A 55,542-nucleotide genomic window follows, 5' to 3' on the forward strand; every position below is an offset into this window, starting at 1 on the left:
GGTGGCGCGGCAGCGGAAGCTGGACGATGTAGCCGGTGCAGGCCGGGTCGGCGTTGAGTTCGTCGATGACGTCCTCGACCTGCCGCTGCGAGGCGTCGGCCGGCAGATCGCGACGGAGGGAGGCGATGCCCACCTGTGCGCAGTCGCGGTGCTTGCCGGCGACATAGGCGCGGCTGCCGGGGTCGTCGCCGACCAGGACGGTGCCCAGGCCCGGCGCACGGCCCGTGGTGACGGTCAACTTGGCGACACGTTCGGCGAGTTCGCGGCGGATGATGGCGGCTGTGGCCTTGCCGTCGAGCAGTTGTGCGGTGGTCACGGGGGGTGCTCCTTCCAACGGGGCTGACACTGAGCGCCCCCAAGGGGCGCGGGGCTGTGTCGATATGCGGCTCCGCCGCGGGGCGTGACCAGCCACGACGCATCCGCGGACGAAGGGCGGCCGACCACGGCACGCCCTGCGAACCCCTCAGCCACGAAGACGGGACATGGTCGGATCGAACAGCGGCTCTTCGGCGACGGCCGCCTCGACGGACTGGTCGAAGTAGCCGATGTGCACGACGGTCCCTGGGGCGGTGAGCTCCGTCGGCAGCCACGCGTAGGCGATCCCCTTGCCGATCGTGTAGCCGTACGCGGCGCTGGTGACGTAACCGACGGCGCAGTCACCGTCGTACACCGGCTCCTTGCCCAGGACGACCGCCCGCGGGTCGTCGATGGTGAGGCAGGTCAACTTCCGCCGTACCTCCGCCTTGCGCCGCTCCAGCGCCGCCTTGCCGATGAAGTCGTCCTTGTCGAGCTTGACGGCGAAGCCGACGCCGGCCTCGTAGGGGTCGTGCTCGTAGGTCATGTCGGTGCCGAAAGAGCGGTAGCCCTTCTCCAGACGCAGGCTGTTGAAGGCGCCGCGGCCTGCCACGATGCCGCCCAGCGGCTCGGCCGCCGCCCACAGCGTGTCCCAGAGTTTCTGGCCCAGGTCGGCCGTGGTGTACAGCTCCCAGCCGAGCTCACCGACATACGACAGACGCATGGCCGTCACCGGGACGGAGCCGATGTGGGCGCGCTTGGCGCGGAAGTACTTCAGGCCGCTCGCCGAGAAGTCCGCGTCGGCCAGCGGCTGCAGGACCTCGCGGGCGCGCGGTCCCCACAGGCCGATACAGCAGGTGCCGGGGGTGATGTCGCGGACCTGGACCGAGCCGTCGGCAGGGAGGTGACGGATGAACCAGTCCAGATCCAGGTTGCCGTTGGCGCCGACCTGGAACAGGTCGCGGGCCAGCCGGGCCACGGTGATGTCGCTGCGGATACCGCCGTCGTGGTCGAGCAGCAGGGTGAACGTCACCGAGCCCACGGACTTGGCGACCTTACCGGTGACCAGCCGCTCCAGGAAGGCAGCAGCACCGGGGCCGCTCACCTCCAGGCGCTTGAGAGCCGTCATGTCGTACATCGCGACGCTCTCGCGGGTGACCTGGGCCTCGGCGCCGACGATGGGCGACCAGTACCGCGCGGCCCAGTCGTTGGGCGTGCGGATGGAACGGCCGTCGACCAGGCCCGCGTTGGCCTCGTACCACTGCGGGCGCTCCCAGCCGTTCGCCTCCAGGAAGAAAGCGCCCAGCTCCCGCTGGCGCACGTGGAAGGGGCTGGTGCGGATCGGGCGCGGGTCCCCCGACGGCTGGAGCGGGTGCAGGATGTCGTAGATCTCGACGAAGTTCTGGCAGTCGCGGGCCAGCACGTACTCCGGGGACAACTGGTGCGGCTCGAAGCGGTTGACGTCGCACTCGTGCAGGTCGAAGGAGGAGCAGTAGCCGTCGACCAGCCACTCGGCCATGGCCCGCCCGACCCCGGCGGAGTGGGTGACCCAGACGGCCTCGGCGACCCAGAAGCCCCTGACGTCCGGGGACTCCCCGAGCAGCGGCAGGCCGTCGGTGGTGAGGGAGAACAGGCCGTTGATGCCCTCCTCGACCTTGGCCTCCTGCGTCGCGGGAAGCAGCGACTGGGTCTCACTCCAGGCGGCCGCGAAGTCGTCCTCGGTGAACTTCAGGACCGACGGCATCTCCTCGGCCTCGTCCACGGACAGGATGTCGTCGGCGGAGATGGGCATCGGGCGGTGGCCGTAGTAGCCGATGCCCAGGGTCTCGAAGCGGTCGCGGTAGTAGAGGTCGGCGTCCTGATGGCGCAGGATCGGGCGCACCGCCTCCTCCGTCTGGCCCGCCAGCGCCGGTACCGGGCCGGTCCAGGCGAGCTGGTGGCCGAGCGGGGTGAGCGGGAGGTTCATACCGACCAGGCGGGCGATCTTCGGGCCCCAGATGCCGGCGCAGCACACGACGATGTCGGCGGGGATCTCGCCCTGGTCGGTGACGACGCCGGTGACGCGGCCCTCGCTCTGCCGGACGTCGAGGACCTCGTGGCGGGCCAGGAAACGCACACCACGCTCGGTGGCCCGGCGGATCTGCGCCTCCACGGCGAGGACCGCCTTCGCGAGCCCGTCCGTGGGCACCAGGAGACCGCCGAGGACCTTGTCCGGGTTGACGAGCGGGTGCCGTTCGACGCACTCCTCGGTGCTCAGCAGCCGGGCCTCGATGCCCCTGGCGGCGAGCCAGCCGTGACGCCGCTGCAGTTCCGCGACGCGCTCCGGGCTGGTCGCCACCTCCAGGCCGCCGACCTGCAGGAAGCAGGGCTGCCCGTCCACGTCGAGGGAGCAGAACTTCTCGACGGTGTAACGGGCCATCTCGGTCATGGTCTTGGAGGGGTTCGTCTGGAAGACCAGGCCCGGCGCGTGCGACGACGATCCCCCGGTGGCGGGCAGCGGGCCCTGGTCGACCACGGTCACTTCGGTCCAGCCTCGCGCGGAGATCTCATCGGCGAGCGCCGCGCCCACGACGCCCGCTCCGATGATGACCACCCGGGGTCCCGCCATCGCCGCACCTCCGACATTGAAAGCGATCCAGTTGCTGTATGCGCAACACGCTTCAGGTTGCGCAACTCAATGTGCCCGCCGTGGACAGACGTGTCAAGGGGTCCGCGACGCCGGGAAAACCTCCGGAGGCGGCGGGGAGGAATCACCAGAAAACGACGAGGCCCGGCAGGCTGTCGGCACAGCCTGCCGGGCTTTTCCGGCGGGGTTCACCAGAGCAGTCGTACGCCCTGCTTGATCCAGGCGTCGACCTTGTCGCGGTTGGCCTCGTGCCGCGGGCATGTGGATGAAGACATCCCAGGGATGGTCGGGCCTGCCCGCCTCCGTGGGCCTCGCCCTATAGTTGCGTTATGAGCAACTACGATCCAGATACCGAAACGACAACGGTGCCGACCGGTGGGGTGAAGTCCGTCGACCGCGCCATCACCGTGCTGGAGATCCTGGCCCGGCGCGGCGAGGCGGGCGTCAGCGAGGTGGCGGCCGAGATCAATGTTCACAAATCCACCGCGTTCCGGCTGCTCGGCGCCCTGGAGGTGCGGGGCCTCGTGGAACAGGCGGGCGAGCGCGGCAAGTACCGTCTCGGCTTCGGCCTCGTCCGCCTGGCCGGCGCGGTCACCGGACGCATCGACATCACCCAGCAGAGCCGCCCCGTCTGCGAGGAACTGGCCGAGGAGATCGGCGAGACCGTCAACATCGCTGTGCTGCAGGAGCACTATGCCGTCAACCTCTACCAGGTGCGCGGCCCGGGGGCCGTCGCCGCACAGAACTGGGTCGGCCAGCTGACGCCGTTGTACGCCACCTCGAGCGGCAAGATCCTGCTCGCCTACCTGGCCGCCAAGGAACGCGCCGCGCTGCTGGCCGCGACGGGCCTGAAGAAGGTCACCGCGCACACCGTCACCGCGAAGACGAAGCTGGAGAAGAACCTCGTCGCGGTCCGCGAGAGCGGCTACGCCTGGGCCCTGGAGGAACTGGAACTCGGCCTGCACGCCATGGCCGCTCCGGTCCGCAACCGCGACGGCGATGTCGTCGCGGCGCTCAGCGCCTCCGGACCGGCGTACCGGCTCACCGAGGACCGTATGCACGAACTCGCTCCGGTGCTGGTCAAGGGCGCGGACGAGATCAGCCATCGCATGGGCTGCCTGGGCTGAGCCCGCCGCGCCGCCTTCGGTGGGCGCCCTGCACACCAGGTGCCGGCCCGCCGTGAACCGCCGCTACTGTGGCCGCCCCCCGCCCAGACGCTCCCAGACGCTCCCAGACGAAGGCGTGGAACACACCGAAGCGAGGGCTGTGCCCCTGTCAGGGCGCCCCGGCCGCGAGTTGCTTGCGCCAGCGCATGAACAGCCGCGGCTGGTTCATCCCGAGTACGGCGACCGGGTGTCCGGCACGCCGGTAGACGGCCAGGACGTTGCGATCGTCCGCGGTGCCTTCCTCGATCGTCATGCTGTCGGCGCGGGCCGCGTTGCCGACGAACTGGATCTTCACGCCGTACTGGTCGGACCAGAAGTACGGCGGCCGGGGCTTGCCCGGTTCGGACTCGCCCCAGGACAGCAGGGCGGCCACGGCCGCGTCGGGGCGTTCCCGGGCGCCGGTCCAGTGCTCGACGCGGCGGTGAGTGCCTGCGCGCGGGTCGTACCAGGAGGCGCAGTCGCCGACCGCGACGACCCCGGCCAGGCTGGTACGGCCGTCCGCACCGCACTTGACGCCGTCGTCGAGTTCCACACCGGATCCGGCCAGCCACTCGACGCAGGGACGGGCCCCGACACCCACGACGACGGTGTCGGCGGGGATGCTGCGGCCGTCCTCCAGCAGGACGGCGTCGACGCGGTTCTCGCCGCTCAGCGCCTTGACGCCCACGCCGCACAACAGGCGTACGCCGTGGTCCGTGTGGAGGGCGGACACGACGCGCCCCATGGTCGCGCCGAGCGGTCCGGCGAGCGGCGTCGGGGCCGCCTCGATCACCGTCACGTCGACCCCGAGGGCGCAGGCGGTGGAGGCGACCTCGGCGCCGATGAACCCGCCGCCGATCACGACCAGCCGTCCGCCCCGGGCCAGTTCGTCCCGCAGGGCGCGGGCGTCGTCCAGGGTGCGCAGGACGTGCACTCCGGCCAGCCCCTCGGAGCCGGGCAGGGTGCGCGCGGCGGCGCCGGTGGCGATGACGATGCCGTCGGCCCGCACGTCCCGGCCGTCGGTGAGCCGCACGGCGCGGGGCGTGGTGCCGAGTCCGGCGGCGCGGGCTCCGAGCAGCCATTCCGCTTGCAGGTCCTCGTCGTCCGGCTCCAGTGCGAGATCGGCTTCGCCGATGCCGCCGGCCAGGAACTCCTTGGACAGTGGCGGCCTGTCGTACGGGCGATGGATTTCGTCGCCGATGACGACCAGCCGTCCGTCGTATCCCTGCTTCCGCAACGAGCGCGCCGCTGACAGACCGGCCAGCGACGCGCCCACCACGGCCACTGTCCTCACGCGACACCCCCGGCCAGCCGGGCCGCGATACAGGGAGGCAGGTTCGGGGCTGCCGTCGACAACTGGACGTAGATCATTCCGTCCTCCACGAAGACCTCGTGCGTGCGCACCGGGAGCTTGGCCGGCGGAGCGTCGACGGCTCCGGTCTTGAGGTTGAACTTCGAGGCGTGCAGTGGGCATTCGACCTCGCAGCCCTCCAGCCAGCCGTCGGCGAGCGAGGCGTCCTGGTGGGTGCATGTGTCGTCGATGGCGAAGAGTTCGCCGTCGTCGGTGTGGAACACCGAGACCGGCGGGTCGATGTGGAGCCTGTGGGCCTCGCCTCGGGGCAGATCCACGAGACGGCACGCGGCAATCATCATGACACCTCGGTGCGTATAGCGAAACTGATTGCGGTGAACGCAACGCCAGTCTGGGGGCGCCCACAAACCTTGTCAAGGAGTTCACGGGGCGGCCGACGCTCTTATCTGCGTTGCGTGGTACACAACGCTCCGCACCATAAGAAACGCAGGTCAGACTGGGGCGCCCTCTCAGAACTGGGGCATCGGCAGCAGCGTCGCCGCGGATTCGAGGCCCCACCGAGCGGCCACGCGCACCGCGTCGGCCGTCGAGGCGACGTCGTGGACACGCACGCACCAGGCGCCCTGCGCGGCAGCCAGGACCGACACCGCGGAGGTGGCCGCGTCCCGCAGATGCGCCGGGCGGGGCCGCCCCGTCTCCGGGTCCGTCAGCAGCTGACCCAGAAAGGACTTCCGCGCCGCACCCACCAGGACCGGCCGGCCGAGCGCGGCGACCTCCCGGAGACGGCCGAGCAGGCGCCAGTTGTGCTCGGCGTGCTTGGCGAACCCGAGCCCCGGGTCGACGATGAGACAGTCCGCCGGGACCCCGGCGCGCAGGGCCGCGTCGACTCGCGCCCGCAGCTCGTCGACCACGTCGGTGACGACGTCGTCGTACACGGCGTTCGCCTGCATCCCCGCGGAGTGCCCGCGCCAGTGCATGAGCACGTAGGGCGTACCTGCCCGAGCCATCAGCGGCAGCATCGCCGGGTCGGCGAGCCCGCCGGAGACGTCGTTGACCAGGGCGGCGCCGGCCTCGATGGCGTGGGCGGCGATCTCGGCCCGCATGGTGTCGACGCTGACCGTCGCGCCCGCGGCGGCAAGTTCACGGACGACCGGCAGCACGCGCCGCAACTCCTCCTCGACGGCCGGGCGCGCGGCGCCGGGGCGGGTCGACTCGCCACCCACGTCCAGGATGTCCGCGCCCTCGTCCAGCAGCGCGAGGCCGTGCGCGACGGCCCGTTCCGGGTCGAACCACCGCCCGCCGTCGGAGAACGAGTCGGGCGTGACGTTCACGATGCCCATCACCAGGGTCCGGCCGGGGCGGGGAAGACCTCGCGGATGGAGCGCGGGAGCGGCCCGGCCGGGCCGGGCGGCGGTGCTCATGCGACTCGGGGCGGGTCGGCGAGGGGGCGTGCGGGAGTCATCATGGGACCTGTCGACCTCGTTGCATATAGAGTAACAATGTGCGCTTTGAGCAACGAGTCTGAGGATGGCCGCGCGGCACTGTCAAGGCAGGTGGAAGTGCGGCGGGGCGTGGTCTCCAGCGCGTCGATGATGCGCAGCGCACTGGATCTGGGCGCGGTCGCGGCCGGGCCGGGCACGGATCCGGTGGCGCAGACCCGCCCCGGTCGTTGCGGACCAGGTCCACGATCATCACGCTCTCGGCATGGTCCTTCTCCAGACAGGTCGTCCGCCGTACGGCCCGTGCCCTTGACCGGCCCGGAGGCCCGCGACGACCGCATGCCGGCCGGGCCGGGCTCTCGTTCGCGGGTCTCGCCCGAGGAGACACGCGGGCACTCGATCGCCCCGGCCGGCATGGCGGCGCCCCTGTCACCAGCCGCGGGCGGCCCACTCCTCCAGGTGCGGTGCTTCCGCCTCGACGGTCGTCGTATCGCCGTGTCCGGTGTGGACGACCGTCTCGCCCGGCAGGGTCAGCAGCCGATCACCGATGGAGCTGATGATCGTGCCGAAGTCGCTGTACGAGCGCCCGGTCGCGCCGGGTCCTCCGGCGAACAGCGTGTCACCGCTGAACAGTGCGCCCAGTTCGGGTGCGTACAGGCACACGGCACCCGGAGCGTGCCCGGGCGTGTGGAGGACACGCAGGCCGATGCCCGCCACCATGAGTGCGTCACCGTCGACGAGCGGGCCGTCGGGCCGCCGACCGGGGTGCACCATCTTCCACAGCACCTGGTCGTCAGGGTGCAGGAGAATGGGCGCGCCCGTGGCCAGGGCGACGTCCGGCGCAGCGCGCACATGGTCGTCGTGGGCGTGGGTGCACACGATGGCCGACAGACGACGGTCACCGACGGCCGCCAGGACCGCGTCGGAATCGTGTGCCGCGTCGATGACGACCACCTCGTCGTCGTCACCGATGATCCAGACGTTGTTGTCGACGTCCCAGGTTCCGCCGTCGAGGCTGAAGGTCCCGCTGGTGACGAGGCGTTCGATGCGCGGTGCACCGGCCATCACAGCACCACCACCGAGCGCAGCACGTCGCCGCCGTGCATCTTCTCGAACGCCTCCTCCACGTCACCGAGGCCGATGGTCTCGGAGACGAACGCGTCCAGGTCGAAACGGCCTCCCAGATAGAGGTCGATGAGGGCCGGGAAGTCGCGCGAGGGCAGGCAGTCGCCGTACCAGCTGGACTTCAGCGAGCCGCCCCGCCCGAAGACGTCGAGCAGGGGCAGCTCCACCTTCATCTCCGGGGTGGGCACGCCGACCAGCACGACCGTGCCGGCCAGGTCGCGGGCGTAGAAGGCCTGCCGGTACGTCTCGGGGCGGCCGACCGCCTCCACGACGACGTCAGCGCCGAAGCCGCCCGTCAGCTCGCGCACCGCTTCCACGACATCGCCCTTCGCCCCGTCGACCGTGTGGGTGGCCCCCATGGTCGTGGCCCGGTCCAGCTTGCGCTGGTCGATGTCGACGGCGATGACCTTGCTCGCCCCGGCCAGCCTCGCCCCCGCGACGGCGGCCATTCCGACCCCGCCGCAGCCGATGACGGCGACGGAGTCGCCCCGGCCGACGGCACCGGTGTTCACGGCCGCGCCGAAGCCGGCCATGACGCCGCACCCGAGCAGACCGGCTGCCGCCGCCGGGGCCGCGGGGTCCACCTTGGTGCACTGCCCTGCGGCGACCAGCGTCTTCTCCGCGAACGCGCCGATGCCGAGTGCCGGCGAGAGCGGGGTGCCGTCGAGCAGCGTCATCGGTTGTGTGGCGTTGTGGGTGGCGAAGCAGTACCAGGGCTTGCCCTTGCTGCAAGCCCGGCACTGGCCGCACACCGCACGCCAGTTGAGGATGACGAAGTCGCCGGGCTCGACGCCGGTGACCCCCTCTCCGACCGCCTCGACGCGACCTGCCGCCTCATGCCCCAGCAGGAAGGGGAAGTCGTCGTTGATCCCGCCCTCGCGGTAGTGGAGATCGGTATGACAGACGCCGCACGCCTCGACCTTGACCAGCGCCTCACCCGGACCGGGGTCGGGGACGACGATCGTTTCGACGGAGACTGGTGCGCCCTTCTTCCGGGCGACGACGGCACGAACCTCGTGAGCCATGAACTGCTCCTCAAGCGGGAAACCCTCGCGAGTGCGTTGCCTAATTCGATACACGCACCGCTATACGCAACCGAGCATCGTGGAGCAGCATGCCGAGGGTCAAGGGGTTGGCTCCAACCGGGTCGACTCGGCCGGCCGTACACCGTCGTCCGGCGCCGGCTCGCCGGTGGTGTCGGCGACGCCTTCCCGTTCCGCCGACGGGGCGGGGACCGGCTCGGCGCGCAGTGCCTTCACGAGGGAGACGCACAGGCCGATCATCACGAAGAGGAACGGGAACGCGGCGATGATGGCCACCTGCTTGACCGCCTCCAGGCCTCCGGCCAGCAACAGCACCGCCCAGGAGAGCATGCCGAGGACGACGGACGCCGCATCCGCGCCGCTCACGAAGAACAGGCCGACCAGAATGTGTACTCCAGCGCCAGACGGGCGGCGTCCTCGCTGCCCGCCTTCGCGGAGCCGGCGCCGGGCTGGACATATGCATGATCGGCTCGCTCGCCCCGAAGAACATGAGGCCGATCCCCATGCCGGCGCTGAACATCATCGCCACGCAGGACGCGGTGCTGAACTCCGGGCGCTCACTGTCTCTGCCGAGCCGGATGGATCCGAACCGGCTGAACGCGAGCACCGTCGCCAGCACCACGAACCCGGAACTCGTCAGGACGAACAGCCAGCCGAAGTTGTCGATGATCCGGCCCGGCGTCGTCTCGGCGACCGTGCCGAGATTCCTGGTGGGCTCCCTCGACCTCCACCGTTTCCTTGACCATGCTCATCTCCGGCTCCCTTCGATGACCGACCCGCGACGGTGCCACCGGCTCCGCCGCGCGGATCTCGATACGCTGCGGCGAGTACCCACGAGCCGTTCGCTTACAGATGCGGGGGTGCGTCAGCGGGCGCCGCGGTTTGCGCAGCAGCGCCTGCCCGGAGATCAGCGCCGCCTGCGACCTTGCCCGGGAGTTCACCGACATGGTCCCCACCGGCCGGCGAACCCTCGCGCGGCGGCGCGGCGCGAGGGCGCATGATGAGTGCGGCGACGTGATACGTACACGGCACCGAGGCGGGGTTGGCGTAGCCGTGTGTGACGTCGGCGGCGAAGTACACCGAATCCCCCGCGTCGAGATCCATGGTTCTGTCGCCGAGCGTCAGACGCAGGATTCCGGATTCGACGGCGATGAACTCGTGGGAGCCGGGGGCGTAGGCGGGGAAGTCGCCCGCGTCGCAGCCCGGCGGCAGCGTGGTGCGGATCCATTCGAAGTTCACGCCGGGCACGACCGGGGTGAGGATGGTGCGCCGCCATCCTCCCGGTTCGTCGACGGTGTCCTGGTCGGCGGCGCGGCGCACGATGACGCGCGAGTCCTCGCACTGGGCGACCAGTTCGGCGAGGGGAACGCCGAGCCCGCCGGCGATGCGGGCGAGCACGACGACGGTGGGCGCCTTCTGGCCGCGCTCCACCGACGACAGCATGCTCACGCTCACCTCGGCCGCGTCCGCCAGCTGCTGCAGGGTCAGGCCCAGGTCATGCCGCACACCCTGCAGACGCTTGCCCAATGTCACCAGATCCAGCATTCCTCTATAATAGCAATAGTTTCCACCATAGAGAAATGAGCATCCGGTGAGCATACCCAAGGCGATCGTCCGCCCGGCGCTTCCCTCCGACCTCAGGACCGTGGCCGACATCTTCACGCACTACGTCCGCCACACCGTGGCCACCTTCGAGGAGACCCCGCCGACCGTCGCCGACTGGGAGCGGCGGCTGGACGACCTCACCGGGCGGAAACTGCCCTTCCTCGTCGCCGAGTCTTCCGGCATGGTGGCCGGCTTCGCCTGCGCAGCCCAGTGGCGGCCCAAGCCGGCCTACCGGTACACCGTGGAGGACACCGTCTACCTGGCGCCCGACGCCACCGGCCGGGGGCTCGGTGCGGCTCTGCTGAGCGCACTCGTCGCCGGGTCCACCCGGGCCGGGATGCGGCAGATGATCGCCGTCATCGCCGACACCGGCAGCGACGCCTCCCTCGCCCTGCACCGCCGCTTCGGCTTCACCGAGGCCGGCCATCTGGTCGGGGTCGGGTACAAGCACGGCCGCTGGATCGGCACCTTTCTCCTGCAACGGGACCTGACCCCAGGGCAGCCGGAATGACCCCAGACGCCCCCGGCGGCACCCGCACAGGCGCTCCCGCCCGCACGGCTGCCGTGGCCACACAACGGTCACATCGTCACCGTCATGTACGCGAACGGCGTGCCCGCGCTCGGGAGCCTGCTGAGGGAGCCACGGCCGCCTCGCGGCCGCCGTGCCGACGACGACCGCGGACAGAACTCCGGGGGCAACGAGGCGATGACCGCGCCGATCAGTGCGACGATCGCGGGCGACACCTGGTGCAGCCGCTCGCTGCACCACAGGACCACGACCGTGCCGAGCAGCAGCGCGCAGCGCTTCTCGGCCTGCGTCCAGGGGCCGGTGACCGGGGTCTCACCCGCGACCTCGGCATCACCGGCATCGACCTGATCGACCTGTCTGGAGTACGACATCAGCGGGCTGACCTGCACCTGCCGCAGCCCGGAGAACGGCACCGTGACGATCGCGAGGTCACCTGTGAACTGCTCGCGCACGACCTTGCCGTCGCGGCCCTCGGAGACGGTGTCGACCCACACGTGGGGGCCGTCGGCGCGCACGTGCCCGGGGTCGCCGGGCCGGTCGGGGTCCCAGTACTCGATGTGCGTGACGCGCCGGTTCAGGCGCAGCTCGTCGGCCACGTCTCGCAGCATCGCGTCCGGCAGGACGGCCGTGCCGCCGACCAGCTCCCAGAACTCGGTGTCCGGGCTGATCAGCGACTGGCTGATGAAGCTGTGGACGAAGGACAGCGGCAGGCGTGAGGGGAGGTTCTCCAGGGTGCCGACGAAATCGATGGTGCGCTCGTCCAGGCCGGCCTGCTCGGTCAGGAACCGGTACATCGACCAGTCGCCGTACTTCTGCACGACCCGTGCCCAGCCGCGCACCCGCTCCGGCATCGGCTTGTCGACGCGCTTGCCGTCCGCGCCAGGCGTGCTCCGGTGCACGGGTTTGGGGGCCCGGTACCGGGTGAGCGGTGCCTCGTCAGGACGGCGGAGCGGCGCAGCGGGCGCACACCCCGCTGAGTTCGAGGGTGTGCTGGAGCTGCGTGAAGCCGGTGATCTCGGCGAGGCGGGCGGCCCACTCCTCGACGGGCTCGGAGTCGACGGGCCGGCTGCGGCCGCAGCCGCGGCAGATGAGGTGGTGGCGGTGCTCGCCGGCCGGCCGCCGCAGGTACATCCGCTCACCGCCGTCGTCGCGCACGACATCGACGAGCCCGGCGCGGTCCAGCTCGCGCAGGGTGCGGTAGACGGTGGTGAGCCCGACGGTGCTGCCGGAGTCGGCGAGCAGCGCGTGCAGTTCCTGCGCTGAGACGAACTCGCGGCAGCGGCCCAGGGTGTCGAGCACGGCCCGCCGCTGGCGGGTGCGGCGCAGGGCCGGGGCGCGGCCCCGCGCGCCCTTCGGCCTCTCCTCCGTGTCGGTCATCACTGGACCCCTCGCTCGACCGGCGCGTTGTCGGCACACCATGCTAATTGAACATGGTTTTCATGTCGATCCACAAAGGATCGAGCCGCCGGAGATCGGCCACTTGCCGAAACCATTGACGCGAACACACCCCGTCCTTATCTTCTGACCGAATTCACGAACTACGTTCGAAATAACGGACGCTGGCGTGACGGACAGGGACGGTCCCGTATGCCTCGCCCCACCGCAGCCCCCCTGCTCGTGTGTGTGCTCGCCGTGCTCCTCGCCCTGGTGACGGGGGTGCAGCCGGCGTCCGCGGCGGACGGCCGCCCGTACACCAACCCGCTGAAGTCGGCCAAGGGCGCCGGCCCCAGGCTGACGTACCACGACGGGAACTACTTCCTGGTGACGACAACCTTCACCGGCGTCCTCCGCAGTGGTCCTGGCTGTACCGACGTAGGCAGTGGGCATGGCTGAACAACGCCTGCCAGCAGTGGCGGCTCGTCCCCACCGCCTGACCTCACCGACACCCCCGCACTGGAGAACTCCGTTGAGACACAGACGCATCGCCGTACGCCTGCTCATGGCCTTCCTCGTCGCCGTGGCCGCCTGCCTCGCCGGGCCCGGCGGCACCGCGCAGGCCGCCGTGCCCGCCTCGCCGGCCGTGACATACACCAACCCGATCGCGGAGAAGCGCGCCGACCCGCACATCTTCCGGCACACCGACGGCTACTACTACTTCACCGCGACCGTGCCCGAGTACGACCGGATCGTGCTGCGCCGGGCGACCACCATCCAGGGCCTGAAGTCCGCCCCCGAGACAACGATCTGGACCAAGCACGCCAGCGGGGTGATGGGCGCGCACATCTGGGCGCCGGAGATCCACTTCATCGACGCCAAGTGGTACGTCTACTTCGCCGCCGGCGCCACCAACGACGTGTGGGCGATCCGCATGTACGTCCTGGAGGGCACCGGCGCGAACCCGCTGACCGCCGCCTGGACGGAGAAGGGCCAGATCAGGACAGAGTGGGAGAGCTTCTCCCTGGACGCCACGACGTTCGTGGTGAACGGGGTGCGCTACCTGGCCTGGGCGCAACGCGACCCGTCCGTGAACAACAACACGGACATCTATCTCGCGAGGATGGCCAACCCCTGGACGATCACCGGCACTCCGGTGATGCTGTCGCGGCCCACCCACTCCTGGGAGACCGTCGGCTACAAGGTCAACGAGGGCCCTGCGGTGATCCAGCGCGGCGGCAAGGTGTTCATGACGTACTCGGCGAGCGCCACCGACAGCAACTACTGCCTGGGCCTGCTGACCGCGAACGCTGGCGCGAACCTGCTCAGCCAGGCGTCCTGGAGCAAGAGTGCCACGCCGGTGTTCACTAGCAACGCCTCGACGAGCCAGTACGGTCCGGGGCACAACTCCTTCACCGTCTCCGAGGACGGCAAGAGCGACATCCTCGTCTACCACGACCGCGGCTACAAGGACATCAGCGGCGATCCGCTGGCCGACCCCAACCGCCGCACCCGCGTGCAGAAGCTGTACTGGAACGCCGACGGCACCCCGAACTTCGGCATCCCGGTGGCCGACGGGGTCACCCCGTACCGGCTGTCGTCGTACAACTTCCCGGACCGGTTCGTCCGCCACTACGACTTCCGGGCCCGGATCGAGGCGAACGTGACCAAGCTCGCCGACTCGCAGTTCCGCGAGGTGCGGGGCCTGACCGGCAGCGGCACGGTCTCGCTGGAGTCGGCCAACTTCCCCGGCTACTACCTGCGACACAAGAACTTCGAGGTGTGGCTGGAGAAGAACGACGGCACGGCGCAGTTCGCCGCCGACGCGACGTTCGTCAGGCGGGCGGGGCTGGCGGACGCGGCCGGGGTGTCGTACGAGTCGTCCAACTACCCGGGGCGGTACATCCGGCACTGGGAGTACCTGCTGAACGTGCAGACGCCCAGCACGGCCACCGACCGGGCGGACGCCACCTTCTACGCGCAGTGACGCCCGGCGGCGGGTGAGCTCGCCGCGCGGTTAGCCGGCGGCCGGTACGGGCACTCGGTTTCCGTCCGGCCGTCCAGCCGTGTAGGGAGGCGGGACGGGCGCACGGCAAGGGTCGTCGCGAGGACGAGGAGAGGCAGTGTCAACCGGTCGGCTCCCCGATCACGAGCAGCGCATCCTCGACGAGATGGAGCGGGCGCTCAGGCGCGACCGCCGCCTCGACCGCCGGCTGCGCACCCTGCGTGCGCGTCGCTTCCCCGACCTGGCCCGCCTGGCCGCCTACAGCCCCCGGCTGCGGACGGTCGTGAGTCTGCTCGCGGTGTCGGTCGCGCTCATGGTCGCCGGGATCGTCACCTCGGAGCCGGCGGTGATCTGGGCCTTCGCCGCCCTGTGGCCGCTGGCCCTGTTCGCGGTGTTCCGCACGCTGTGCCGGTGGACGGAGCGACCATAGGGCCGCGCTGCGGGAACACGCGGCCGAGGGCGTATACGAACGCGCTGACAGGCTGACCGCGTCGCGCACGGCCGCACTCCTTAAGATCACCCCGTGGCAGCAACCTTTCTCCTCCAGCGCACGGCACCGCTCCCGATGGCCGAGGCGTGGCGCCGACTCACGGAGTGGCCCCGCCACGGCGAGGCGGTCCCCCTCACCCGCGTCACCGTCGTCCCGGCCGCGCCGACCCGGCAGGGCACGGTCGTCGTGGTCCGCACGGGCCTCGGCCCGTTCGCCTTCGACGACACGATGGAGGTCACGGTGTGGCGGCCGCCGGAGGGGGACGTGTCCGGGCTGTGCCGGCTGGAGAAGCGGGGCCGCGTGGTTCTGGGCTGGGCCGAGATCGAGGTACGGCCGGGTCCGGGTGGCCGTACGCGCGTGCTGTGGCGAGAGGAGTTGCGGGTCCGCCTGCTGCCCGGGTTCTTCGACGGCGTGCTGGAGCGGGCGGCACGGTATGTGTTCGGGCGGGCGGTGAACCGGCTGCTCAGGCGGGCGTGAGGTGCCCCCGGCCCCTTGCCGTGGTCCGGCCTTCCTCGGGCCGTGCCCCGGCTCAGGCCACCGACCCGATGCGTCCCGCCGGCCGGGAGGTCGCGTCGTGGTGGATCGGGGTGTGCGCGCCGGTGAGCGGGACGCCGCTGCCGCCGCGGCGAGCGGCGACGATCTCCGCGGCGATCGACAGGGCCGTCTCCTGAGGCGTACGGGCGCCGAGGTCCAGGCCGATGGGTGACCTCAGCCGCGCCAACTCCAGCTCGGTGACGCCGGCTTCGCGCAGCCGGTCGTTGCGCTCCAGGTGGGTGCGGCGGGAGCCCATGGCGCCGACGTACGCGACCGGCAGGCGCAGCGCCCGCGTCAGCAGGGGTACGTCGAACTTGGCGTCGTGGGTGAGGACGCACAGGACCGTGCGGGCGTCGACGTCCGTGCGCTCCAGGTACCGGTGGGGCCACTCGACGACGATCTCGTCGGCTTCCGGGAAGCGCGCCCGCGTCGCGAACACGGGCCGCGCGTCGCACACGGTGACGTGGTGGCCGAGGAACTTGCCGGCCCGGACCAGGGCCGACGCGAAGTCGATCGCGCCGAAGACGATCATCCGGGGCGGGGGGACGGAGGACTCGACGAGAACCGTGAGCGGTGCTCCGCAGCGAGAGCCCTGCTCTGAGATCTCCAGGGTGCCGGTGCGCCCGGCGTCCAGGAAGGCGCCCGCCTCGGCCGCGACCGTCCGGTCCAGTTCGGGGTGGGCGCCGAAGCCGCCGTCGTACGAGCCGTCGCGGCGGACCAGCAGGGCCCGGCCCGTCAGCTCCGGCGGGCCGGGCACGATCCGCGCCACCGCCGTCGCCTCCCCTCGCGCGGCGGCGGCGAGCGCGGACGCGACCACCGGGCGGGCGGGGTCCGGCGCCCGCACCGGCGTGACGAGGATGTCGACGACCCCGCCGCAGGTCAGGCCGACGGCGAAGGCGTCCTCGTCGCTGTAGCCGAAGCGTTCCAGGACGGTGTCGCCGTCCTGCAGCGCCTGCCGGCACAGCTCGTACACGGCGCCCTCCACGCAGCCGCCGGAGACCGAGCCGACCGCCGTGCCGTCGGCGTCCACCGCGAGCGCGGCGCCGGGCGGGCGGGGCGCGCTGCCGCTGACGGCCACCACGGTGGCCACGGCGAAGTCACGGCCCTGCCCGGCCCACCGGTTCAGTTCCTCGGCGATGTCCAGCATGTCTCTCGGTCTCCTGACAGGGGTTGCGGGCAGGGCTTCTCGCCGGGCCAGGGCAACGGGCGCTAGTGCACGCCCAGCCAGCTCTCGATCGGGTTGAGGGCGAAGTAGATCAGGAACACCGCCGTCAGGATCCACATGAAGGCGCCGATCTCCCGCGCCTTGCCCTGGGCGGTCTTGATGGCGGTGTACGAGATGACGCCCGCGGCGACACCGGTGGTGATGGTGTACGTGAACGGCATCAGGACGACCGTGAGGAACACCGGGATCGCGGTGGCGCGGTCGGCCCAGTCGACGTGCCGGGCGTTCATCAGCATCATCGCGCCGATGACGACCAGCGCGGCGGACGCGACCTCCTGCGGGACGATCGCGGTGAGCGGGGTGAAGAACAGGCAGGCCGCGAAGAACAGGCCGGTGACGACGGAGGCGAGGCCCGTGCGGGCGCCCTCGCCGACGCCGGTCGCCGACTCGATGAACACGGTCTGACCGGAGCCGCCCGACACACCGCCGATCGCGCCGCCCGCGCCGTCGATGAACAGCGCCTTGGACAGGCCCGGCATCCGGCCCTTGTCGTCGGCCAGTTTGGCCTCGGTGCCGACGCCGATGATGGTCGCCATCGCGTCGAAGAACCCGGCGAGCACCAGAGTGAAGACGATCATGCCGACGGTCATCGCGCCGACCTGGCTCCAGCCGCCGAACTCCACGTCGCCGAAGAGCGAGAAGTCGGGCATGGAGACCGCGCTGCCGTGCAGTTCGGGCGCGCCGGCCGCCCACTGCTTGGGGTCGATGACCCCGGCGGCGTTCAGGATCCAGGCGACGAGCGTGCCGCTGATGATGCCGACGAGGATGGCGCCGGGGATGTTCCGGGCCTGGAGCATGAAGATCAGGAGCAGGGTGCCGGCGAAGAGGAGGACCGGCCAGCCGGCCAGTTCGCCCGCGGGGCCGAGGGTGACCGGGGTGGCCTCGCCCTGGTGCACGAAGCCGGACTTGTAGAAGCCGATGAGGGCGATGAACAGGCCGATGCCCATCGTGATGCCGTGCTTGAGCGCGAGCGGGATCGCTTTCATGATCATCTCGCGCAGGCCGGTGACGACCAGCAGCATGATGACCACGCCGTACATCACGCACATGCCCATCGCCTGCGGCCAGGTCATCTGCGGGGCGACCTGCGAGGAGATGACTCCGGAGACGGAGAGTCCGGCGGCGAGGGCGAGCGGCACCTTGCCGACGAACCCCATCAGCAACGTGGTGACGGCCGCCGCGAACGCGGTCGCGGTGATCAGGGCCTGCTGGCCCAGGGTGTTCCCCGCGGCGTCCTTGCCGGACAGGACCACGGGGTTGAGCAGGAGGATGTACGCCATCGCCATGAAGGTGGTGACGCCGCCGCGCACTTCACGGCCGAGCGTGGATCCTCGTCGGGATATGTGGAAATACCGGTCGAGCCAGGACCGTCCGGCCGGGACGCGGGTGCCTTCGCCCGCGTCTTCGGCTGTGGTCCTGGGCTCCACTGACTGCTGGGTCATGGTGCCGTCTCCCAAGTTTCACAGGGGGTTGGGATGTGCACGACCCGGGGGACGGCCCGAGACGAACATAGGGGGCCCGGGGGACGAAGTCCCCCAGGGGAACTCACATGCCCGTGAGGTGTTCCGGGCGTACCGGCGTCCTGTTCAGCTCCAGGCCCGTCGCGTTGCGGATCGCCGCGAGGACGGCCGGGGTCGAGGACAGGGTCGGTGCCTCGCCGACGCCGCGCAGGCCGTACGGGGCGTGCTCGTCGGCGAGTTCGAGGACGTCGACCGGGATGGTCGGGGTGTCGAGGATGGTGGGGATCAGGTAGTCCGTGAAGGACGGGTTGCGTACCTTGGCCGTCTTGGGGTCGACGACGATCTCCTCCATCACCGCGACGCCCAGGCCCTGTGTCGTGCCGCCCTGGATCTGGCCGAGCACGGACAGCGGGTTGAGCGCCTTACCGACGTCCTGCGCGCAGGCCAGCTCGATCACCTTCACCAGGCCGAGCTCGGTGTCGACCTCGACGACGGCGCGGTGCGCGGCGAAGGAGTACTGCACGTGCCCGTTGCCCTGGCCGGTGCGCAGGTCGAAGGGCTCGGTCGGCCGGTGCCGCCACTGCGCCTCGACCTCCACGGCCTCGTCGCCGAGCACGTCCACCAGGCCGGCCAGCACCTCGCCGCCGTCGGTGACGACCTTGCCGCCCTCCAGCAGCAGCTCGGCCGTCGCCCACGCCGGGTGGTAGGAGCCGAACCTGCGGCGCCCGATCTCCAGCACCTTCTCGCGGACGATCTCGCAGGCGTTCTTCACGGCGCCGCCGGTGACGTACGTCTGCCGCGAGGCGGACGTCGAACCGGCGCTGCCCACCTGTGTGTCCGCCGGGCGGATCGTCACCTGCGTGACGCCCAGCTCGGTGCGGGCGATCTGCGCGTGGACGGTGACGCCGCCCTGGCCGACCTCCGCCATCGCCGTGTGCACGGTCGCGACGGGCTCCCCGCCCACGACCTCCATGCGCACGCGCGCGGTCGAGTAGTCGTCGAAGCCCTCGGAGAAACCCACGTTCTTGATGCCGACCGCGTAGCCGACGCCGCGTACGACGCCCTCGCCGTGCGTGGTGTTGGACAGCCCGCCGGGCAGCTGCCGTACGTCGGCGCCCTCGCTGCTCTCCCACTGGCGCTCCGGCGGCATCGGCATCGCCTTGACGCGGCGCAGGAGTTCGGCGACCGGCGCCGGGGAGTCGACGGCCTGCCCGGTCGGCATCAGGGTGCCCTGCGACATGGCGTTGAGCTGCCGGAACTCCACCCGGTCCAGGCCCAGCCGGTCGGCGACCTTGTCCATTTGCGCCTCGTAGGCGAAGCATGCCTGCACCGCGCCGAAGCCGCGCATCGCGCCGCACGGCGGGTTGTTGGTGTAGAGGGCGAGCGCCTCGATGTCGACGTGCTCGACCTCGTACGGGCCGACGCCGAGCGAGGCGGCGTTGCCGACGACCGCCGGTGAGGCGGAGGCGTACGCGCCGCCGTCCAGCACGATCCGGCACGTGACGTGGGTCAGCCTGCCGTCGCTGGTGGCCCCGTGCTCGTAGTACAGCTTGGCCGGGTGGCGGTGGACGTGCCCGAAGAAGGACTCGAATCGGTTGTAGACGATTTTGACGGGCTTGCTGGTGCGCAGCGCCAGCAGGCAGGCGTGGATCTGCATCGACAGGTCCTCGCGCCCGCCGAACGCGCCGCCGACGCCGGCCAGCGTCATGCGCACCTTGTCCTCGGGCAGGCCGAGCACGGGCGCGATCTGGCGCAGGTCGCTGTGCAGCCACTGGGTGGCGATGTAGAGGTGCACGCCGCCGTCCTCGTCCGGCACGGCGAGTCCCGACTCGGGGCCGAGGAATGCCTGGTCCTGCATGCCGAAGGTGTACTCGCCCTCGACGATCACGTCGGCACGCTCGCGGGCGGCGGCGGCGTCCCCGCGCACGATCGGCTGGCGGTGGACGATGTTCGGGTGCGGGACATGGCCGGCGTGGTGGTCCTCGCGGCCCTCGTGGACCAGGACCGCGTCCGGCGCGGTCGCGGACGCCTCGTCCGTGACGACCGGCAGCTCCCGGTACTCCACCCTGATCTTCGCGGCGGCGCGGCGGGCGGTCTCCGGGTGGTCGGCGGCGACGAGGGCGACGGGCTCGCCGTGGTGGCGGACCTTGCCGTGCGCGAGGACGGGGGTGTCCTGGATCTCCAGGCCATAGTTCTTCACGTCGGTGGGCAGGTCGTCGTACGTCATGACGGCGTGGACGCCCGGCGTCGTGAGGGCTTCGCTCGTGTCGATGGACACGATGTCGGCGTGGGCGACGGTCGAGCGGAGGATCTGGCCCCACAGCATGTCCTCGTGCCACATGTCGGACGAGTACGCGAACTCGCCGGTGACCTTGAGGGTGCCGTCCGGGCGGAGCGTGGACTCGCCGATGCCGCCCCTGGTCCGGGAGCTCTGCGTGATCTTCGTAGGAGCGCCGTTGGTGGGCATGCTCAGACCTCCTCTCCCTGCCGGGCGGCCGCGAGGCGGACCGCGTCCATGATCTTCTCGTAGCCGGTGCAGCGGCACAGGTTGCCCGACAGGGCCTCGCGGATGTCGGCGTCGGTCGGGTTCGGGTTGTGCTCCAGCATCTCGTCGGCGGCGACGAGCAGGCCCGGCGTGCAGAAGCCGCACTGGACGGCGCCGGCGTCGATGAACGCCTGCTGGACCGGAGAGAGCGCTGCGCGCGGGGATGCGCCGGTGCCCTCGCCGGTCTGGGAGTCGGACGACTCGGCCTCGTCGGGAGACGAACCGCAGGCCCGCTGCCTGGCGTAGTCGGCCAGGCCCTCCACAGTGACGACCTCGCGGCCCTCCACCTGTCCCGCCGCCACCAGGCACGAACACACGGGCACCCCGTCCAACCGCACCGTGCACGACCCGCACTCGCCCTGCTCACAGGCGTTCTTCGAACCCGGCAGGCCGAGCCGCTCCCGCAACACGTACAGCAGGGACTCGCCCTCCCACACGTCGTCGGCCTCCTGCGGACGTCCGTTGACCGTGAAGTTGACGCGCATTACGCCGCTCCCTCCGTGATGCCGCGGGTGCCGCGGTACGACTCCCAGGTCCAGGTCAGCGTGCGGCGGGCCATGACGCCGACCGCGTGGCGGCGGTAGCTCGCGGTGCCCCGGACGTCGTCGATCGGGTTGCAGGCGGCCGAGCACAGCTCGGCGAACTGCTTCGCGACCGACGGGGTGATGATCTTTCCGTTGTCCCAGAAGCCGCCATCTTCCAGAGCGGCGTTCAGGAACTCCTCCGCGGCCTTCGCCCGGACGGGCGTGGGCGCCGCCGACCCGATCCCCGTACGGACCGTACGGCTCTGCGGGTGCAGCGCGAGCCCGAAGGCGCACACGGCGATCACCATGGCGTTGCGCGTACCCACCTTGGAGAACTGCTGTGGGCCGTCGGCCTTCTTGAGGTGGACGGCGCGAATGAGCTCGTCGGACGCCAGCGCGTTGCGCTTCACGCCGGTGTAGAAGTCGTCGATCGGGATACGGCGTGCACCGCGCACCGACTCGACCTCGACCTCGGCGCCCGCAGCCAGCAGGGCCGGGTGGGCGTCGCCGGCCGGGGATGCGGTGCCGAGGTTGCCGCCGACGCCGCCGCGGTTGCGGATCTGCGGGGAGGCGACCGTGTGCGAGGCGAGGGCGAGACCGGGCAGCTCGACGCGCAGGTTCTCCATGATCCTCGTGTACGGGACGGAGGCGCCGAGCCGCACGGTCTCCTCGCCGGCCTCCCACTCGAAGAGGTCACCGATGCGGTTCAGGTCCATCAGGTACTCGGGCCGGCGGTGGTCGAAGTTGATCTCGACCATCACGTCGGTGCCGCCCGCAATCGGCACAGCGGTGGGGTGCTCGGCCTTCGCGGCGAGCGCCTCCTCCCAGCTGGCGGGGCGAAGGAAGTCCATGACCGGCTCTCTTCTTCGTCTCGTGGGTCGTACAGATTGAGCCAATCCGTATGCGGCGGGCCCGGCTCGTCCTTGTGCTGTTTTACGCGGAGTGGGGCCAGTACACCGCTGCGTCCTCCGACAGGGTCAGTCACGGAAACCATGAAGGAGTTGGCTGGCCAGGGCGGGCATCTTGTAGATTCGTATGAACGGAGGTCCTCAGTAACCTCCTCGTTTTGCCGGTGAAACGCGCGCCACAGCCGCGTGACCTGGAACACAGCCGATCAGGGTCCCCACGCCCGCGATCCCTCACCCTGCACCGTAGATTTCGAGACAGAGAACGGCGGCGACGAGAATGCGGCTGCGCGCACTGCTGGACACCGACGCTCTGGGCCTGAAGCTGCTCGACGGCGAGGACGAGCTGGACCGCACCGTGCGGGGCGTGATGACCACCGACCTGAGGGACCCCAGCCGCTATCTCTCGGGCGGGGAGCTGGTGCTCACGGGGCTGGCCTGGCGCCGGGACGCCAAGGACTCCGAGCCGTTCGTACGGATCCTGGTGCAGGCGGGCGTCGCCGCGCTCGCGGCCGGCGAGGCCGAGCTGGGCGACGTCCCGGACGACCTGGTCGTGGCCTGCGCACGGCATCACCTCCCGCTCTTCGCGGTGCACGAGTCGGTGGCGTTCGCGACGATCACCGAGCACGTCGTACGGCAGGTGAGCGGCGAGCGGGCGGGCGACCTCGCGGCCGTCGTCGACCGGCACCGCCGGATGATGACCTCTGGCCCGGCGGGCGGCGGCCCGGACGTCGTCCTGGACCTGCTCGGCTCGGACCTGGACCTGCGCGCCTGGGTGCTGTCCCCCACCGGCCGCCTCATCGCGGGCCCGAAGGCCGTGGGGGGCCTGCCCGCCGACGTGTGCGCGCGGCTGGCCGCCGAGCACCTGGCGGCCACCCGCACGGGCCGCCGCGGCCCGCACCGCACGTCCGTGGCCTCGACGCCGTACAGCCTCTTCCCGGTCCGCTCCGGCGGGCGGGCCCCGCAGGCCGCGCGGGACGTGCGCGAGACCGTGCTGTCCGACTGGCTGCTGGCGGTGGAGGCGGACGCCGGGGACTGGCCCGGGGAGCGGCTCGACCTGCTGTACGGCGTCACGCAGCTGATCGCGGTCGAGCGGGACCGCCGCGACGCGTCCCGCACGGTCCGCCGCCGCCTGGCGCAGGAGGTCCTGGAACTCGTCCGGACGGGAGCCGCCCCCACCGAGATCGCCGCCCGCCTGCGCGTCGCTGCCCCGGTGCTGCTGCCCGGCCTGGGCGCCGCACCGCACTGGCAGGTGGTGGTGGCCCGGGTCGAGTGGGCAAACGACGCCGTCGAGGCGGGTCCGGCCGCGCAGGCCCTCCTGGAGGAGATCCTCGTCGACCCGGTGTCGACCGGCCCCGAGCCCTCCGACCGCATCGCCGTGGCCCACACCGGCGACGAGGCGATGGCGCTCGTGCCCCTGCCCGCGGTCTCCTCGGAGCACGACGGCTCGGAGACCGGCATACTCGCCGACGCGCTCCTCGACTCGGTCCGCGAGCCGCTGACGGCCGGCCTGAACGACGACGGCCGGGTCACCCTCGGCGTCAGCGCGGCCGTGCACTCGGCGGAGGGCCTGCGCGGCGCGCTGGAGGAGGCCCGGCACGCCCGCCGGGTGGCGGCGGCCCGCCCGGGCCGCGTCTGCGCGGCAGGCCACCAGGAACTGGCCTCGCACGTCCTCCTGCTGCCGTTCGTCCCGGACGACGTACGCCGGGCCTTCACGGCCCGCCTCCTGGACCCCCTGCGCGACTACGACCGCCGCCACCGCGCCGAACTCATCCCCACCCTGGAGGCCTTCCTCGACTGCGACGGCTCCTGGACGCGCTGCGCGAACCGCCTCCACCTGCACGTCAACACGCTGCGCTACCGGGTGGGCCGGATCGAGCAGTTGACGGGCCGCGACCTCTCCCGGCTGGAGGACAAGCTCGATTTCTTCCTGGCACTGCGCATGAGCTGAGGCCCCCAAGAACGAGGCACCGCGTGCCGGTTGATCCCACGACTTTGTGAAATCCTTCACCCACCCCCTTGGCCGGACACGTCCATTGGTGCTGGAATGCGGCCACCACTCAACAGCTCAATGGTGTGCTCGGGGAGGGCAATGTGGCGGATACCGCCATGTCTGGTAACGGAACGACCGCCGGTGACGATCCACTCCAGACCGCGGTATGGCGGCTGCGCTCACGCGCCTGCTGGACCGACGCGGCCGCCCTGCTGACGCCGGTCACCGCGGCGGCGTCGCTGCAGCGTGCGGCGCTGCTGGTGGAGCGGTGCCTGTACACCGAGCAGGGCTGGGAGGACGCCGAGGACGCGCTGCGCACCGCGGAGGCGCTGGCCCACGGCGACGAGGAGCGGGGCGCGGCCGCTTGTGAACGCGGGCAACTTGCGTACGCCGCGACGCTGCACTCCGTGCGCGACCGGGCCGACGAGGCGCGGGCCGCGCTGGGCCGGGCGGCGGCGCTGATCCCTCCGGGGGCACCGGGCAGGGCCCTGCTGGACTTCCGCCGCGGCCTGCTGGCGGAGAACCTGACGCTCTCCCCGCAGGCCGCCCGTGCCGCCTACCGCCGCGCCCACGCCGGCGCCACGGCTCACGCCGACCCTCTCCTGCTGTCCTTCACCTGGCGCCATCTGGCCGGGCTGGCCCTGCGTGACGGCGACGTGGCCGAGGCACGGCACGGCTTCGCCGAGTCCCTCCGCATCCGCGAGGAACTCGGCTACCTGGTCGGCACGGCCCCCGCGCTGGCCTCCCTGGCCGACACGGAACCCGAACCGGAGGCGTCCCGCCTGCGCGAGGAGGCCCGCCGTCTCTTCCGCCTCCTCGGCGGCGTCCCTACCTGGCTCTCCCGCCAGCTGACCCCGCCGCCCGCGGGAGCGGCGACGGCGTAGCGGGGTGGGCCGCGCGGCCGGCGCGGCTCAGCCCGTGGCGCCTGTGAAGTGGTCGGCCACCAGGGAGCGGACCAGGTCCAGGTCGCCGGTGATCAGCGCGTCCAGCAGGGTCGTGTGCTCGTGGGCGTCGGCGAGGAGATCCGCTCGCCCACGGGCCGGGGGCGTCGCGCCGCCCAGGGGCCACTGGGCGCGGCGGTGCAGGTCGTCGGCGACCTGGACCAGCTGCTCGTTGCCGGAGAGGGCCAGCACCGCCCGGTGGAACGCACGGTCGGCCTCGGCGTACGTCGCGGGGCACCCGGAGGAGGCCGCGCGCACCGTGACCTCGGCGAGCGGCCGCAACTCCGCCCACCGCTGCGCCGGCACCGCACGCGCCAGCCGCACCATCACCGGCACCTCGATCAGCGCCCGTACCTCGGCCAGCTCCGCCAGCTCCCGCGCACCTCGCTCCACCACCCGGAACCCACGGTTCGGCACCACCTCGACGGCGCCCTCGAGCGCCAGCTGCTGCATCGCCTCCCGCACGGGCGTCGCCGACACCCCGAACCGCTCCCCGAGCGCCGGCGCCGAGTACACCTCACCCGGCCGCAGGTCACCCGTCACCAGCGCCGTACGCAGGGCGTCGAGGATCTGTCCCCGTACCGAGGACCGCTGCACGACCGGACGCGGCGCGGGCGGCTCGCTGTGCGTGTGCTCGCCGCGCGCGGCGGAATCCCGCTCCGGCGACCGCCGGCCGACATCAGCGGCCCGCGGCTGCGCCGGCACCCGGGCGGACCCCGCGCCGCGCACAGCATCCGCCCCCACTCCGGCGGAGCCCTGCGCGCTGTGCTTCACGGGTCCTCCTCCGGACGTATCGGTACTTGGCGACATTACGGCGACTTGTTACTCACACGTCAAGTACCTTAGGCGCACAAGCCACCAGTTCAAATCCCGGCGATCATGGGCAAAGCCAGGCTTGGCTGCTGCATGCTCCCCCGGACACGGCCACGCCCCGCCCTGCCGTAAGATCATCCGCGGACGGGATTCCCGTGCGGTTACGGGCATTTCACACCTTCCTCGTGTGTCACGGGAAGTTTCCGTGGAACCACCCGTACGGGTAGTCTTATTCGAACTCAACTCCCGCCCCTCAAGCGGCAGTTCGAGCAGAACGCCGTCCTGGGCATCCCCTTGCACTTCCTTGGCGGCCTCTTGCCCCGAAACCCCCTGAGGGCCAGCGGGTTTGGGCCACTATGGCGGGCGTTACACGCCCTATCCCAATGCAAGGGACCCCCAGATGAGACTGACCGACATATCGCTGAACTGGCTGCTTCCGGGCGCCGTCCTGCTCCTGGGCATGCTGGCGGCGGTGGCGGTGCTCGCGCGCGGCAAGAACGCCGCGGGGAAGGACGCGAACGCGGACGACTCGTGGGAGCGCATGGAAGAGCGCCGCAGACGCAAGGAAGCCCTCTACGGCACCGTCTCCTACGTCCTCCTCTTCTGCTGTGCCGCGGTCGCGGCGGCACTCTCCTTCCACGGCCTGGTCGGCTTCGGCGAACAGAACCTCGGCCTGCACGACGGCTGGCAGTACCTGGTCCCGTTCGGCCTGGACGGGGCGGCGATGTTCTGCTCCGTGCTCGCGGTGCGCGAGGCCAGCCACGGTGACGCGGCGCTCGGCTCCCGGATACTCGTGTGGACCTTCGCGTTCGCCGCCGCCTGGTTCAACTGGGTGCACGCACCCCGCGGTACCGGTCACGCCGGCGCCCCGCACTTCTTCGCGGGCATGTCCCTGTCCGCGGCCGTCCTGTTCGACCGCGCGTTGAAGCAGACCCGCCGGGCCGCGCTGCGCGAGCAGGGTCTCGTGCCGCGCCCGCTGCCGCAGATCCGCATCGTGCGCTGGCTGCGGGCCCCGCGTGAGACGTACAAGGCGTGGTCGCTGATGCTCCTGGAGGGCGTGCGCAGCCTCGACGAGGCGGTCGAGGAGGTCCGCGAGGACAAGCGCCACAAGGACGAGGCCCGCAACCGGCGGCGCGAGAAGGAGCGCCTGGAGCGCGCCCAGTTGAAGGCGATCAGCCGCGGCCACCGCGGTTTCGTCGGCCGCGGCGGGGGACGTGAGGTCGAGGTGCAGTCCGTGGAGCGGGCCGACCGGGTCACCGCGGAGCCTGCCATATCCCCGCCGGAGCAGTTGCCCGTACGCTCACGGCCCTCCCTGCAGCCCGTACGCAGCGGCGGAGCCGACCCGCTGACCGTCGACCTCACCGCGGAGGACGAGACCATGGCCCTGCCGCGGCTCGACTCCCTGGAGCGCAAGCTCAAGGACCTTGAGCAGCAGTGGGGTTAGGCAGGCTGGCACGGCCGTACGACCGCCCCGGTCCTCAGGTTGAGGGGGCGTGACCGCACTGGTCACGCCCCCTCCGCGTGCCGTGCCGGGCCCCGTTCAGGCCGCCTCGGCGCCGAGTTCGAACCACACCGACTTGCCCACGCCGTGCGGCCGCACGCCCCACGCGTCCGCGAGGGACTGCACCAGGACCAGGCCCCGGCCGTTCGTGCTCTCGTCGGCGTTCGGCACCCGCAGTCTGGGCCTGCGGGTCACGAAGTCCCGTACCTCCACACGCAGGACGCCGGGCCCGACCGTGGCGGTCAGCACGGCGTCGTCGTCGGTGTGGACGAGTGCGTTGGTGACGAGTTCGCTGGTGAGCAACTCCGCTATCTCCGTCATCTCCGCCCGTCCGGGCCTGCCCCACTGCCGCAGCAGTTCGCGCAGCGCCGTGCGTGCCTCCGGTACCGCCCGCAGGTCCGCCCGCCCGAGTCTGCGCCGGAGCTGCGGCCCCGCCGCCCGGTCCGCGACGCTGTCGGTCCTGTCCTCCACCGTCTTCGTCGAAGAGGCCCCGATCGCCACGGGGCCGCCCCCTCGTACATGCCTCTTCATGTCCCCCGCCCGCGCGCCGATGTCGGTTCCCCTCCTGCTCGAACACGTTCACGGGGATCCATGCCCGTTCGGGCGTTCGGCAGTCATGCCGGATCGTCGACGACCAGGTGTTCGGCCATGCGCGGGGTGCGCGGCGGTGTGCCCTCACGTGCGCCGGGCGTGGGGCGCGCGGCGGCGCGCGGGCCGGTGGCGCCGACGGCGCTCGGTCAGCAGGCGCCCCACCGGCGGTCGCGCCCGCCGTGCCGCCTACACACGCGTGCGGCGTTCTGACCGCCGGGCATCGCCCGGCCCGACGAGGCGGGTCTGCCGATCCGGCCGTAGCCGGCACGACGGCGGGGCGGTGCGGCGGCGGGCGGGTGGATCACGGGGCGGCGAAATTGGCCGAAGTACGACGGTGCCGGGCGCAGAGTACGGGGCGGAGTGGTGCGCACGGATGGCGCGGGGCAGCCGGCGGAGGGCGCCGCCGGTCCAGCGGTCGGCGCAGGGCCGTCCTCCCGACCCCCGTGGCGGGAGGACGGCCCCGCTGTTCACGGTGGCCCGGTCCGTCAGCGGAGCTTGGCGGTGCGGAACTCGCGGTACCGGGAGTACCGGTGGCCGTGGGCGGGCAGCTCATCTCCCAGGCAGAGCCGCAGCTCCTGCGGGACCCCCTCGGTGACCTCGCCCGCGGTCCAGGAGGAGGTCGGGTGCGGCGGGAGTTCGCCGGGTGAGAGGAACGCGGGCGAGCGGGGCGAGGCCGGCGCCGCGCCGTCCGGTGCGGCGAGTGCCGTACCGGACGCGATCGCGGCGAGCGCGGCGAACGCGCCCGGTAAGGTGCGCGTGGGCATGGGTGTACCCCGTGGGTGAGTTGGTGCCGGAAAGACGAGGCCGTGACCGGCGGTGGCCGGATCCGGCGCCGGCCGCTGCGACACCAAGAGCATCAGCGGTCACAGCGGGGCGGACGCAACAGCGGGCGGACGCAACAGCCGGCGCCCGATCCGCCGCGGTGGAACCATCCCAGTCCGTCTGACGTGCAGTTCCGCACCAGCGCCATCGAGGGACTGCCCCGCTACACGTACGACACCGCCGAGCGCCGGTGGGTGCCGTAGGGCCCGCGCGAGCCATACTCCTTGAGACCGAGTCTCAAATTGAGTCGTTGCTGTACTCTTCTCGTATGCCCGACTCCGCCAGCACCTCTGCCCAGCCCCCAGCGAAGCCGCCCGGCTTGCGTGAGCGCATGCGGGCGACGGTTCGGGCGGAAGTGGTCGCGGTGGCGCTCCGGCTCTTCACGGAGCAGGGGTTCGACCGGACGACCGTCGACCAGATCGCCGCCGAGGCGGGGCTGTCGCGCGCCAGCCTGTTCCGGTACTTCGGCACCAAGGAAGACATCGTCCTGGTCGGCCTGGAGGACACGGGCCGCGACATCGCCGAGGCGCTCGCCGCCCGCCCTGACGACGAGCGGCCCTGGGTGGCACTGCGCCGGGCGTTCGACGTCCTGACGCGGAGGAACGAGGGAGCACCCGAGCAGGCACTCAGCTATCTGCGCATGCTCCAGGAGACCCCGTCACTGCGCGCCCGGCACTACGAGAAGCAATTGAACTGGCAGGAACTGCTGGTGCCGGAGATCGCCAGGCGTCTGGAAGCCGGCCCTGACCGGCCGGAGGATCCCAGGCCGAGTGCGCTGGTCACGGCCTCCCTCGCCTGCCTGGACGCGGCCGCGAGGGGGTGGGTGGCCTGCGAGGGCGCCGTTCCCCTCGCTGTGCTGCTCGATCGTGCGATGGGCGCGCTGACGGAGTAACCCGGCCCGCCCAAGGCCGGCGCCTGGTGCCTGGTCGCCGGCTGGGACGGCGAGCCACGGCTGTTTTCCGCGCCCAGTGGCGCGGCGCCCGAGGCGAACGTCGCTTGGCGGGTGATCTCGGCGAGGGGCGAGCGGACATCCTCACCGCCGTGCCGCAGGGTCGGCGCCGTCACGCCTCCCAGACGGCGGCGGCCGTGCGGTCGTCGGCGTACCCCTTGACGCGGACGCCGGCGTCGGCGAGGAACGCGGCGAGGCCGGGTGGTTCGGGCCGGGACCACCGGTCGGTGAGGTGGGCGCTCAGTTCGGGTTCGCCGCGCAGGGGTTCGGCGAGACCCGCGCTGCATATCAGGAGCACGTCACCCGGGCGGGCCACAAAGGCGCGGAAGCGGAAGGGTTCGCGGGGCTGTTCGGCCGGTTCGTACGGGCTCGGCGGCGTCGGGATGCCGAGGCCCATGGTGAGCCGGTCGCCATCGGGGGTCTCGGACGGTTGCGAGCCGAAGCCGACGACGGGCTCGCCGGCGACCTCGACGACGTCCGTCTCGATGTCCTGCCAGGTGCCGCCGCGCAGCCGGAACAGGCCGCCCGCGCCGACGCCGAAGGAGACGCGGGTACGGCATTCGGGGTCGGCGGGCAGGAGCAGGCAGCGCAGGGTGGCCGCGTAGTCCTCCGGTTGCAGCCCCTGTTCTACGGCGCTGGCGCGGAGCTTGCCGAGGCTGCGGTCGGTGAGGCGGTGCAGGCCGGACTTGAGGTCGCCGAGGCGGGCGGCCCGGATGTCCTCGACGAGGCGGGCGTGGCTGCGGCCCACGGCCCGGCCGATCCAGTGACAGGCCTCGGCGGCGGCCCGGTGCGCCCCGGCCGTGGCCCGCGCGCCCGTCGCCATCGCCACGAGCACCAGCGCCTGGTCTCCCGTCCCGAACCGCGCGGTGAGCAGCGAGTCCCGCCGCAGCTCCCCACGGAACCGCGCGGAGTCCCCCCGCAACGACGCGGCACGCACCGTGCACGCCCCGTACCTGGCCCCGTCCAGCACGGTGTCGGCGACCAGATCGTCCAGCTCCTCGGGATCCGCGGCCGGCAGAGCGGTGGGCTCGGCCTCGTAGGTGGGCGGTCCCGAGCCGACGTAGTCGCGGTCCGGGGGCGGAGAGGCGAGGCGCAGGGGGACAGGGACCGAGGGGGTGGGCTCGTCGTCGGCTGCGGGCGCGGACGGCACGACGGGGGCGGAGCCCCTCCCGGCGGGGTCCGTTTCGGCGGCCCTCCCGGTGAGCTCGGTCATGTCGCGGTCGGTCGCGGTGTCCGCCGGTGCGGGAGGGGCCGGGGACCGTGGCGGAGGCAGGTCGAGGGGCGTGCGGGAGACGGGGACGCTCGGGGCGGTGGGCTTCCCCGCCGCGGGGGTGTCGGTCGCCGAGGCCGGACGGCCTCGCGGTGCCGGGTCCGTGACCGGCTCCCGCCGCGCGCCGGGCGGGAACGTCACCGGCCCCGACGGTGTCGCGGGCGGCGGCTCCCAGGGCGCACGCTGCGGAGCGAGCCCGGCACGAGGGAACCGGTCGCCCCCGTCTCGGGCCTCACCAGCTCCCCCCTCACCGACCTCGCCCTGCCCGACCGGCCCATCCGGAGCCTCGGCCTGCCCGACCGGCCCACCCAGAGCCCCGCCCTGCCCAAACGGCCCGCCCGCAGCCTGCCCGACCGGCCCAACCAGCCCGCGCGGCGCGACCGCCCCGGAGCCACCCCGCTGACCAGGCACCCCGCCCCCGAAGCCAGACCGCTCCGCAGCCACCCTGTCCTTCGGCCCAGGCTGCTCCTCGACGTCCCCGCCCCGGGGCCCAGGCCACTCCTCGACGTCCCCGCCCCGGGGCCCAGGCCACTCCTCAGCGTCCCCACCCCCGGAGCCAGGCCGCTCATCGGCGCCCCTGTCCCTGGGGTCAAGCTGCCCATCGGCCACCCCGGCCCGAGTCCCGGAGCGCTCATCGGCCACCCCAGCCCCAGAGACAGACCTCCCATCGGCCACCCCAGCCCGAGCGCCAGGCCAGTCATCAGCCACCCCGACCCCGGCAGCAGACCGCGCGTCGCCCCCCTCCCCTCCCTCCCAGAACCGCTGCTCGGCCACCCCGGCCCCCGCGTCGGACCGCTCGTCGGCAGGCCGTCGGTTCACCGTGCCGGCTGCCGAGGTGAAGCGGTCGTCCAGGGAATCGGCCGTGGCTGTGGGACCCGTGTCGCCGGTGGAGTCGTCGTACAACTGGCGCCACCAGTCGTCCTCGTGACCGGTGGGCCTTCCCCCCTGCTGGCTCATGCCCCTAATTGTCCACCGCGACAGCCGGATGAAAACGGGGCATCCGGAAAATCCGGTCCCGCACGGGCTGTCGAACCGCGTGTCGCGTGAACCGTCGAACGGCGATACGAGATGGCGCGCCGGGCGGCCCCACCCCCGCAGACGGGCGCTACAAGCCCTGCCGGACGCCGTCACCGAGCAGGGGCCCGGACGGCCCGACGTCACCGATTCAGGGGTGCTGTCGCTGCTGTTCGCTGCCATGGAGCGACGCGAGTGGAGCCCGTCGGCCTGACCGTCCCTAGGTGTCACTCACGCCCGCCTGCCCTGCGCCTTCTCGCCCGCTCCGGCACTCTGGTCAGATGGGAGTGTGGGACCTGCTGCTGGTCGGCCTGGTCATCCTGCTCGGCCTGTGCGGAGTGCTGGTGCCCGGCGTGCCGGGATCGTGGCTGGTGTGGGCCGCGGTCATGTGGTGGGCGCTGAAGGATCCGCGGGCGGTCGCGTGGGGTGTGCTGGTCGGCGCCACGGTCGTGCTGTTCCTCTCCCAGGTGGTGCGCTGGGCGCTCCCGCCACGCCGGCTGAAGGCCTCCGGCGCCACCCGCCGGATGACGGTGTACGCGGGAGCCGGCGCGTTCCTCGGTTTCGTCCTGGTGCCCGTGCTCGGCGCGATCCCCGGTTTCATGGGCGGCATCTACGTCTCCGAACGGCTCCGCCTCGGCCGCCACGGCGAGGCGCTCGCCGCCCTGCGCACGGCGATGCGCTCGGGCGGCTCAAGCGTGCTGACGGAACTGTTCACCTGCCTGCTGATCACGGGCGCGTGGCTGGGCGCGGTGCTCTGGGAGGTCACGCGCTGACGGGCGGCACCCTGCCCTCGTACACCCGCGGCCCTAGGACGATGAACCGATGCGCCGCCCGCGCCGCGCGTGCTTGGCTGGCCACCATGACCGAATTCAGCGAGGCGGAGCGCGCGTATCTGAAGTCGCAGCGGCTGGGACGGCTGGCCACGGTGGATCCCAAGGGCCAGCCGCAGGCGAACCCGGTCGGTTTCTACCCGCAGGACGACGGGACGATCCTGATCGGCGGCTATGCCATGGGCCGTACGAAGAAGTGGCGCAACCTGCAGCGCAACCCGAAGGCCGCGCTGGTGGTCGACGACATCGTCAGCGTGCGCCCGTGGACGGTGCGCGGCATCGAGATCCGCGGCGAGGCCGAGCTCCTCACCGGCCCGCACGACCTGGGGCCGCACTTCAGTGAGGAGCTCATCCGGATCCGTCCGCGGTGGATCCACAGCTGGGGTCTGGAAGACGGCTGAGGAAGACGTCTACCCGGCGCCCTCGTGCCGGAGCAGGTGGACCTTGCGTTCCAGTCCGCCCGCGTACCCGGTCATCGCCCCGTCGGCGCCGATCACCCGGTGGCAGGGCCGCACGACCAGCAGCGGGTTGGCGCCGATCGCACCGCCGACGGCCCGTACGGCGGCCCGGGAGGCGCCGATCCGGGCGGCGATCTCGCCGTACGTCGTGGTCGCCCCGTAGGGCACGTCGTCCAGGGCGGCCCACACCTTCTCCCGGAAGGCGGTGCCGTCGGTGCGCAGCGGCAGCCGGAACTCCTTGAGGTCGCCGGCGAAGTACGCGGCGAGCTGCTGCCCGGCCTCGCGGAAGAGGCCGGGGTCGTGCCGCCAGCCGTGCCGCACGGTGCGGCCGCCCTTCTGGCCGGGCACGGACAGGGAGGTGAGGACTCCGTCCGGGCCGGCGGTCAGCAGCAGCGGGCCGAGCGGGCTGTCGATCTCGGTCCAGTGGGTCGGGGCGGTCATCGTGTCTCCCACTCCCCTGCGGTGCGCAGGTGTTGTACGGCATAGGAGCGCCAGGGGCGCCAGCTGTCGGGGACGTCCCGGCCGGGCGGGGCCACGTCCGGGTCGGCGAGGGCACGGGTGCGGACGGCGGCGACGGTGGCCGCGTCCATGCCGGGCAGGGCGAGTAGCGCCGCCTGCGCGTCGTCCCGGTCGGCGCCCGGGTCGAGGCGTACGGCGCCGTCGGCGAGGGCGGCGGCGAGCGCGCCGGTGGCGGTGCCGGGCTCGGCCGCGGCGAGGACGGCCGGTTCCGGGAACAGGTGGGTGAGGCTGCCGCAGGGGGCGTCGAGGGCCTTGCCGTAGCGCCGTACGAGCCGTTCGGCCTGCGGCCGCCCCGCCAGGGCGCGCACCGCGAGTTCCTCCGGGTCGGCGGCGCCGGGTGAGCGCAGGCCCGGCCGCGCGGCGACCAGCGGGGCGAGCCGGGGGTCGGCGGCGAGGCGCTCGTCGACGGCGTACGGGTCGGCGTCGAGGTCGAACAGCCGGCGCAGCCGCTGCACGGCCGTGGTGAGGTCGCGCGGGTCGGTGAGGTGCAGGCGGGCGTCGAGCCAGCCGCCGGGGTGGGCGCCGGAGGCGGTCCGCGGGGCGCCGGGCTTCTCCTCGACGGCGACGATGCCGGTGCCGTACGGCAGGCGGAGGGTGCGCCGGTAGGTGCGGGCGCCGGGCGGGCCGCTCACCTCCTCCACGCCCGGTACGGCCTCGCGGGCCAGCAGGTCGAAGACGGGCCCGGCCGGGTAGGGGCCGCGGTACGCGAGCCGCAGCGGGATACCGGCGGACGGGGTCGCCGTACGCCGGACCGTCCCGTTCTTGGGTGTGGCGGCGCGCAGTGCGCTGGGGGTCGCCGCGTACACGGCGCGGATCGTGTCGTTGAACTGCCGCACGCTGGCGAAGCCCGCCGCGAACGCGATCTCGGTGACCGGCAGGTCGGTGGTCTGCAGCAGGATGCGGGCGGTGTGCGCCCGCTGGGCGCGGGCGAGTGCGACGGGGCCGGCGCCGAGTTCGGCGGTGAGCTGCCGCTGTACCTGCCGGGCGCTGTAGCCGAGGCGTACGGCGAGTCCGGCGACGCCCTCGCGGTCGACGACGCCGTCGGCGATGAGCCGCATGGCCCGGGCGACGACGTCCGCGCGGGTGTTCCACTCGGCCGAGCCGGGCACGGCGTCCGGCCGGCACCGCCGGCAGGCCCGGAAGCCGGAGCCCTGCGCGGCGGCGGCCGTGGCGAAGAACCGTACGTTGTGCCGTTTCGGCGTCACGGCGGGACAGCTGGGCCGACAGTAGATGCCGGTCGTCTCGACGGCGAAGAAGAACGCCCCGTCGAACCGGGCGTCCCGGCTCCGCACGGCCTCGTACCTGCTGTCTTCGTCCATCACGTTGTCCAGTCTCCGCCGATGGTGAAGGTACCGCTGGCGGAAATCGGACGTGGCGTTGGGGCTGGGCGGGGGTGGGCTTCGCTCACCCGCGCCGGCGGGGTGCCGCCGCGCCCACGGCTTGACGGCGTCAAGCCGGACCGCGATTGCCGGGGGCCCGGTGTTGCGGCTGGCCGGGAGCAGGTCGCGCGGCCCGGCGCTGACGGGGTGCCGCTGCGCCCACCCGTGCCGCCCCGGGCGGCACGCATGCCCGCAGCTACGCCGGCTGCAACCGCTGCCGGGTGGCCACCGCCCCGCGACACGACCGCCCGCAGCCACGCGGGTCGCCGGTGCCGCTGCCCGGGTGGGTGTCGCCTCAGCCGCGCGGCTGCCCGCGGCTACGCTACGGAGTTACGGGCGCCAGCGGGCGCGCTTCGCCTCCATCGCCGCCCGCCCCTCGGCTCCCTTCCGCTTCCAGTCCTTGCGCAGTTCCGCGCGGACCCGTGCGTCCGTCTTCGCGATGATCCGCTGGTTCTCCCGCAGCAGCTTCCGGTAGCTCGCGAGCCGTCGCTCCGGCAGCTCTCCGGACGTGATGGCCTCCTGTACCGCGCAGCCCGGCTCGCTCTCGTGTGCGCAGTCGTGGAAGCGGCAGCGCTCGGCCAGTTCCTCGATCTCGGCGAACACCTGGCCGACGCCGGTGCCGGCGTCCCACAGGCCGACGCCCCGCAGCCCGGGGGTGTCGATGAGGACGCCTCCGCCGGGCAGCGCCAGCAGGTTGCGCGTGGTCGTCGTATGGCGGCCCTTGCCGTCCGCGTCACGGGTGGCCCGTACATCCATGACGTCCGCGCCGACCAGCGCGTTGGCCAGCGTGGACTTACCCGCGCCGGACTGCCCGAGGAGCACGGACGTACCGCCGCCGACGATCGCGCGGACCGCGTCGAGCCCGTCCCCGCCCAGCGCGCTGACAGGCACCACCGGCACGCCCGGCGCGCTCGTCTCGACGTCCTGGACGAGGTACGACCGGGTCACCGGATCCAGCACGAGGTCGGCCTTGGTGAGCACGACCACCGGCTGCGCGCCGGACTCCCAGGAGAGTGCCGACTCATGCAGCGGTGCCTCACCACTCGAACAGGACATGGCCAGCGCCAGGAACCGCTCGATGCGCCCGAGGTCCAGTTCGGCCGCGAGCGACACACAGATGACGACGTGATCGATGTTAGTGGCCAGCACCTGGCCCTCGGAACGCTTGGACGAGGTTGAGCGCACGAAGGCGGTACGGCGAGGCAACAGCGTCCGTACGTACCGCGGATCGCTGCCTTCAGGATCGACCGCGACCCAGTCCCCCGTGCACACGACCTTCATTGGGTCACGGGGGACGACGAACTCGGTGTCGGCACGGACGGTTCCGGCTGGGGTGACGACGTCGCACTGGCCACGGTCGACCCGTACGACACGGCCGGGCAGGAGTCCCTGCCCGGCATGGGGGGCGAACTCGGCCTCCCAGTCCGCATCCCAGCCGAACGGGGCGAGCGGATGCGAGGAAGACGAGGACGACCCCGCGAGAGAAGAGAGAGACAAGGGGGGACCCTTCACAAGGGTGGCCCCGGCACCGCGCTCAGGGGCGCGGAGAAGAGTGAGGTCAGCCGGAGGCCACGGAGGTGGACTGAATGAACTTCCGGATGCGGGCAGCGCCCATCTCAACGACAGCCATCGGTCACACCTCCTCAATCGCGCTCAGTCAACAGCGGCGGCCACTGGCCGCCTTGGGACAAGGTAACCCTAGCCGCACGTCTCGGCGGCAGACCAACTCTTTTCCGCCGAGAAGCCCCGGCCTGCAGCGGAACCTCACGCTGCAAGGCGGACGCCTTCCTGCCCGCCAGCCAAGTGCCCGACGACCTCGACCACCGGCTTTCGGTAACTGACCTCTACGCCAGAGCGCGTAGTGAACTCCACCAGTTCATAGCGAAGTACGCACAGCGCCGGGTCGCCCGCCTCGTTCAAGGCATGCTCCAGCGAGGGAAGAGACTCCGCGAGCTCCCAGGAAGTCGAGACAAGTTGGAACGTTCCCGCCTCGGGAAGGTCACTCAAATGGAACCACCATCACAAACATGAAACTCTCTCCCGCCCCCCTCAGTACCATGCGGAACGCAAGAGACTGAGCACCGTGCATCGAGATAGAGACAACATCTCGCCGGGTCAGCACCTCGTAGCCGAAGCCACCGGCTGGACCCGATGCTTCTGGCACGCCGCCGTACAACTCAGCCAGAGCATCGGCCAGGACACGATCGTCAGTCGTGATCCGCCAGGCAGACAACGCCACCGGGCTGCCACCGCGCTGTCGCGCGACGTGGAAACGGCCCACCGGGGCCTCGGAGACGAGCGCCAGGCAGGCACGGCAATCTCAGCAAGCGTCGCCGCGAGCGTGGCGTTGCCCGATGTCCGGCCCACGTCCCCCACTTCACGTATCCGCCCGAGCCGCGGGTGATCAGCGTACCTCCGGGATGCACCTCTTCCATGAAGTGCTCCCGGGCTTCGGCCAGGTACTTCTCCGCACGCGCCATGAGATAGGGGTGACGTGGTGAACCACCAGATCATCGTCGACAGTACGCCGCACCTGTCGGCCGAGGATTTTGCCGCGCTGCGCGAGAACCTGCACGAGCAGCGCCTGTTCCGCCAGGAGCAACTGCGCCAGCTCGCCGGCCCGGTCGCCCTCCGCATCGAGGACCGGCTCCAGCAGCAGGACGCCGCTCGAGAAGGGCGCGGGGGCTTCCTCGCCGACAGTGACGAGGCGCGGGTCCGTGAGTGAGTGGCTGCGCAAACGCGGGGCGCTGCTGACCGACGCGGATGTGGTTGAGGTGATACGGTGCCTTTCGGCCATCGGTGCCGCGACAGGCGGCGGCTCACTGACAGATGATCAGCTCGGCGTCTGACCTCAGTTGTGGGGAGTGGCCGTCGGCTCGGCTTCTTCCCCGTGGTCGCAACCGGTGGAAGTGGTGCGGGGCGCGGGTCACGCACAACGCCCGTAGCGTGGAGAGCGAGTTGGTGGTGGAGGGCGCCCAGGCCGTCGTCTGCTCTGTGGACCGGCCGAGCGAGAAAGCCGGCTATGAGGAGTTGTGCTGGCCTCACCCCCCGCAAGCGGCTGATCGGCGCCGCGGCCCGGGCAGCGGCGCTGTCGCCGGACGTGCTGCCGACCACCGACGCTTGGGTGCGGGCGTCACCGTTTCATGCTGTGCTCACTTTGACAACTCGCCTTGTTCGCGGGCCTGCAGTGCGGTTACTGTCCCCTACATGTTGTTGCGCGCTCTCCTTCTTCTCGGCTGCCGCTGCGGGGTCTGACACGACCGGCACTCCGCAGCGGGTGCTGAGGCGTGCCGGTCTCCTGACGGCTGACCAGAAGGAAGAAGTCCTCTCTTGGCTACCTCCAAGACCACGCTGTTCCCGAGTCTGCGCACCCCCTCCCTGCCCGTCCCCGACGGCGCCCCGTACTGGAACACGCAGCGCCCCAGTTCCATGCCGCACCATCGGTACCGCCCCGCGCATGAGCGGGTCGCACTGCCGCTGACCGACCGCACCTGGCCCGCACGCCGGATCGAACGTGCCCCACTGTGGGTGCCGGTGGACCTGCGGGACGGCAATCAGGCCCTGGCGGAGCCGATGGACACCGAGCGCAAGCGCCGTATGTTCGATCTGCTGGTCGCCATGGGGTTCAAGGAGATCGAGGTCGGCTATCCTTCCGCGAGCCAGACCGACTTCGACTTCGTTCGCCACCTGGCCACCAGCGGCGCCGTGCCCGACGACGTGACCATCTCCGCCTTCACCCCGGCCCGCCACGACCTGATCGACCGAACCGTCGAGTCGATCGAAGGGCTGCCGCGCACCCTGGTGCACCTCTACACCGCCACAGCACCCACGTGGCGCGACGTGGTGCTGAAGCGATCCCCCACGGAGCTGCACGCGATGATCCTCGATGCCGCGACCCATCTGCTGCGGCGGGTCGAGGAACGCCCCGGCGCCGACATCCGCTTCGAGTTCTCGCCCGAGGTCTTCAACCTCACCGAGCCCGACTACGTCCTCGAGGTCTGCAACAGCGTCACGGACCTGTGGGAGGCGTCCCCGGACCGGCCGGTGGTCCACAACCTGCCGGCGACGGTGGAGATCGCCACCCCGAACGTGTACGCGGACCAGATCGAGTACATGGACCGCCATCTGGCCCGACGCGACGCGGTCGTCCTCTCGGTGCACCCGCACAACGACCGCGGCACCGGCGTCGCCTGTGCCGAACTGGCGGTCCTGGCCGGGGCGCAGCGGGTGGAGGGATGCCTGTTCGGCAACGGTGAGCGCACGGGGAACGTCGACCTGGTCACGCTGGCCCTCAACCTGTACACGCAGGGCGTGAACCCAATGATCGACTTCTCCGACATCGACGCGGTGCGCGAGGTCGTCGAGAGCTGCAACCGGCTGCCGGTGCACCCGCGTCACCCCTACGCCGGCGAACTCGTGCACACCGCGTTCTCCGGCACTCACCAGGACGCGATCGCCAAGGGCCTGGCCCATCACGCGGAACAGGCCGGAGCACTCGGCGTTCCGGCGGACCAAGCTCCGTGGGAGGTGCCGTACCTGCCCATCGATCCGGGTGACATCGGCCGCACGTACGAGGAAGTCATCCGCATCAACTCACAGTCGGGCAGGGGCGGAATCGCCCACCTGCTCCAGACGTACCACGGCCTGGAGCTGCCCCGGGCCATGAGGCCGGACTTCGCCCGGACGGTGCAGCGGGCCACCGACGCGGGCGGCCAGGAGCTCAGCCCCAAGGACCTGTGGGAGCTCTTCTTCGCCACCTACATCGCACCGTCCCAGGACGGCGCCACGGTGCTCACCTCCTGGCAGACCCGCGAAACTGGCCGTGGTGTCCATGAGTTCGCCTGCACCCTGCGTACTGTTGACGGACAGGAGCGCGACCTGCGTGGCACCGGCAACGGTCCGCTGTCGGCGCTTGCGGACGCCCTGGGCGCTGCCGGTGTGGACGTCGACATCCGCAACTACGCCGAGCACGCCATGACGACCGGTCCCGGAAGCCCGGCCGTCGCCTATGCCGAGTGCGAGGTGAACGGCAGCACCCACTGGGGGGCGGGCCAGGACACCTCGATCCTCACTGCGTCGGTCCACGCTGTCATGGCAGCCGTCAACCGGGCCGTGGCGGACTGACCGCAGGGAAGCGGTCTCGAGGTGGTGCGTCCGGCCCGGAGGAGCACCACCTCACCCACCTCACCGGCACCTTCGGGCAACAGCGCTGCTCCCGCTGCCTCTTGGCCTCTCGGCCTCTTCAAGGGCCCCGATGAACTCGGGGCTCCTGCCTGTCCGGTCGGCGTGACACATGCCCCGGCATGACACATGTCCCTCTCGACGGCGCCACCCCAGCCAGCACCCCCGCCGTGTTCACCTCGTCGGCCGCCGGCCTGCCGGCGGTCGAAGTCCCGCCACGTCGCTTGCCGTTCATCCGGCGATGGTCCCCCTGCGAAGTCCAGGACGCCCCCTCTTCGGCGGGCCCCCACAGGCGGCCCAGATCGTGAGATACCTCTTTTGCGGGTCATGGCTGCTACGTACTATGACCCGCGGCTGTCATCCAGCCTGTCTTGAATGACGTGAAGTTGATGACGGGCGGCGGATGACCCATTGCCATCAGGCGAGACAGACGTGAGGGACGATGGAGCACTACCTGGAACGCTTCGAGGCCCTGCTGGGCCTCACCCCGATCAAGACGGTGACGCTGAACGTCGAGGGGCGCGATCGCACGATCAAGCTGAAGCTCGAGGGGCACAACATCACCGGGTCGATCAAGGCCCGTACGGCTTACGGCCTGGTCAGAGGCCTGCACCAGGAGGAGAAACTTCGTCCCGGCGTGGAGCTGCTCGAGTCCACCTCGGGCAACCTGGGGCTGGCGCTCGCCAATATGGCGAGGTATCTGCGGATCGGCTTCACGGCGGTACTCGATCCGATGAGCACCCTTGAGTGCCGCGATCGCCTCCGTGACCTCGGCGCCAAGATCGTGATGGTGGACGAGGTCGACGCATCCGGTGGCTACCTGCTGTCGCGCCTGGCCAAGGTGCAGGAAATGCTTGCAGCCGACGACCGGTACGTCTGGGTCAATCAGTACGACAGTCCCCTGAACCCCGACATACATCGCCGCATGACCGGGCCGGAGATCCTCGATCAGATGGTGACACCGCCCCAGGCGGTGTTCGCAGCGGTATCCACCGGCGCACGTTCGCCGGCCTGAGCCAGTGCTTCCGGGAGCGCGGCCTCGACACCCGCATGGTGGCCGTGGACATCAACGGTTCCGTCGCCTACGGGGGCCAGCCGGGCCGGCGGCACCTCTCCGGAATCGGTGCCAGCCGCCGCTCCTCGTTCCTCGAGGAATCGCTGATCGACCACTATTCCTACACGAGTGTCGGTGAAGCGGCGTTCTACTGCAGGCAGGTCCTCGCGGAAGCCGGTATCCACCTCGGAGCCTCTTCAGGCGCGGTCGTCGCGGCCTGTATGCGATACCTGAGCGAACATCCCGACGTCACCGATGCCTTGTGCATCTGCGCGGACAGCGGGGAGAAATATGAGAGCACGGTCTACAGCGATTCGTGGATCGAAAAGATCGGTGAGACCTTACATCCGGCGGAGACCGGGCGCACAGGCGGCGCCTGACCAGAGCGCCAATCTGGCCACAGTGAGTGGCAGGGGGTCGTCCCCCGATTCGGAAAACAAAGGTAGATAGGGCCAAAGTAGAGATGGGCAGTGCAGTCGACGGCTACCGTGAGCTGGAGAGGATCGTTCTCGGCGACTCCCGGGCCGCAGTTGCAGAATTGGCCGATATCGCCCCGGCCGATCTGCGGAAGGCCGAGGAGCATGACGTCGCTGTCACTCTGCTCCTTGGCGCTCTCTGCGAACGCCTCAATGGCGGCGGGTCCATCGCCCCGCTCCTGCACGCCACTGCCCAGCGATACGTCTCCTCTTCCTTCCACTACACCGGGCGCATCCTGCCGCGCGCCGAGGAACTGGTCGACCTGCTCGACCAGGCCGTGGACGAGCGATCCCCCGAACTCCTCATAGAAGTGGCCGACCACCTCAGCCAGGGGTGGTCGGACTACTTGAACTCCATTTTTCCCTGCGCGTTCGCCAGGCTTGCCGAGGAACTGTCACTCGACCTGGACACCCGAGACTTTTCCGAGGTGTTCGTCCTGTGGCGGCGTGGACTCGAGGCGGCTGTGTCGAACAAGCCGGACGAGGCGTTGCCCTTGTTCGAGGGCAGCACTCGACCACTACCAGCGGTATCGCTATTTCGCGGATGCGGCCTGGCTTCATACAGACCTCGTCATCCCATTTGCTGGCCGGCCGGAAGGATGAGGCCTTCGCTGTGCTGGAGTGGCAGCGGGTCCACGTGGAGGGAATCCTGAAAGATTATCTTCCCCTCACCACGACCGAAGAAGCGCCTTATGTCTTCCACTTGGGCGATGTGCGCAGCGGCGGTTACGTCACGTTCGTGGAGTCCTCCGCGCTGCGGCCCACTGAGCTGACAGACCGTGACCGTGCGCGCTCATGCGGTACGTCCGGACCAATGAGTTCCTCCTGTCGGCCTGCCAGTACGGGGCAGGCCGTGATTTCGACGCCGCACTCGACGTGTTCTCCTACAACTGGGCGACGTTCCAGCAGTCTCCGTATCCGAAGCTGTTCCAGGAGTTGGCGAACCATTACCACGTCGGAGCCGGCGACTGGAATGTTCACCTCACTGCGTATGAGGGCTGGCACCGCATGCTGCGGACCTAAGAGGGGATATAATCGAGTGGATCACGCGCTACCTTCCGGGCCTGTGGCCGCGCGTTCCGGAACCCCTCGGAGCCGTCTTGAGGCGCCGTTCGGTGTCGAAGGGCAGAGGCAGCTCAGCAGATATATCGGTCTGCGTGCAGGCTATCTGGCACCCGAGTCCCTCTCCATCGGTCTCGGCGATGATTCACAACACGGGTCCTACCGGTTGGAAGTCGTGCGGTACGGGAAGCTCCTGTCATTTGAAGGGGTCACCGTGGTCGGCAGCGGAACTCTCCCGGCGGACGAAACGCTCGCCCGCGGCACTGACCCAGACGGTGCGCAGATTCCGAAATGTATGCCACCCATTGAAAGTTTTGGGTACGCGTCTTGAATATCTACGTTATTGCCAGGCTGGTGTCCGAGAGGCAGGAGCAGGGGCAAGAGCAGCCAAGTAAGAAGAAGCCAAAGAAAGCGATACGAGGGAACGGGTCGTGGTTCAGGCGTCGAAGGGGTACTCGACGAACCGCTGAACCGTGGCCGGGTTCATCCGGTATCCCGGACGCCCCTGGATGACCGCGTCGGGGATCGGCTCGCACTCGGCGACCTCCTGGAAGATCTCCTTGCATGCATTCCTGAATCGGCGCACGGTCTGGGCGATCGCCGCGATCGTGCGGTTCGTGCGCTCTGAGAGTTCGGTCGCGGCCAGGAAGGGTGCCTCCCCCTCCTGGCCCGGTCGGTTCCGCATGAGATCGTCACCGAGCACTCTGAGGATGTCGATCAAGGACTGCGGCGTGTTCTCGTACACCGTGATGCCGTCCAGGGAGAGGAGCAGCCCGTAGAGCACCACCTCGATGCGGTCAAGGTCGGGCGCCGCTGTGTCGTCGAGTCCGATGTTGAACAAGTCCGGTACCAGGTGAGCCGCACGCAGCCTGGTGTACCGGCTGAGCGGCCGCTGGCCCTCCCAGCCCTCCGGCGCCTGTAGGTAGTCGCCCACCGCACTGAGCAGGTCCGGCACGAGGGGCCTCAATTCCCGCAGGTAGCGGGCGACCCATTCCACCGCGTCGTGTCTGCCGTGCAGCCGGGCGTGCAGGATCGCCGTGTCGAGCAGGACGATGGCCGCATAGGTGCCGAGCCCCGCGTAGACGAACCGGTCATGCAGGGTCGCCGCGGTGTCGATCAGTGTGTGCGGCTTCATCCGCGCCCGGTAGCCGCGGAGCATCCGGTGCCATTCCTCATACGCGGTGAGGTGCACGTTCCAGGCGTGTCTGTTGTTCATGTAACGGTCGGCGAGCCGCAGGAAGATCCTCGGATACGGTGAGGTCTGGTAGGTGGTCCACCCGTGGGAGAACACGTCGAGCGCCGCGTCGAAGTCCCGGCGCCCCCCGTACCGGCAGGCCGCGATGAGGAAATCGGTGGTCCGCACATAACGGTTGAGGAGGTCCCGGTCGCGACTGGTCAGCGCGCGAGGCCGCAGGGTGGAGGACTCCACGAACGTGCCGTAGTTGCCGCTGCGCACATCGCCCAGGTGAAAGGCGTAGGGCTCGCCCTCCGCGCTCTCCACCGGTGGATGGGCGGCGAGTACCTCCGCCACGTAGTCCCGCTGTGCCTCCGCGCTGGCCACCGCCTGTTCCATGCGGCCGGCCAGTAGATGGTTGATGACCACGTCCGTGTGCAGCCAGGCCGCGTCGGCGTAGTAGCCGTACGTGCGATACCGGTCCAGCGACGCCTCGAAGCACGGCAGCGCCCGCTCCGCGTCGTCGGCCGCCGCTGCGGCCAGCCCCTGCTTCCACAGGACGAACGAGACCTCGGAAAAGTCCTCCTGGGTCAGGCCGAGACCGAGTCCTTCGGCGAGCCTGGCGAAGGCGGCGGGGAAGACGGACTGCGAGTAGTCGGCCCAGCCCTGGCTGAGGTGGTCGGCCGCTTCCGCGAGGAGTTCCGGTGCCCGTTCGTCCACGGCGCGGTCGAGTAGATCGATCAGCTCCTGCGCCCGGGGCAGGATGCGCCCCGTATAGAGGAAGGAGGAGTTGACGTACCTCTCGGCGGTGGCGCGGAGCGCCGGGGCGATCGACTTGCCGCCGTCCATCCGGGCACACAGCGCGGCGAGCATGAGCATCAGGGCGACATCGTGCTCGCCCGTCTGTCGTAGGTCAGCGGTCGACAGGTCGGCCGGACCAGCCGAGCCGACCGCGCCCGGCTGGGGGCCGCCCCGCGCATGCCTCTCGAGTGCCTGGTAGTACTCGGCCACGCTGCTTTTCCGCACCATGGTCCTATCCGTCCATTCTCTGCTCTGTCGGAGGTGGCAGCGGAACGTCTGCGACTCCCCCCGAGTCCGGGACGTCACGACCGCACGGATGAGGCCCGAGAGTAGTGCTCGTCCCCGGTAAGGGCCACGTGGGGCAAGACCTTCGCGCCCCTACCCGCCCATGCGCCAACCACCCCTCGTCGGGCCGAGCCGTGCTTCGTGCCCCCGGTGGAGACTCCGCGTGCACAGGTGCCCGTGAGGTGAAGAGCGCACAAGAATAGTCGACAAACGTGAGTCATATTGAACCACGAGAATGACTGTCTCGAGTCATGTTAGGTACCATCCCTGACGCCATGAGAATACTCGGATTCAGGGCCGCTCCGCGCTGCAGCCCGTCGGAAGGGGAACGTCTTGGCGAGCGAAGAGCACGACCGACTGACGCTTAAGGAGAGGAGGCAGCTCCTGCGGGACGCCCTCGGCGTCGGACTGGCCGTCGGCGCTTACGGGCTGTCCTACGGAGCGCTGGCCGTCTCGAGCGGGCTGAGCGTCGGTCAGACACAGTTCCTGTCTCTCCTCCTGTACGGAGGCTCCGCCCAACTAGCCCTGGTCGGCGCACTGGCGGCGGGTGCTGGCGGACTGGCGGCGTCCGCAACGGCGACGCTCCTCGGAGTGCGCAGCGTCTTCTACGGGGTGAGCCTGCGGCCGTTGCTCAAGCTGCGCGGGAAGGCACTGCTGCCGGCGGCCCATCTGCTGAGCGACGAGAGCACCGCCATGGCGATAGCCAAGCCGACCCCGTCGGCAAGCCGCTACGCCTACTGGGTCACCGGCTCCGTGGTGTTCCTGTGCTGGAACGTGACCACCCTCATCGGAGCCCTCGCCGGTTCGCTGCTCGCGGACCCGAAGGCGCTCGGGCTCGACGCTGCGTCATCAGCCGCGTTCCTGGCGCTGGTGGCGCCGAGGCTGCGCGACCGTGCGGGCCAACTGGTCTTCGTACTGGCGAGCGTGGTGGCGATAGCCGTGTCCCCCTTCCTCGGGTCGGGTCTGCCGGTGCTCATCGCCGGACTCATGGCGCTGAGCGTGTCACTGCTGCCGCCCGACGGCGACCGGCGCCGCGACAACCGGAGCGCGCACGGCAGTGCATCCGACAGCGAGCCGCTCGACGGCGGCCTTCCGGATAGCCCACCCGATGACGAGCCCTCGGGGCGAAGCGGCTCGGCCGTACACGGAGGCACCTCATGAGCTGGTCCTGGATTCTCCTGGCGACGGCCGCGTGCTTCGCGCTCAAAATGGTGGGCCTGCTGGTTCCCGAGAGCACGCTCGGCCGGCCGGCCGTCGCACGTGTCGCGGGCGTGGTGCCGGTCGCACTGCTCGCGGCCCTGATAGCCACCCAGACATTTGTCGACCAGCAGCAGATCACTCTCGACGCCCGCGCAGCCGGACTCGTCGTCGCGGGCGTCGCGCTGTGGCGCCGCGCACCCTTCCTGGTCGTTGTGGTGGCCGCAGCCGCCACCACCGCCGGCCTGAGGTGGCTCGACCTGGCTGCATGAACCTTGCTCGCGGCGACCTCTGCTTCGGCATGTTCCGGGCACACAGCGGCCCCGACCCGGTGATCCCGGGCCGGGGCCGCTGCGGTTGTCCTCAGTAGCGGTAGTGGTCGGACTTGTAGGGCCCTCGACCTTCACACCGATGTAGTCCGCCTGCTCCGGGCGCAGCTCGGTGAGCTTCACGCCGAGGGCGTCAAGGTGGAGGCGGGCGACCTTCTCGTCCAGGTACTTGGGCAGCATGTAGACGTCGGTCGGGTACTCCTCGGGCTTGGTGAACAGCTCGATCTGGGCCAGGGTCTGGTCCGCGAAGGAGTTGGAGGGAAAGATCGGCGACCGTGAAGTCAGCGGTGGTCTGCGAGGAAATGGTGTGCGCTCCTTGAGTGCAGGATGTTCTGGTGGATCTCGAGCGTTGCCGTCGAGCGGTTGAGGGTGATGTGGTGCAGCCCCGGCGCGCCCTCGGCGAGCAGCCGCTCGGCCATGGCCGTGGCGTACTCGACGCCGATGCGGTGACTGCCCAAGGGGCTGTCACGCGCGGCATCCAGGCGGTGGGCCAGGTGTTCGGGGAAGGCCGCGCCGGACAGTTCGGCGAAGCGACGGATCTGGCGTACGTCGGTGGCCGGCATGATCTCGGGGATGATCGGGATGTCACAGCCCACGGCCGCCACCCGGTCACGCAGCCGCAGGTAGTCCTCCACATGGAAGAACATCTGCGTGATCGCGTAGTCGGCGCCCGCCCAGCACTTGGCCACGAAGTGCCGGATCTCGGACTCCCAGTCCGGAGAACGCGGATGCTTCTCGGGAAAGGCCGCCACACCCACACGGAACTGGCCGGACTGCTTGACAAGGCGGACCTGCCGTCGGACCCCGCGGTCGGCCGCGGCCTGGAGTCCGTCGGTGACCTACGCAACCTGGACCTCGCAGCGGCTAGTGAGCCCGGTGGCGACGACGTTCTTGGCGACCCAGCGCATCGCGTAGGCGGCCGAGCGGTCGACCTTGGACGGGTCCTTGCCCGAGAAGGCGCCGCCGCCGTGGCGGGCCATGCCGCCGTAGGTGTCGATGATGATCTTGCGACCGGTAAGCCCGGCGTCGCCCATCGGGCCGCCGATCTCGAAGCGGCCGGTCGGGTTGACCAGGAGCCGGTAGCCATCCGTCTCCAGGGAGATGCCCTCCTTGGTGAGCTCCTTCAACTCGGCGTCGACCACGTGCTCTTGGATGTCACGGGCCAGTAGCGCGTCCAGGTCGATGTCGCTGGCGTGCTGTGAGGAGACGACCACCGTGTCCAGACGTACCGGCCGGCTGCCCTCGTACTCGATGGTGACCTGGGTCTTTCCGTCGGGGCGCAGGTAGGGGACGGTCCCGTTCTTGCGCACCTCGGACAGGCGCTTTGACAGGCGGTGCGCCAGGTGGATCGGCAGCGGCATCAGCTCGGGGGTCTCGTCCGACGCGTAGCCGAACATCAGCCCCTGGTCGCCGGCGCCCTGCTGGTCGAGCTCGTCGCCTCCTTGACCTGCGGCGGCACCCTCGACGCGCTTCTCGTACGCGGTGTCAACGCCCTGCGCGATGTCCGGGGACTGCGCACCGATGGAGCGCATCGAGGATGGTGTCGCTGATCTGGTCGGCGATCTTGTCAGGGTGACCCTCGGTCACGGACTCCGAGGTGAACAGGCGGCGGGACAAACGGCTACTCCTCTGCTGAGAAAGCTCTGCGAGCGCTGCGAGAGCTCTGCGGGGAAAGGTCGGTGTGCGGGCCGTTCAGGAAACGGCCTGGAAACCAGGGACGGTCACCACACCCTCGGCCCCGCGGGAGCGGTCGAGGACGAGTGCGGCGAGTGCGATGTCGAGAGACCCGAGGCCGAACGGCGCGTAGATGGCGACCTTGCCGCGATCGGGCCGCGCGACGCCGCGGAGATAGTCGCCGACGGCCACGATGCTTTCGCGGTTCACGGTGCCCTGCTCCACCGCCAATGCCAGTGACGTCTTCTCGCGCAGGGCGTGCGACACCTCGTCGACTACGTGTGTGGCGCCGCTCATCGCGGTGGGCTCCAGGTCCCGCAGCGACATGTGCAGCACCACGGCCCCGGGCTTGAACCAGCCGGGCTCGCTGGCATGGGGCACGACGGCAGTAGTGGCGAAGAGCACCAGATCGGCGTCGCGCAGCGCCTCCTGCAACGTAGGCGCGGTGGTGACGGACGAGCTCAGAGCGCCGGCGAACTCCGCGCTGTCGGCAGCGAAGGCACGGGCACGGCTCTCGTCGAGATCGTGCACCGCGACCGTCCGGCACGACCAGCCCAGGTCGGCCAGCACCGCAAGCGTCGTACGCGAGATGTAGCCGGTACCGATGACGGCCAGCTTCTGCACGTTCTGATCACCGTCGCGCAGCGCCTCGGCACCGACCGCGGCGGACAGGGCCGTGCGGTGGCCACTGATCTGGGCACCTTCCAGGATCGCCTTGGCGAACCCGGTACGGACGTCGTTCAGTGCGATGAGGGCAGAGGCCCTCGGCAGCCCCAGCCTCAGGTTCTCGGGGAAGCTGGATATCCACTTGATACCCATTGCGGGTGCGTCTCCCGCGACATACGCAGGAAGCGCAATAATACGCTCCCGACGTTCCTGGTCAGGCCTTAGGAAGAGACTGTCGGGATTGACAAGATTACCCTGGGCGGCCTCGATGTAAAGGGATTCGACCATGCCCTTGGCCTCTTTCCCGATGGATGCCAGGACATCCCCGACTACGGACGCAGGGACGACCACGAAATCCCGATCCTGGGCAGCGTTGTCAGTACTCACCGAAGTGCTCCTTCTTGGCAGTCGCCACGTGAATCACGGCTTCAGCGCAGCAGTGAGAATTTCTTGGTCAAGGGGTCGACATCGGCCCGGGTTCCGAACACGGCCACGCCGTAGTAGTCGAGATCGCTCTCCGGGGTCTGCTTCATCCGGTCCAGCTGGTCGAGGTAGCTGCCGCCGGTCATCTGCGCAGTGAAGTCCGTGCAGAGCAGGCCGGAATCCAGAGCTTCGCCGCGCAGCTTGCGCAGCCAGGCCGGCCGCCCTTCGAGCGCGATCAGCGACAGCCCGGACACGGGAGAATGGTCATTGCCCGAGGCATCGGGAAATTGCAGAAACGACATCCTCTGCACCAGCTCGGGCCGCTCTGCCGCGGCCTTCGCGACCAGCCCGAGACACAGGTGAGAAGCAGCATTTGCGGCCACCCCCCGGTCAAGTTTTGCCTTGAGTGCCACCACGAACTTATATTCGGCGTCGACCTGCTCGGACGCCACGACGACTTCTCCGACTTCAAGCATGCGAATACCCCAAGAAACTACTCTCGATGTGGTGCTGATCCACCGTACGTGCAGAATCAGCTTGGGCCCCGGATTAATTACTCTTTCCCTGCCCGGCGCGTGCGAGGCCCGCTTGACCGGCCTTCAGAAGCTATGCGGTGAGGGGGACTTGCGCGCGAACGGCAGAACCTGGCGATGTTTGAGGACGAGCGCGCGCTCGGTACCAGGACGGAGAGCACCGGAGCCCAGGCGGTGCCCAGGAGAGCGACAGCGCTACCAGGCACATGACAGTGACGCACGGAATGGACCATGCGACGACGCGGAGAACTGCCGGACAACGGCTGCCCCGGCTGTCGGAGCGATTCGGTGACGGGCCCGGTCGGCGCGGGGTCGCTGTGCCGACCGGACCCGCCCGATCCGCGGGAAGCGCTTCGGCTGTCAGCCCTGCGGCGTTGCGTACACGACCCAGTTGTCATGGGTGTGCGGGTAGGGACGGAAGTCGCCGTGCGGCGGGTCGTCCCAGGAGATCCGGCGGATCTCGTGGATGGTCCAGTCCGCGAACAGGCCGCGCATCTCGTCCTCTTCGTAGTACCGGAACAGCGTGTCCTTGTAGGCGAAGGTGTGCGGGGCTATCTCCTCGCCCTCGCCGTAGGTCTGGTCCTTGAGGGTGAACGCGTTCGTGACGAAGAGGCCGCCGGGCGCGACGATCCGGCGCGCCTCGGTGATGAGGTCAGTGGGGTCCTGGATCTGGCCGAACACGTCGAAGCAGGTCACCGCGTCCACTGACGCGTCCACCAGCGGAAGTCCGGTGGCATCGGCCCGGAGCAGGAACGAGCGCTGCTTGATGATGCGGCGCGCGTGTGCGAGACCCGTCGGCGCGATGTCCACCCCGAGCGCGTTGAAGCCGGCCTCGGCCAGCGCGGCGAGGTTTCGCCCGTCACCGCATCCGAGGTCCACGACGGTGCGCACGTTGCGCTCCTTGAGAGCCTCGATGGCCTGGGGGATCACGGGGATGGGATCCTCCTGCCACAGGGGGCCCTCGTCCTGCTCCTGGTAGGCCTTCTCCCAGCCGTACTGGAGCTCCGAGTATGCGTGGGCTGTCATGTAGCCTCCTCTAGATGACACCGAAGGCTCATCTTATGTCTCCGTGGTGACACGTAAAGGGCCGTCTCAAGATCTGAACGGAGTCCGTAAGGTGCCAACTTCCCTGAGTCTGCGGGTAGTTGAGATACTGGTCCCAGCCTGTGTGGCGGATGCCGGGGCTCCGAAGTGCGGCCCGGCCAGGCAAAGACACCGTTTCCAGGCCGCGGCGGGCGATTCGGTACGCCAACGCCGGTATGATCACAGGAACTTGACGTTTCGTCATCAAGTCGCCGTCGTTCGGGGCGGCGAGGTGACGGCCGCGATCCAGGCAGCGCCTTGCGGGCGGGCGTCCCCGCTCGGCAGGAGCGGAACGAGCAGGTGGCGGCCGGCTTTCCCCTCCTGCGTGAGCGCCGCGCGACCCGTGCGTCAGCGCGGGCCCAAGGGTCGCGCGCTGATTTCCTAAAACAGACCAGATCGGACAGCTTTCATAGGCCACTCGTCCAGATAGTGGGACCGGCCTTTCCCTGGGCGGTAGTGCTATGTATTGTCCCTGGCGGCCCTGGCGCTAGGGGCGGTTCAAGTCCCGCCGAGCCAGTCAGAGCGGCATTGTCGCGAATCATCGGCAATTGAACGAGGCAGGCGCCGATGCCAACTGTTCTCCTGCCTCAGGTATGTTCTTCCACGAATGATCCTGCGCGGATGGCGGGTGTGGTATGGGTGCACGAGTCATTACCGAAATTCCTGGTCCAGCATCGAAGCGACTGCTTGACGAACAGGCTGTTACTGAATCTTCGGCGCGGGCTTACCCGCGCCTTACACCGATCGCTGTCGGCGGTGCGGACGGGGCCTACCTCAGCGACGTCGACGGCAATGTTTTCCTCGACTTCCTCACCGGTGCGGGCGTGCTGGTGCTCGGTCACAACCACCCGGAACTTGTGCGCGCAGCCCAGGCTCAGCTCGAGGTCAGCACCCACGGCCTTGATTTCCCCACCGAGGCCAAGCGGGACTTCACCGGCGAGCTTCTCCGGATGCTGCCGGAGGGGATGCACGGCACTACCAAGATCCACTTTTGCGGACCAACCGGGGCAGATGGTGTCGAAGCGGCCATCAAGCTGTGCAAAACCTTCACAGGTCGCAGTGGTGTCGTGTCGTTCCACGGTGGCTTCCACGGCAGTACGCAGAGCACAGTTGCACTTACCGGACTGCGAGCCTCGAAGGACCTCCCGGGTAACCCGCAGGTTGCCTCGTTCTTCCCCTACTCCTACTGCCACAAGTGCCCGTTAGGACTGTCGCCGGAGAGTTGTTCGGTCAATTGCATCCAGTATCTGGAGAACATGCTGAACGACCCCAACGGAGGCACCCCGCGGCCAGCCGCAGCGATCCTGGAAATGGTCCAGGGCGAGGGCGGCGTGATTCCGGCACATCCTGAATTTGTGCGGCGGCTCAGGGAGACGACCACTGCCCTCGACATCCCGCTCATTGTCGACGAGGTACAGACCGGATGCGGCCGTACCGGCACGTGGTTCGCCTTTGAGCAGTACGGTATCGAGCCTGATGTCGTCGTCTCCTCGAAGGGACTCGGCGGCGGCCATCCCGTATCGGTGATTCTCTTTCATGAGCGCCTGGACGGCTGGAAGCCCGCCGCACACACCGGAACCTTTCGCGGTAATCAGCTGGCATTTGCCGCAGGTGCGGCACAGATAAGGGTGATGGAGCGCGACGACGTTCTCGGCAGCGTCCGGAAGGTCGGGGCCCACCTGGAGGAAGGCCTCCGTCGACTGCAGGAGCGCCACAGCTTCGTTGGTGACGTCCGTGGCCTCGGCCTGATGCTCGGCGTCGAGTTCGGGCCGCTCGGTCCGTGGCCGGCCGGTGAAGTCGTGGACCGTATCCGGCAGGCCGCGCTCCGCAGGGGTTTGATCTTCGAGCCGGCCGGGCGTGGCGGGTGCGTCGCCCGCCTCCTTCCCCCGCTCAACCTCACCATCGAGGAGGCGGACGAGGCGCTGGAGATCCTCACCGCGGCCGTTTCCGAGGTGGCCGAGTCGCTGCGAGGGCACGATGACTGCTGAGCCGAACCCCGTGAAGGTCCTGAAGTTCGGCGGGTCCTCGTTCATCGAACTGTCGGACTACGCGACCGTCGCCAAGTATCTGACCGGGATGCTCACGTCCGCCGACGCAAGGGTCGTCGTCGTGGTGAGCGGGATGTCCGGAAGCACGGGGCGACTGCTCGACGCGGCGCTGAGCATCGATCCGAATCTGCAACCACAGGTACAGGACCAGGTGTTGTCCACCGCGGAGATGGTCAGCGCGAGCTTCATGCGTGCCGCGTTGAACGCGGCCGGCTGTCCTGCCACCGACCTGTGGGCACCGCAGGCAGGCATTCGCAGCGACGACGCGGCCACCCAGGCCCGGATCGTGTCCATCGACCCACGCCCGCTCCTCGATGCTCTCAGCGAGCACCAGGTGGTCGTGGTGGCCGGTGGCCAGGCGATGGACACCGGCAACCGCGTCACGATGCTCGGCCGTAACAGCTCCGACCTCACCGCGGTCGCGCTCGCGGCCAGCCTGTCGGCCGGGCAGTGCGACATCTTCGGTGACACCCCCGGGATTTGCACGACCGATCCGCAGGTCGTGCCGTCGGCCCGGCTGCTGCCGCAACTGACGTACCGGCAATGCATCGCGATGTCCGAGTCGGGCGCGAAGGTGCTGCACTGGGGTGCGGTTCGGTACGCACAGGAGCATGACGTCGTCATACGTTGCCGACGTCTGGACGTGGCGCTCGCGGGGGAGGACACGCCGGGCACCTCGGTGGGTGCGGGCCCCGGCGAAACCGCGGTCGTGGGTGATGCGCGGATCCGGTTGTACCGGCTGCCGCCGTCCTACGACATCACCGCGGTGCTCGGATCGTTACGCGACGCCAACCTCGTTGCTCACGCAGTCGACCACGACGCCACCACCATGCTGGCGTTCCCCGCCGGGCAGAACCCGGAACGGTCACTCGCGGACCTGGGCCTGCACGCGGAACCGGTCGACGGCTTCGGCATGGTCTCGGTGATCGCGCCGGACGGCGCCGCCACCAGGCGGCTCGTCGACCACGGCGAGGTCGGCAGCACCGTCGTCGCGGTGCACGAGCAGCTCTACGGAACCCCCGACGCCGAAGATCGCACCCGGGTCCGGTCCAAACCGCGGTCGCCCCACAGCGGCTTGCTGGTCGGGTCCTCGGCCCCGGCTGCGGGCACGGGCAGCGGCGAGCTCACGAACGTCGGCTGGGAGTAACTGTGCGGCTCATCCTCGGTCTCCTCGTCACCGCCGTCTGGGGCCTCAGCTTCTCGATGATCAAGGTCGCGGAAGAGACCTTCGATCCGTTGTTCCTGCTGGTACTCCGGTTTGTGCTGTGCTTCCTGCCGGCGGCGTTCTTCCTGCCGCGCCCGCAAGTCCCGCTACGACAACTCGTGAGTTACGGTCTCGTATTCGGGATAGGCCAGTTCGGTCTGCTCTTCTTCGGTATCCAGGCCGGACTCTCACCCGGCCTTGCCTCCGTCGTGCTCCAGCTCCAGGTGTTCTTCACGATTGCATTCGGTGCATGCTTCCTGAAGGAGCAGATGACCAGAGGCCAGAGTGCAGGCCTGGTACTCGGGGCCGCCGGCGTGATACTGATCGGAATGATCACGAAGGGCACGCTGACGGTCATCGGCCTGGCCCTTGTCGTCTGTGCGGCCATGTCCTGGGGAATCGCGAACATCCTGGTCAAGAAAATGGGCAACGCGGATCCGCTGGGCCTGATCGTATGGTCGAGCCCTATACCGGCAGTTATCCTGCTGCCGTGTGCGCTCGCCATTGAAGGCTATGCCTCGATCGAATCATCCGTGCGTCACATGGACTGGGCATCCTTCGGGGCCCTACTGTTCATCGCGTATCCCACGACGGTCATCGGCTATTCCGTCTGGAACTCACTTCTGCAGCGGTACGAGGCGGGACGCATCGCCCCGCTCACCCTGCTCGTCCCGGTCTTCGGGATGGCGTCGTCGACGCTGATCTTCGACGAACGGATCACCACGCCCAAGGCCATCGCCTGCGGCCTGCTCATTCTCGGGCTCTGCGTGAACCAGATCAACGTGCACCGCCGGAAGGCGCCTGCCACCAGTCAAGTAGAGGAGAAAGTGGCATGAGCAAAATCGCGCTTCTGACAAATGACCTGCAGTACGAGTTGGTCAACAAGAACGAAGACCGCAGCCGCGCGGTTGCCGAATCGATTCCCCGCTTCACCAAGTTCCTCCAGGCGATGCGGGACCGCGGGCACCACGTCGTACACCTGCAGATCGTCAACCTGCCCGACGACCCGAATGCGGAACGTTGGAACGACGGGCACCTGCCGGTTCAGAAGGGCACGCCCGGAGCCGAGATCATGGCCGAATTCCTCGAGGA

General features: G+C 70.2%; 53 protein-coding genes and 8 pseudogenes (1 of these 61 only partly in view). 26 read left to right on the forward strand and 35 right to left on the reverse strand.

The window, feature by feature from the left end:
- Together H8R17_RS16760 and H8R17_RS16765 are read right to left on the reverse strand one after the other, a co-directional pair.
- Positions 1–316: tetrahydrofolate dehydrogenase/cyclohydrolase catalytic domain-containing protein (locus H8R17_RS16760; protein WP_316959422.1), on the reverse strand; the 316-nt coding region annotated here is incomplete at its 3' end.
- Between the two features lie 147 nt (positions 317–463).
- A complete protein-coding gene (locus H8R17_RS16765) occupies positions 464–2,902 on the reverse strand; it encodes an FAD-dependent oxidoreductase (protein ID WP_187824002.1) in 2,439 nt (812 codons plus the stop codon).
- 347 nt (positions 2,903–3,249) lie between these two features.
- Here H8R17_RS16765 and H8R17_RS16770 point away from each other — a divergent pair, with 347 nt between their 5' ends.
- Positions 3,250–4,047: an IclR family transcriptional regulator gene (locus H8R17_RS16770; RefSeq protein ID WP_187824003.1), complete on the forward strand. Its 798-nt coding sequence runs from the start codon at positions 3,250–3,252 to the stop codon at positions 4,045–4,047.
- Between the two features lie 148 nt (positions 4,048–4,195).
- Here H8R17_RS16770 and H8R17_RS16775 read toward each other — a convergent pair whose 3' ends face one another.
- From H8R17_RS16775 to H8R17_RS16810, 9 genes and pseudogenes are all read right to left on the reverse strand, one after another.
- Entirely contained in the window at positions 4,196–5,359 is a 1,164-nt protein-coding gene (locus H8R17_RS16775; protein ID WP_187824004.1) for an FAD-dependent oxidoreductase, read from the reverse strand.
- Positions 5,356–5,718 carry a bifunctional 3-phenylpropionate/cinnamic acid dioxygenase ferredoxin subunit gene (locus H8R17_RS16780; protein WP_187824005.1) on the reverse strand — a complete coding sequence of 121 codons (363 nt, stop codon included), beginning with the start codon at positions 5,716–5,718 and terminating at the stop codon, positions 5,356–5,358. Before H8R17_RS16780 ends, H8R17_RS16775 begins: the two co-directional genes overlap by 4 nt.
- 168 nt (positions 5,719–5,886) lie before the next feature.
- Positions 5,887–6,798: a dihydropteroate synthase gene (folP, locus tag H8R17_RS16785; RefSeq protein ID WP_187824006.1), complete on the reverse strand. Its 912-nt coding sequence runs from the start codon at positions 6,796–6,798 to the stop codon at positions 5,887–5,889.
- A gap of 143 nt (positions 6,799–6,941) precedes the next feature.
- A pseudogene (locus H8R17_RS46770) lies at positions 6,942–7,139 on the reverse strand (anthranilate synthase component I family protein); the annotation flags it as partial.
- Positions 7,140–7,245: 106 nt separating this feature from the next.
- Complete coding sequence (locus H8R17_RS16790) at positions 7,246–7,881, reverse strand: MBL fold metallo-hydrolase (protein ID WP_187824007.1); 636 nt, start codon at positions 7,879–7,881, stop codon at positions 7,246–7,248.
- Positions 7,881–8,966 carry an S-(hydroxymethyl)mycothiol dehydrogenase gene (locus H8R17_RS16795; protein WP_187824008.1) on the reverse strand — a complete coding sequence of 362 codons (1,086 nt, stop codon included), beginning with the start codon at positions 8,964–8,966 and terminating at the stop codon, positions 7,881–7,883. Before H8R17_RS16795 ends, H8R17_RS16790 begins: the two co-directional genes overlap by 1 nt.
- Positions 8,967–9,065: 99 nt before the next feature.
- Complete coding sequence (locus tag H8R17_RS16800) at positions 9,066–9,350, reverse strand: BCCT family transporter (RefSeq protein WP_187824009.1); 285 nt, start codon at positions 9,348–9,350, stop codon at positions 9,066–9,068.
- Between the two features lie 79 nt (positions 9,351–9,429).
- Positions 9,430–9,678 (reverse strand): annotated as a pseudogene (locus tag H8R17_RS16805) (BCCT family transporter); the annotation flags it as partial.
- Between the two features lie 152 nt (positions 9,679–9,830).
- On the reverse strand, positions 9,831–10,529 hold the full coding sequence (locus H8R17_RS16810; RefSeq protein ID WP_187824010.1) for a helix-turn-helix domain-containing protein: 699 nt from the start codon (positions 10,527–10,529) through the stop codon (positions 9,831–9,833).
- 46 nt (positions 10,530–10,575) lie between these two features.
- On the opposite strand from H8R17_RS16810, the gene H8R17_RS16815 reads away from it, so the two are divergent.
- Positions 10,576–11,100 (forward strand): GNAT family N-acetyltransferase, encoded by a 525-nt coding sequence (locus H8R17_RS16815; protein WP_187824011.1) that lies wholly within the window; start codon positions 10,576–10,578, stop codon positions 11,098–11,100.
- Between the two features lie 182 nt (positions 11,101–11,282).
- On the opposite strand, the pseudogene H8R17_RS16820 reads toward H8R17_RS16815, so the two are convergent.
- The 3 genes and pseudogenes from H8R17_RS16820 to H8R17_RS16830 form a co-directional block, all read right to left on the reverse strand.
- Positions 11,283–11,429 (reverse strand): annotated as a pseudogene (locus tag H8R17_RS16820) (SLC13 family permease); the annotation flags it as partial.
- Positions 11,430–11,471: 42 nt separating this feature from the next.
- A pseudogene (locus H8R17_RS16825) lies at positions 11,472–12,008 on the reverse strand (FAD-dependent oxidoreductase); the annotation flags it as partial.
- A gap of 46 nt (positions 12,009–12,054) precedes the next feature.
- Positions 12,055–12,495, reverse strand: a complete 441-nt coding sequence (locus H8R17_RS16830) for a Fur family transcriptional regulator (RefSeq protein ID WP_187824012.1) — start codon at positions 12,493–12,495, stop codon at positions 12,055–12,057.
- A 210-nt stretch (positions 12,496–12,705) separates the two neighbouring features.
- Between H8R17_RS16830 and H8R17_RS16835 the strand changes: the two genes are divergently transcribed.
- From H8R17_RS16835 to H8R17_RS16850, 4 genes are all read left to right on the forward strand, one after another.
- Positions 12,706–12,951, forward strand: coding sequence for a hypothetical protein (locus H8R17_RS16835; protein WP_187824013.1), 246 nt, complete (start codon positions 12,706–12,708; stop codon positions 12,949–12,951).
- 106 nt (positions 12,952–13,057) lie between these two features.
- Complete coding sequence (locus tag H8R17_RS16840) at positions 13,058–14,479, forward strand: family 43 glycosylhydrolase (protein WP_187824078.1); 1,422 nt, start codon at positions 13,058–13,060, stop codon at positions 14,477–14,479.
- A gap of 136 nt (positions 14,480–14,615) precedes the next feature.
- Positions 14,616–14,927: a DUF3040 domain-containing protein gene (locus H8R17_RS16845; protein ID WP_187824014.1), complete on the forward strand. Its 312-nt coding sequence runs from the start codon at positions 14,616–14,618 to the stop codon at positions 14,925–14,927.
- A gap of 135 nt (positions 14,928–15,062) precedes the next feature.
- Positions 15,063–15,464, forward strand: a complete 402-nt coding sequence (locus H8R17_RS16850; RefSeq protein WP_187824079.1) for an SRPBCC family protein — start codon at positions 15,063–15,065, stop codon at positions 15,462–15,464.
- A 52-nt stretch (positions 15,465–15,516) separates the two neighbouring features.
- Here the strand turns inward: H8R17_RS16850 and H8R17_RS16855 are convergent, their stop codons facing one another.
- From H8R17_RS16855 to H8R17_RS16875, 5 genes are all read right to left on the reverse strand, one after another.
- Positions 15,517–16,668 (reverse strand): XdhC family protein, encoded by a 1,152-nt coding sequence (locus H8R17_RS16855; protein WP_187824015.1) that lies wholly within the window; start codon positions 16,666–16,668, stop codon positions 15,517–15,519.
- A 62-nt stretch (positions 16,669–16,730) separates the two neighbouring features.
- Positions 16,731–18,188, reverse strand: a complete 1,458-nt coding sequence (locus tag H8R17_RS16860; protein WP_187824016.1) for an NCS2 family permease — start codon at positions 18,186–18,188, stop codon at positions 16,731–16,733.
- A 103-nt stretch (positions 18,189–18,291) separates the two neighbouring features.
- Complete coding sequence (locus H8R17_RS16865; protein WP_187824017.1) at positions 18,292–20,673, reverse strand: xanthine dehydrogenase family protein molybdopterin-binding subunit; 2,382 nt, start codon at positions 20,671–20,673, stop codon at positions 18,292–18,294.
- A gap of 2 nt (positions 20,674–20,675) precedes the next feature.
- Positions 20,676–21,236: a (2Fe-2S)-binding protein gene (locus H8R17_RS16870; protein WP_187824018.1), complete on the reverse strand. Its 561-nt coding sequence runs from the start codon at positions 21,234–21,236 to the stop codon at positions 20,676–20,678.
- Positions 21,236–22,126 (reverse strand): xanthine dehydrogenase family protein subunit M, encoded by an 891-nt coding sequence (locus H8R17_RS16875; RefSeq protein WP_187824019.1) that lies wholly within the window; start codon positions 22,124–22,126, stop codon positions 21,236–21,238. The genes H8R17_RS16870 and H8R17_RS16875 overlap by 1 nt, the downstream gene beginning before the upstream one ends.
- A gap of 334 nt (positions 22,127–22,460) precedes the next feature.
- On the opposite strand from H8R17_RS16875, the gene H8R17_RS16880 reads away from it, so the two are divergent.
- Positions 22,461–24,131 carry a PucR family transcriptional regulator ligand-binding domain-containing protein gene (locus H8R17_RS16880; protein ID WP_187824020.1) on the forward strand — a complete coding sequence of 557 codons (1,671 nt, stop codon included), beginning with the start codon at positions 22,461–22,463 and terminating at the stop codon, positions 24,129–24,131.
- Between the two features lie 158 nt (positions 24,132–24,289).
- Positions 24,290–25,057 carry a hypothetical protein gene (locus tag H8R17_RS16885; protein WP_187824021.1) on the forward strand — a complete coding sequence of 256 codons (768 nt, stop codon included), beginning with the start codon at positions 24,290–24,292 and terminating at the stop codon, positions 25,055–25,057.
- 27 nt (positions 25,058–25,084) lie between these two features.
- Here H8R17_RS16885 and H8R17_RS16890 read toward each other — a convergent pair whose 3' ends face one another.
- On the reverse strand, positions 25,085–25,888 hold the full coding sequence (locus tag H8R17_RS16890) for a GntR family transcriptional regulator (RefSeq protein WP_316959423.1): 804 nt from the start codon (positions 25,886–25,888) through the stop codon (positions 25,085–25,087).
- A gap of 439 nt (positions 25,889–26,327) precedes the next feature.
- On the opposite strand from H8R17_RS16890, the gene H8R17_RS16895 reads away from it, so the two are divergent.
- Positions 26,328–27,371, forward strand: a complete 1,044-nt coding sequence (locus tag H8R17_RS16895; protein ID WP_187824023.1) for a DUF2637 domain-containing protein — start codon at positions 26,328–26,330, stop codon at positions 27,369–27,371.
- Positions 27,372–27,467: 96 nt separating this feature from the next.
- On the opposite strand, the gene H8R17_RS16900 is transcribed toward H8R17_RS16895, so the two are convergent.
- The gene (locus H8R17_RS16900) at positions 27,468–27,959 is read right to left on the reverse strand and encodes an ATP-binding protein (RefSeq protein WP_187824024.1); all 492 of its coding nucleotides are present in this window, start codon (positions 27,957–27,959) and stop codon (positions 27,468–27,470) included.
- 545 nt (positions 27,960–28,504) lie between these two features.
- On the reverse strand, positions 28,505–28,783 hold the full coding sequence (locus H8R17_RS16905; protein WP_187824025.1) for a hypothetical protein: 279 nt from the start codon (positions 28,781–28,783) through the stop codon (positions 28,505–28,507).
- A gap of 326 nt (positions 28,784–29,109) precedes the next feature.
- On the opposite strand from H8R17_RS16905, the gene H8R17_RS16910 reads away from it, so the two are divergent.
- A complete protein-coding gene (locus H8R17_RS16910) occupies positions 29,110–29,733 on the forward strand; it encodes a TetR family transcriptional regulator (protein WP_187824026.1) in 624 nt (207 codons plus the stop codon).
- A 169-nt stretch (positions 29,734–29,902) separates the two neighbouring features.
- On the opposite strand, the gene H8R17_RS46775 is transcribed toward H8R17_RS16910, so the two are convergent.
- Positions 29,903–31,372 carry a protein phosphatase 2C domain-containing protein gene (locus tag H8R17_RS46775; protein WP_399476845.1) on the reverse strand — a complete coding sequence of 490 codons (1,470 nt, stop codon included), beginning with the start codon at positions 31,370–31,372 and terminating at the stop codon, positions 29,903–29,905.
- A 983-nt stretch (positions 31,373–32,355) separates the two neighbouring features.
- Between H8R17_RS46775 and H8R17_RS16920 the strand changes: the two genes are divergently transcribed.
- Positions 32,356–32,847 carry a DUF456 domain-containing protein gene (locus tag H8R17_RS16920; protein ID WP_187824027.1) on the forward strand — a complete coding sequence of 164 codons (492 nt, stop codon included), beginning with the start codon at positions 32,356–32,358 and terminating at the stop codon, positions 32,845–32,847.
- Positions 32,848–32,933: 86 nt separating this feature from the next.
- A complete protein-coding gene (locus tag H8R17_RS16925; RefSeq protein WP_187824028.1) occupies positions 32,934–33,305 on the forward strand; it encodes a PPOX class F420-dependent oxidoreductase in 372 nt (123 codons plus the stop codon).
- Positions 33,306–33,314: 9 nt separating this feature from the next.
- Here H8R17_RS16925 and H8R17_RS16930 read toward each other — a convergent pair whose 3' ends face one another.
- The 5 genes from H8R17_RS16930 to H8R17_RS45710 form a co-directional block, all read right to left on the reverse strand.
- On the reverse strand, positions 33,315–33,803 hold the full coding sequence (locus H8R17_RS16930; protein ID WP_187824029.1) for a methylated-DNA--[protein]-cysteine S-methyltransferase: 489 nt from the start codon (positions 33,801–33,803) through the stop codon (positions 33,315–33,317).
- Complete coding sequence (locus H8R17_RS16935; protein ID WP_223125154.1) at positions 33,800–35,200, reverse strand: DNA-3-methyladenine glycosylase 2 family protein; 1,401 nt, start codon at positions 35,198–35,200, stop codon at positions 33,800–33,802. Before H8R17_RS16935 ends, H8R17_RS16930 begins: the two co-directional genes overlap by 4 nt.
- A gap of 390 nt (positions 35,201–35,590) precedes the next feature.
- Positions 35,591–36,757 (reverse strand): ribosome small subunit-dependent GTPase A, encoded by a 1,167-nt coding sequence (rsgA, locus tag H8R17_RS16940; protein ID WP_187824031.1) that lies wholly within the window; start codon positions 36,755–36,757, stop codon positions 35,591–35,593.
- A 267-nt stretch (positions 36,758–37,024) separates the two neighbouring features.
- Positions 37,025–37,267 (reverse strand): hypothetical protein, encoded by a 243-nt coding sequence (locus H8R17_RS16945; RefSeq protein ID WP_187824032.1) that lies wholly within the window; start codon positions 37,265–37,267, stop codon positions 37,025–37,027.
- Positions 37,260–37,499: a hypothetical protein gene (locus tag H8R17_RS45710; protein WP_223125148.1), complete on the reverse strand. Its 240-nt coding sequence runs from the start codon at positions 37,497–37,499 to the stop codon at positions 37,260–37,262. Before H8R17_RS45710 ends, H8R17_RS16945 begins: the two co-directional genes overlap by 8 nt.
- 258 nt (positions 37,500–37,757) lie before the next feature.
- Between H8R17_RS45710 and H8R17_RS16950 the strand changes: the two genes are divergently transcribed.
- The 8 genes and pseudogenes from H8R17_RS16950 (at position 37,758) to H8R17_RS16975 (ending at position 42,994) form a co-directional block, all read left to right on the forward strand.
- Entirely contained in the window at positions 37,758–37,985 is a 228-nt protein-coding gene (locus H8R17_RS16950) for a hypothetical protein (RefSeq protein WP_187824090.1), read from the forward strand.
- Positions 37,978–38,109 carry a hypothetical protein gene (locus H8R17_RS46780; protein ID WP_262505309.1) on the forward strand — a complete coding sequence of 44 codons (132 nt, stop codon included), beginning with the start codon at positions 37,978–37,980 and terminating at the stop codon, positions 38,107–38,109. Before H8R17_RS16950 ends, H8R17_RS46780 begins: the two co-directional genes overlap by 8 nt.
- A gap of 61 nt (positions 38,110–38,170) precedes the next feature.
- Positions 38,171–38,369 (forward strand): annotated as a pseudogene (locus tag H8R17_RS46785) (thymidine kinase); the annotation flags it as partial.
- A 320-nt stretch (positions 38,370–38,689) separates the two neighbouring features.
- Positions 38,690–40,384: a 2-isopropylmalate synthase gene (gene leuA, locus H8R17_RS16955; RefSeq protein ID WP_187824081.1), complete on the forward strand. Its 1,695-nt coding sequence runs from the start codon at positions 38,690–38,692 to the stop codon at positions 40,382–40,384.
- 499 nt (positions 40,385–40,883) lie between these two features.
- A complete protein-coding gene (locus H8R17_RS16960; protein ID WP_187824033.1) occupies positions 40,884–41,456 on the forward strand; it encodes a pyridoxal-phosphate dependent enzyme in 573 nt (190 codons plus the stop codon).
- 35 nt (positions 41,457–41,491) lie between these two features.
- Positions 41,492–41,875: a hypothetical protein gene (locus H8R17_RS16965; RefSeq protein WP_187824034.1), complete on the forward strand. Its 384-nt coding sequence runs from the start codon at positions 41,492–41,494 to the stop codon at positions 41,873–41,875.
- Between the two features lie 83 nt (positions 41,876–41,958).
- The gene (locus H8R17_RS16970; RefSeq protein ID WP_187824035.1) at positions 41,959–42,624 is read left to right on the forward strand and encodes a hypothetical protein; all 666 of its coding nucleotides are present in this window, start codon (positions 41,959–41,961) and stop codon (positions 42,622–42,624) included.
- Between the two features lie 142 nt (positions 42,625–42,766).
- Positions 42,767–42,994 carry a hypothetical protein gene (locus H8R17_RS16975; RefSeq protein ID WP_187824036.1) on the forward strand — a complete coding sequence of 76 codons (228 nt, stop codon included), beginning with the start codon at positions 42,767–42,769 and terminating at the stop codon, positions 42,992–42,994.
- Between the two features lie 475 nt (positions 42,995–43,469).
- On the opposite strand, the gene H8R17_RS16980 is transcribed toward H8R17_RS16975, so the two are convergent.
- Complete coding sequence (locus tag H8R17_RS16980) at positions 43,470–45,236, reverse strand: hypothetical protein (protein WP_187824037.1); 1,767 nt, start codon at positions 45,234–45,236, stop codon at positions 43,470–43,472.
- Between the two features lie 390 nt (positions 45,237–45,626).
- On the opposite strand from H8R17_RS16980, the gene H8R17_RS16985 reads away from it, so the two are divergent.
- Positions 45,627–46,454 carry an AzlC family ABC transporter permease gene (locus H8R17_RS16985; protein ID WP_187824038.1) on the forward strand — a complete coding sequence of 276 codons (828 nt, stop codon included), beginning with the start codon at positions 45,627–45,629 and terminating at the stop codon, positions 46,452–46,454.
- Positions 46,451–46,762, forward strand: a complete 312-nt coding sequence (locus H8R17_RS16990) for an AzlD domain-containing protein (protein ID WP_187824039.1) — start codon at positions 46,451–46,453, stop codon at positions 46,760–46,762. Before H8R17_RS16985 ends, H8R17_RS16990 begins: the two co-directional genes overlap by 4 nt.
- Positions 46,763–46,853: 91 nt before the next feature.
- Here H8R17_RS16990 and H8R17_RS16995 read toward each other — a convergent pair.
- The 6 genes and pseudogenes from H8R17_RS16995 to H8R17_RS17020 all read right to left on the reverse strand — a co-directional run.
- A pseudogene (locus tag H8R17_RS16995) lies at positions 46,854–47,077 on the reverse strand (adenosylhomocysteinase); the annotation flags it as partial.
- Between the two features lie 23 nt (positions 47,078–47,100).
- Positions 47,101–47,610, reverse strand: a pseudogene (locus H8R17_RS17000) (methylenetetrahydrofolate reductase); the annotation flags it as partial.
- Between the two features lie 51 nt (positions 47,611–47,661).
- Positions 47,662–48,436 (reverse strand): annotated as a pseudogene (locus tag H8R17_RS17005) (methionine adenosyltransferase); the annotation flags it as partial.
- Positions 48,437–48,511: 75 nt separating this feature from the next.
- Positions 48,512–49,546 carry a 2,3-diaminopropionate biosynthesis protein SbnB gene (locus tag H8R17_RS17010; RefSeq protein WP_187824040.1) on the reverse strand — a complete coding sequence of 345 codons (1,035 nt, stop codon included), beginning with the start codon at positions 49,544–49,546 and terminating at the stop codon, positions 48,512–48,514.
- 41 nt (positions 49,547–49,587) lie between these two features.
- On the reverse strand, positions 49,588–50,058 hold the full coding sequence (locus H8R17_RS17015) for a DUF2000 domain-containing protein (RefSeq protein ID WP_187824041.1): 471 nt from the start codon (positions 50,056–50,058) through the stop codon (positions 49,588–49,590).
- 417 nt (positions 50,059–50,475) lie between these two features.
- Positions 50,476–51,141, reverse strand: a complete 666-nt coding sequence (locus H8R17_RS17020; RefSeq protein ID WP_187824042.1) for a class I SAM-dependent methyltransferase — start codon at positions 51,139–51,141, stop codon at positions 50,476–50,478.
- A 692-nt stretch (positions 51,142–51,833) separates the two neighbouring features.
- Here H8R17_RS17020 and H8R17_RS17025 point away from each other — a divergent pair.
- The 4 genes in view from H8R17_RS17025 to H8R17_RS17040 are tightly spaced (at most 2 nt apart) and all read left to right on the forward strand, a layout consistent with a single transcriptional unit that may run on beyond the window.
- On the forward strand, positions 51,834–53,186 hold the full coding sequence (locus tag H8R17_RS17025) for an aspartate aminotransferase family protein (protein WP_187824043.1): 1,353 nt from the start codon (positions 51,834–51,836) through the stop codon (positions 53,184–53,186).
- Complete coding sequence (locus H8R17_RS17030) at positions 53,176–54,393, forward strand: hypothetical protein (protein WP_187824044.1); 1,218 nt, start codon at positions 53,176–53,178, stop codon at positions 54,391–54,393. The genes H8R17_RS17025 and H8R17_RS17030 overlap by 11 nt, the downstream gene beginning before the upstream one ends.
- A 2-nt stretch (positions 54,394–54,395) precedes the next feature.
- Positions 54,396–55,286, forward strand: coding sequence for an EamA family transporter (locus tag H8R17_RS17035; RefSeq protein WP_187824045.1), 891 nt, complete (start codon positions 54,396–54,398; stop codon positions 55,284–55,286).
- Positions 55,283–55,542, forward strand: the start of a protein-coding gene (locus H8R17_RS17040) for a cysteine hydrolase family protein (RefSeq protein ID WP_187824046.1). Its footprint extends 328 nt past the window's final position; only the first 260 of its 588 coding nucleotides appear in the window; the start codon lies at positions 55,283–55,285; the stop codon falls past the right edge of the window. Before H8R17_RS17035 ends, H8R17_RS17040 begins: the two co-directional genes overlap by 4 nt.

Origin of the sequence: Streptomyces sp. TRM68367 (assembly GCF_014495685.1) — a bacterium.
Taxonomy (GTDB): domain Bacteria; phylum Actinomycetota; class Actinomycetes; order Streptomycetales; family Streptomycetaceae; genus Streptomyces.

Coding starts and splice junctions, on each gene's coding strand:
- H8R17_RS16970 (WP_187824035.1), top strand. CDS start 41,959: ATGGGCAGTGCAGTCGACGGCTACCGTGAGCTGGAGAGGATCGTTCTC.
- folP (WP_187824006.1), bottom strand. CDS start 6,798: ATGAGCACCGCCGCCCGGCCCGGCCGGGCCGCTCCCGCGCTCCATCCG.
- H8R17_RS16795 (WP_187824008.1), bottom strand. CDS start 8,966: ATGGCTCACGAGGTTCGTGCCGTCGTCGCCCGGAAGAAGGGCGCACCA.
- H8R17_RS16850 (WP_187824079.1), top strand. CDS start 15,063: ATGGCCGAGGCGTGGCGCCGACTCACGGAGTGGCCCCGCCACGGCGAG.
- H8R17_RS16925 (WP_187824028.1), top strand. CDS start 32,934: ATGACCGAATTCAGCGAGGCGGAGCGCGCGTATCTGAAGTCGCAGCGG.
- H8R17_RS17025 (WP_187824043.1), top strand. CDS start 51,834: ATGGGTGCACGAGTCATTACCGAAATTCCTGGTCCAGCATCGAAGCGA.
- H8R17_RS16965 (WP_187824034.1), top strand. CDS start 41,492: ATGGTGGCCGTGGACATCAACGGTTCCGTCGCCTACGGGGGCCAGCCG.
- H8R17_RS16830 (WP_187824012.1), bottom strand. CDS start 12,495: ATGACCGACACGGAGGAGAGGCCGAAGGGCGCGCGGGGCCGCGCCCCG.
- H8R17_RS16935 (WP_223125154.1), bottom strand. CDS start 35,200: ATGGACGAAGACAGCAGGTACGAGGCCGTGCGGAGCCGGGACGCCCGG.
- H8R17_RS16905 (WP_187824025.1), bottom strand. CDS start 28,783: ATGCCCACGCGCACCTTACCGGGCGCGTTCGCCGCGCTCGCCGCGATC.
- H8R17_RS17020 (WP_187824042.1), bottom strand. CDS start 51,141: ATGACAGCCCACGCATACTCGGAGCTCCAGTACGGCTGGGAGAAGGCC.
- H8R17_RS16790 (WP_187824007.1), bottom strand. CDS start 7,881: ATGGCCGGTGCACCGCGCATCGAACGCCTCGTCACCAGCGGGACCTTC.
- H8R17_RS16810 (WP_187824010.1), bottom strand. CDS start 10,529: ATGCTGGATCTGGTGACATTGGGCAAGCGTCTGCAGGGTGTGCGGCAT.
- H8R17_RS16770 (WP_187824003.1), top strand. CDS start 3,250: ATGAGCAACTACGATCCAGATACCGAAACGACAACGGTGCCGACCGGT.
- H8R17_RS16885 (WP_187824021.1), top strand. CDS start 24,290: ATGTCTGGTAACGGAACGACCGCCGGTGACGATCCACTCCAGACCGCG.
- H8R17_RS16980 (WP_187824037.1), bottom strand. CDS start 45,236: ATGGTGCGGAAAAGCAGCGTGGCCGAGTACTACCAGGCACTCGAGAGG.
- H8R17_RS16870 (WP_187824018.1), bottom strand. CDS start 21,236: ATGCGCGTCAACTTCACGGTCAACGGACGTCCGCAGGAGGCCGACGAC.
- H8R17_RS16855 (WP_187824015.1), bottom strand. CDS start 16,668: ATGCTGGACATCGCCGAGGAACTGAACCGGTGGGCCGGGCAGGGCCGT.
- H8R17_RS17030 (WP_187824044.1), top strand. CDS start 53,176: ATGACTGCTGAGCCGAACCCCGTGAAGGTCCTGAAGTTCGGCGGGTCC.
- H8R17_RS16895 (WP_187824023.1), top strand. CDS start 26,328: ATGAGACTGACCGACATATCGCTGAACTGGCTGCTTCCGGGCGCCGTC.
- H8R17_RS16960 (WP_187824033.1), top strand. CDS start 40,884: ATGGAGCACTACCTGGAACGCTTCGAGGCCCTGCTGGGCCTCACCCCG.
- H8R17_RS16920 (WP_187824027.1), top strand. CDS start 32,356: ATGGGAGTGTGGGACCTGCTGCTGGTCGGCCTGGTCATCCTGCTCGGC.
- H8R17_RS16880 (WP_187824020.1), top strand. CDS start 22,461: ATGCGGCTGCGCGCACTGCTGGACACCGACGCTCTGGGCCTGAAGCTG.
- H8R17_RS16780 (WP_187824005.1), bottom strand. CDS start 5,718: ATGATGATTGCCGCGTGCCGTCTCGTGGATCTGCCCCGAGGCGAGGCC.
- H8R17_RS16910 (WP_187824026.1), top strand. CDS start 29,110: ATGCCCGACTCCGCCAGCACCTCTGCCCAGCCCCCAGCGAAGCCGCCC.
- H8R17_RS16975 (WP_187824036.1), top strand. CDS start 42,767: ATGCGGTACGTCCGGACCAATGAGTTCCTCCTGTCGGCCTGCCAGTAC.
- H8R17_RS16765 (WP_187824002.1), bottom strand. CDS start 2,902: ATGGCGGGACCCCGGGTGGTCATCATCGGAGCGGGCGTCGTGGGCGCG.
- H8R17_RS16990 (WP_187824039.1), top strand. CDS start 46,451: ATGAGCTGGTCCTGGATTCTCCTGGCGACGGCCGCGTGCTTCGCGCTC.
- H8R17_RS17015 (WP_187824041.1), bottom strand. CDS start 50,058: ATGCTTGAAGTCGGAGAAGTCGTCGTGGCGTCCGAGCAGGTCGACGCC.
- H8R17_RS16875 (WP_187824019.1), bottom strand. CDS start 22,126: ATGGACTTCCTTCGCCCCGCCAGCTGGGAGGAGGCGCTCGCCGCGAAG.
- H8R17_RS16900 (WP_187824024.1), bottom strand. CDS start 27,959: ATGAAGAGGCATGTACGAGGGGGCGGCCCCGTGGCGATCGGGGCCTCT.
- H8R17_RS16865 (WP_187824017.1), bottom strand. CDS start 20,673: ATGCCCACCAACGGCGCTCCTACGAAGATCACGCAGAGCTCCCGGACC.
- H8R17_RS16930 (WP_187824029.1), bottom strand. CDS start 33,803: ATGACCGCCCCGACCCACTGGACCGAGATCGACAGCCCGCTCGGCCCG.
- leuA (WP_187824081.1), top strand. CDS start 38,690: ATGCCGCACCATCGGTACCGCCCCGCGCATGAGCGGGTCGCACTGCCG.
- H8R17_RS16835 (WP_187824013.1), top strand. CDS start 12,706: ATGCCTCGCCCCACCGCAGCCCCCCTGCTCGTGTGTGTGCTCGCCGTG.
- H8R17_RS16840 (WP_187824078.1), top strand. CDS start 13,058: ATGGCCTTCCTCGTCGCCGTGGCCGCCTGCCTCGCCGGGCCCGGCGGC.
- H8R17_RS16860 (WP_187824016.1), bottom strand. CDS start 18,188: ATGACCCAGCAGTCAGTGGAGCCCAGGACCACAGCCGAAGACGCGGGC.